Here is a 56671-nt window from a genome sequence, read left to right on the forward strand (position 1 = left end):
GCGCCGGGGCGTGGACGGCGCGTCCGCAGGGCGGGACGCGGCGGGCGGCGCGGGGCGGCGGACACCGGGCGTGACAGACTCATGGCTGTGTTGCGCTGGTTGACCGCAGGGGAATCGCACGGACCCGCACTCGTCGCGTTGCTGGAGGGGGTGCCGGCCGGTGTCGAGGTGACCTCCACCGAGATCGTCGGCGAGCTGGCCCGCCGCCGGCTCGGCTACGGCCGAGGTGCCCGGATGGCGTTCGAGCAGGACGAGATCGAGATCATTGGTGGCCTGCGGCACGGCGTGACCCTGGGCAGCCCGGTCGCCGTCCGGGTCGGCAACTCCGAGTGGCCCAAGTGGCGCACCGTGATGGCCGCCGACCCGGTCGATCCCGACGAACTGGCCCGGCAGGCCCGCAACGCGCCGCTGACCCGCCCCCGCCCCGGCCACGCCGACCTGGCCGGCATGCAGAAGTACGGCCACACCGACGCCCGGCCGATCCTGGAGCGGGCCAGCGCGCGGGAGACCGCCGCCCGGGTCGCCGTCGGCACGGTGGCCAAGGCGCTGGTCAAGCAGGCCGTGGGAATCGAGATCGTCTCGCACGTGGTCGAGCTTGGCCCGGTCGCCGTCAAACCGGGGCTGCGGCCACGGCCGGAGGACGCCGAGCGCATCGACGCCGACCCGCTGCGCTGCCTCGACCCGGAGGCCAGCGCCCGGATGGTCGCCGAGGTCGACGCCGCGAAGAAGGCCGCCGACACCCTCGGCGGCGTGGTCGAGGTGCTGGCGTACGGCGTACCGCCGGGTCTGGGCAGTCACGTGCAGTGGGACCGCAAGCTCGACGCCCGGCTGGCCACCGCGTTGATGTCGATCCAGGCGATCAAGGGCGTGGAGATCGGCGACGGCTGGCAGCAGGCCCGGTCCCGGGGCTCCGAGGCGCACGACGAGATCATGCCCACCGCCACCGGCGTGCGACGGGTCACCGACCGGGCCGGCGGCCTGGAGGGCGGCATCACCACCGGTGAGCCGCTGCGGGTGAAGGCGGCGATGAAGCCGATCTCCTCGTTGAACCGGGCGCTGGCCACGGTGGACGTCACCACCGGCGAGCCGGCCACCGCCATCAACCAGCGTTCCGACGTCTGCGCGGTGCCGGCCGCCGCCGTGGTCGCCGAGGCGATGGTGGCGCTGGTGCTGGCGGAGGCGGCGGTGGAGAAGTTCGGCGGTGACTCGGTCGCCGAGATGCGCCGCAACCTGGCCGCTTACCTCGACGCGCTGGTGATCCGGTGACCGCTACGACCCGTCCGGTCTGCGTGCTGGTCGGCGCGCCGGGCTCGGGCAAGACCACCGTCGGGCAGGGCCTGGCGGAAGCACTTGGCGTCGAGTTCCGCGACACCGACGCCGACATCGAGCGCCTGGCGGGCAAGCCGATCCCGGAGATCTTCGTCGACGAGGGGGAGGCGCACTTCCGTACCCTCGAACGGGCGGCCCTGGCCGCGGCGCTGGCCTCCTGCACCGGCGTGCTCGCCCTCGGCGGCGGCGCGGTGCTGGCCGAGGAGAACCGGGCCGCGCTTGTCGGTCACCGGGTGGTGCACCTCTCCGTCGAGCTGCCGGACGCGGTGAAGCGGGTCGGCCTCGGCGCCGGGCGACCACTGCTGGCGATCAACCCTCGGGCCACTCTCAAGCATCTGATGGACCAGCGTCGACCGTTGTACGCCGAGGTCGCCACCGCCACCGTGGTCACCGACGGCCGCACCCCCGAGGAGATAGTCGCCGAGATCGTCGCCCTGCTGGGCAAGCCTGGCTAGGCCGCGGCACACGACTCCCAGGCGCTGGCCTTCCCCCGCCCAGACTCAGCTCTCCTTCCTGGTCATCAGCGTGATGCCGAGCAACGGATGCTGCCATCGCCGCACGACGCGGTAGTCAGCCTCGATCTTCTCGCGTTTGCCGGCGGCCATGTCCTTGAGCGGGTCGAGGGAGTTGTCGGCGCGGATGACCCAGATCCGAGGCGGGGTGCCGAGGCAGGCGGCGTCGGGACACTCGGCGGCGAGGAACTGGCCGTTGCTGCGTTGCGGTGCGGTCCGCAGTACATCGTGCGGACGGGGCTCCGGCAGGTACCGCTCGTAGATGTCTCGTGGTGACCACGGAATGCTGTAGTGGGTGTCAGGAAAGACGGCGACGTCGCCGGGCTGGTATCGCGGGCCGATGATCGGCGCGATGCGCAGGGAAGCCTGACTGTGGCCAGCCTCGCCGCGTACGGTCACGTGACCGGGGTAGGCGAGAGTGACGGCCAGGCCGATGGCTGCGGCGGCGTGGGCGCGGCCGAACCGTATGAGGGCGGACGCGGCGAGGACCGCCATCGCCGGCAGGACGACGAGGACGTAGCGGGCGGTCCAGACGGGCACCTGGGTGCCGGCGACGAAGAGAACACCCATCGGTACGAAGGCTGCGGCAGCGACCACCACCCGTTGCGGGGTGCGACGGACGCCGAGGAGGGCGAGGGCCAGGACGAGTCCGCCGACGGCGGCGGAGAGAAAGATCCGTTCCGGGATGATCGGCAGGGAGCGCAGGGTGACGAGCCCGATCCAGGACACCTGGGCCGTCTGCCCCGACCCCCATACCGACAGGGTCGCTGCCGGCAGGACACCCACTGCGGCTGCCACCGCCCACCGTCGGGTGACCTGCCAGGAGGAACCGCCGTACCGCAGCTGCCACCAGGCGATCGCTGCGGCGTGCCCGGCGAGCAGGAGCAGACCGTTGAGCGGATGGATCAGTCCGGCGATTCCGACGGCGGTGGCGTAGCCGACGAGATCGGCACGGTTCGGCCTGTCGACCAGGCGGGTCAGATACAGCAGCGCGACGGCGGCACCGAGGATCACGAAGGAGTATCCGCGGGCCTCCTGCGCGTATCGGGAGGTGACCGGGAGGATAGCGAAGATCAACCCGGCGATCAGGCCGAGCTGGGTTCCGCCGAGCCGGCGACCCAACGCGGTGACCACCAGGGTCGCGGCCGTCATCGCCACGACCGACGGCAGACGCAGTGCGACGGTGGAGGTGCCAACCACGTCGGTGTAGAGCTTCGTCAGGACGTAGTACGGGGTGAGGACGGCGTCCACCGAGCCGGAGAGCTGCCACAGTTGAGACCAGGACAGCCGCACCGCACCCCAGGTGGCCAACTCGTCCGCCCACAAGGCCGGACTGGTCAACCGCCACAACCCCAGGACCGCCATCAGCAGGGCCGGGATGATCGCTGCAAGGAGTCGTGTCCGGCCTTCGCCGCCGGCCGCCGAGCTCCGAGCCGATGTCTGCGACGAGCTCTGGTCTTCGCCCTGTCCTGATCGGTCACCGATTTCGATGGTGCTCGGCACCGTCCAATTGGTAGTGATGGCGCACTCCCCTATGGATCTCGTCAAACCGTCCCAGGAGACGGCGGTCGAATGGCTCCGAGGGAGCGTCACGCCTCACAGCTGGTGAACATCAGGATGCTTCTGGATGTCCGAGGCGTGGGCCCAGTGGTGCCGCAGCCAAGGGTCGCGTGTGGTCGCCTCGCCGACAGCTCCTCCCGGTCGTTGTCGCTGCCGGTGCTGCTGAGCATGTGGTGCCACTGGAAGACCTGGTGCAGCAGGATGCCGTCGACGAAGCGGCTCCCGGTGCCCGTCCGGCGGGGCGCTGAACGTTGTTCCATCCCTCGGGCATCCGGTGGCGGCGAGGCCCGGATCGGCGGTGGGTGGGCTAGGCTCCCGGCGATGGACGAGGTGACCCGGATCCCGGTCGGTGGCGAGCGGCCGTACGACGTGCTGGTCGGCCGCGACCTGCTCGACGCGCTGCCCGGCCTGCTGCCCGACGCCACTCGGGCCGCGGTGCTGTACGCGCCGCCCCTGAAGGAGTTGGCCGACGCGATCGGTGCCGGGCTGGCGGCGGCCGGTGTGACACCCCTGACGATCGAGGTGCCCGACGCCGAGGCCAGCAAGCATGTCGAGGTGGCGGCGCAGTGCTGGGACCGGCTCGGCGAGGCGGGCTTCACCCGTACCGACGCGGTGGTCGGCCTCGGCGGCGGCGCGGTCACCGACCTGGCCGGGTTCGTGGCGGCGTGTTGGCTGCGCGGGGTGCGGTGGGTACCGGTGGCCACCTCGTTGCTCGGCATGGTCGACGCCGCGGTGGGTGGCAAGACCGGGATCAACACCGCCGCCGGCAAGAATCTCGTCGGTGCCTTCCACCCACCGGTCGGCGTGCTTGCCGACCTGGCCACGCTGGACAGCCTGCCGTCGGTCGACCTGGCCGCCGGTTTGGCCGAGGTGGTCAAGTGCGGGTTCATCGCCGATCCGGTCATCCTCGACCTGATCGAGGCCGACCCGGCCGCCGCGACCGATCCCGCCGGGCCGGTCACCCGGGAGTTGATCGAAAGGGCCATCCGGGTCAAGGCCGACGTGGTCGCGGGAGACCTACGCGAGTCGGGCGTACGGGAGGTGCTCAACTACGGGCACACCCTGGCCCACGCGATCGAGAAGGTCGAAGGTTACCGCTGGCGGCACGGTCACGCGGTGTCGGTCGGCCTGGTGTACGCCGCCGAACTGGCCCGCCTCGCCGGCCGGTTGGACCCGGCCACCGCCGCGCGGCACCGGGCGGTGCTGACGGCGCTCGACCTGCCGACGGTTTACGACGACGACGCGTGGCCCCGCCTGCTGGCCACCATGCGGGTCGACAAGAAGGCCCGGGGCAGCCGGCTGCGCTTCGTGGTGCTCGACGGGTTGGCCCGCCCGGCGATCCTCGACGGCCCGGACGACGACCTGCTGCACGCCGCCTACGCCGCGGTGTCAGTGTGAGCGCGAGGAGTGAGCCGGGTTTGCGAGCCCCGCAGTCGAGAGCGGAGATGGTTCGGTGAGCGCGGGGAGTGAGCCGGGTTTGCGAGCCCCGCAGTCGAGAGCGGAGATGGTTCGGTGAGCGCGGGGAGTGAGCCGGGTTTGCGAGCCCCGCAGTCGCGAGCGGAGATGGTTCGGTGAGCGCGCGGGTGTACGTGCTCAACGGGCCGAACCTGGGCCGACTGGGCACCCGCCAGGTCGACGTGTACGGGGTTACCAGCTACGCCGATCTGGTGAAACTGTGCGAGACGACCGGCCGTGACCTGGGCCTTGAGGTCGTCGTGCGGCAGACCGACGCCGAGCACGAGTTGCTCGGCTGGCTGCACACCGCCGCCGACGAGGGCGCCGCCGTGGTGCTCAACCCGGCGGCCTGGTCGCACTACTCGATCGCGGTACGGGACGCCTGCGCGATGCTGCGCGGGCCGCTGGTGGAGGTGCACATCTCCAACATCCACGCTCGGGAGGAGTTCCGTCACCACTCCGTCGTCTCGGCGGTGGCGACCGGCGTGATCTGCGGGCTCGGCGTCGACGGCTACCGCCTCGCCCTGCACCACCTGGCCAACCGCCGCGACCAGACCGCCTGACGCCCGACCCGCCTGACGCCCAGACCGCTCGGCCTCAGGGCTCCGGACACCGTCGGCTGACGACTCAACCGCACCTTCGTCCACCGCCACCACTACGTTCGGTGCCGTTTACCATCAGTGAGCAGCCGCCGCCCCCGAGGGGTACTACTGACGGTGCCGAGTCCGGCGGAGTTGGTGCGCGCCGCACGGTGACGCGGAGTCGTGCTGGACCGCCCGACGCCGCGCCGGGCTGAATCGTGGCGGACCAGGGCGGCAACCGGCGGGCGGCCGACGGCGGTCGGCGGTTTGCGAGGCGGCTAGTAGACTTGCCAGGTCTGTCCGCCAAATGATGATCAAGGCAGGAAATGGCCACCACCAACGACCTGAAGAACGGCCTGGTACTCAACCTCGACGGGGAGCTCTGGGCCGTCGTCGAGTTCCAGCACGTCAAGCCCGGTAAGGGTGGTGCGTTTGTGCGTACCACGCTGAAGAACGTGCTCTCCGGCAAGGTGGTCGACAAGACCTTCAACGCGGGCACCAAGGTTGAGACCGCAACCGTCGACAAGCGCACGATGCAGTATCTCTACGCCGACGGCGAGGACTACGTCTTCATGGACATGGAGACGTTCGACCAGATCACGGTGATGGGTGGGACGGTCGGCGAGGCAGCCAACTACCTGCTGCCCGAGGCCGAGGCGATCGTGGCCACCCACGAGGGCGTGCCGCTCTACATCGAGCTGCCGACCTCGGTCGTGCTGGAGGTCACCTACACCGAGCCGGGCCTGCAGGGCGACCGGTCCACCGGTGGCAACAAGCCGGCGACGGTGGAGACGGGTGCGACCGTGCAGGTGCCGCTCTTCGTCACCACCGGCGAGAAGATCAAGGTCGACACCCGCGACGGCCGTTACCTCGGCCGCGCCTGATGTCCGAGGGTCCGAAGCAGCAGATGCCGGCGCGTCGCAAGGCGCGCAAGCGGGCGTTGGACGTGCTCTTCGAGGCCGACCTGCGTGATCGTCCGCCGGTCGAGGTGCTGGCCGGCTATGTCGAGCGGATCGAGAAGCCGCGCCCCGACCACCTGGGGTACGCGGTCGGCCTGGTCGAGGGGGTGGCCGGGCACCTGGACCGGATCGACGAGCTGATTTCCAGCTACGCCGAGGGTTGGACGCTGGACCGGATGCCCGTGGTCGACCGCAACCTGGCCCGGATCGCGGTCTACGAGCTGTTGTATCTCGACGAGATCGACGACGCGGTGGCGATCAGCGAGGCGGTGGAGCTGGCCCGGCAGATGTCGACCGACGACTCGCCCCGCTTCCTCAACGGCCTGCTCGGCCGGATCGCCGAGTACGCCACCCGCTGAGGGGTGGCGGACGCCGCCGATGGGCGTCGCGCGCCAGTGACGGAAACGACGAAAGGGCCCGTGCCGTCCGGCACGGGCCCTTTTCGCGTGGTCGAATCTCAGGAGGCGAAGAATGCCCGCGGGTCGGCGACCAGTACGCCGTGCTCGGTCAGCCGCTCGATCAGGCCGGACGGCGAGGCGTCGTAGACGATCGCGAGGGCGCGCAGGTCGTCGGCGCGGATCGACAGCACCCGGCCGTTGTAGTCGCCGCGCTGCTGCTGGATGGCGCGCGCGTACCGGGCCACGTAGGCGAGATCCTCGCTGGCCTCGTCGTAGAGTCGCTCCAGGTCCAGGACGATCTTGCTGGTGGGTTCGTGCCGCACCCCGCTGCCGTCGGGCAGCAACTCCGAGACCGGCACGCGGTAGAACTCGGCCAGCTCGGCCAGACGGGACACCGTGACGGCCCGGTCGCCGCGCTCGTACGAGCCGACCACGACCGCCTTCCAGCGCCCGTTCGACTTCTCCTCCACTCCCTGCAGGGACAAGCCCTGCTGCTGGCGGATGGAGCGCAGGCGGGCGCCCAGCGACTTGGCGTATTCAGAGGGCATTCGGACACTCCCAGTGCTGCTCGGGGTTCTCCCAGCGATTCGCTACGGAGCGTGACGGTACGGGGATTCGTACACCTGGTCAAGTACTCGCGATCTTCCCGTTGTGTACCCGGGGTGAGTTGTCCTGTTTCGCCTGGCTGATTGGCCAGTCAGCCAACGGCGGCGGGTGACGCCGTCGTAGCTGGTGCCCCCGCGCCGACGCGGCGACGACCACTGGTAACCTCGCCGAAGCCCCTGCGCCGGCCGCTCCACGGCCGGCCGGGAGGATCCGACGTCCTTTAACGACCCGTCCCGTGAGGCGGGGAAGGAGGTCCGCCGTGGCCTGCCCATCGGCTGCCCCGTCGTCGCCGCCGCGACAACCCTCGGTGAAGGTGATTTTGACCAGCGCCGACCTACAACGCGTCGTCGACCGCATCGCTCACCAGATCCTCGAGAAGACCCACGGCGCAGCCGACACCGTGCTGCTCGGCATCCCCACCCGGGGTGCCCCCCTCGCCAGCCGCCTCGCCGCCCGGATCAGCGCCTTCGAGGGCATTTCCGTGCCGGTCGGCGTGCTCGACATCACTCTCTACCGCGACGACCTGCGCCGGAACGCCACCCGGGCAGTCGGGCCCACCCAACTGCCGACCGGTGGCATCGACGGCAAGCGGGTGGTCCTCGTCGACGACGTTCTCTTCTCCGGTCGGACTGTCCGGGCGGCCCTCGACGCGCTCGGTGACCTCGGGCGGCCCGCTTCGGTGCAACTCGCCGTCCTGGTTGACCGGGGGCACCGGCAGCTACCGATCCGCGCCGACTATGTCGGCAAGAACATCCCGACCGCCCTGGCCGAGAGCGTCAAGGTGACGCTGGTCGAGACCGACGGCACGGACGAGGTCCGGCTCTACGGCGAGGAGGCCCGGTGAGCGCGAGGAGTGCAGCGCAGCGGAGCCCCGCCGTCGCGAACGAAAGGTGGCTCCGCGCATGATCAAGCACCTGCTCTCCGGCGCTGACCTCGACGCCGACACGGCCACCCAGATCCTGGACACCGCCGCCGAGATGGCCGCGGTGGCCGGGCGCGAGGTCAAGAAGCTGCCCGCGTTGCGAGGTCGGACGGTGGTGAACCTCTTCTACGAGGATTCGACCCGCACCCGGATCTCGTTCGAGGCGGCGGCGAAACGGCTCAGCGCCGACGTGATCAATTTCTCGGCGAAGGGTTCCAGCGTCGCCAAGGGCGAGAGCCTGAAGGACACCGCGTTGACCCTGCAGGCGATGGGGGCCGACGCGGTGGTGGTCCGCCACCCCGCCTCGGGCGCCCCGCACCGCCTCGCGGACTGGGTCGACGGTTCGGTCGTCAACGCCGGTGACGGCACCCACGAGCATCCCACCCAGGCGCTGCTCGACGCGTACACGATGCGGTCCCGGCTGGGTCGTCTGGCTGGCCTGTCGGTGGCGGTGGTCGGTGACGTGCTGCACTCCCGGGTGGCCCGCTCGAACGTGCTGCTGCTGTCCACCCTCGGTGCCAAGGTGACCCTGGTCGGGCCACCCACGCTCATCCCGGTCGACATCGCCGCCGCTCTCGCCCCGGGCACCGACGTCTGCTACGACCTCGACGCGGTGCTGCCCTCGTCGGACGTGGTGATGATGCTGCGGGTGCAACGGGAGCGGATGAACGACTCCTACTTCCCGTCCGCCCGCGAGTACGCCCGCCGTTACGGCCTGGACGGTCCGCGGATGGGCCGGCTGCCGGAGCACGCCATCGTCATGCATCCCGGCCCGATGAACCGGGGCATGGAGATCACGCCGGAGGTTGCGGACTCGCCCCGCTCCACCATCGTCGAACAGGTCGCCAACGGTGTCTCCGTCCGGATGGCCGTCCTCTACCTGCTGCTCGGGGGGAACAACCGGTGAACTCGTACCTGATCAGGAACGTCAGCGTCCTTGGCGGCGCACCGACCGACCTGCTGATCCGCGACGGCGTCGTCGCCGAGACCGGCGCAGGGCTCTCCGCGTCGGAGGCCACGGTGATCGACGCCGACGGGCTGGTCGCCCTGCCCGGCCTGGTCGACCTGCACACCCACCTGCGCGAGCCCGGCCGGGAGGACGCCGAGACGGTCGAGACCGGTTCCCGGGCGGCGGCACTCGGCGGCTACACCGCGGTCTGCGCGATGGCGAACACCTCGCCGGTGGCCGACACCGCAGGAGTGGTGGAACAGGTGTGGCGGCTCGGCCGCGAGGCCGGGCTGGTCGACGTGCAGCCGATCGGCGCGGTCACCGTCGGCCTGGCCGGCGAGCGGCTGGCCGAACTCGGCGCGATGGCCGAGTCGGCGGCGCGGGTGCGGATCTTCTCCGACGACGGGCACTGCGTCGCCGACCCCCGGCTGATGCGCCGTGCGCTGGAGTACGTGAAGGCGTTCGACGGCATCATCGCGCAGCACGCCGAGGAGCCGCGGCTCACCGAGGGCGCGCAGATGCACGAGGGTGAGGTCTCCACCCGGCTGGGCCTGACCGGTTGGCCGGCGGTCGCCGAGGAGGCGATCATCGCCCGGGACGTGCTGCTGGCCGAGCACGTCGGCAGCCGGCTGCACATCTGCCACGTCTCCACCGCCGGCAGCGTCGAGGTGCTGCGCCACGCCAAGGCCCGGGGGGTACGCGTCACCGCCGAGGTGACCCCGCACCACCTGCTGCTCACCGACACACGTGCCGAGACCTACGACCCCGTGTTCAAGGTCAACCCACCGCTGCGTACCGCCACCGACATCGCCGCGCTGCGGGCCGCGCTGGTCGACGGGGTGATCGACATCATCGCCACCGACCACGCCCCGCACGCGGTGGAGGACAAGGAGTGCGAGTGGGCGTACGCCCGGCCGGGCATGCTCGGCCTGGAGACGGCGCTGTCCATCGCGCTCGACGTGCTGGGTCCGCAGTGGGACCTGATCGCCGAGCGGATGTCCCGTACGCCCGCCCGGATCGCCGGGCTCACCGAACACGGCCACGCCCCGACTGCCGGCGCGCCGGCCACCCTCACCCTGGTCGACCCGGCGGCCCGTCGGGCGATCGAGCCGGCGGATTTGGCCAGCCGTAGCCGCAACACCCCGTACGCCCGGATGACGCTGCCGGGTCGCATCGTGGCGACCTTCCTGCGTGGCGAGGCGACGGTCCTGGACGGAAAGGCTGTCAAGTGATCCGAGCGAGGAGCGCAGGGCAGCGGAGCACCGCAGTCCGGATCGGAGGCGTGGCATGAAGCGCAGGTCGGCGATCCTGGTCCTGGAGGACGGGCGCACGTTCCGCGGCGAGGCGTACGGCAGTGTCGGGGAGACCTTCGGCGAGGCGGTCTTCAACACCGGGATGACCGGTTACCAGGAGACGCTCACCGACCCGTCGTACCACCGTCAGGTGGTGGTGCAGACCGCTCCACACATCGGCAACACCGGCGTCAACACCCTCGACGACGAGTCACGCCGGATCTGGGTGGCCGGTTACGTGGTGCGTGACCCGGCCCGGGTCAGCTCCAGCTGGCGGGCCACCGGCGGGCTGGAGGACCGGCTGGCCACCGAGGGCGTGGTCGGCATCAGCGGCGTGGACACCCGGGCCCTGACCCGCCACCTGCGCGAACGTGGCGCGATGCGGGTGGGTGTCTCCAGTGTCGAGGACGACCCCCGGGCGCTGCTCGAACGGGTTCGCCAGTCGCCGCAGATGCTCGGCGCGGATCTTTCCGCCGAGGTGACCACCGCGACGCCGTACGTGGTCGACGCCGAGGGCGAGCACCGGTTCACGGTGGCCGCGCTGGACCTGGGCATCAAGCGCAACGTGCCGCGCCGGCTCGCCGCGCGGGGCGTGACCACCCACGTGCTGCCGGCCCACTCGACCATCGAGGACCTGCTGGCCACCGGCGCCGACGCGGTCTTCTTCTCACCAGGCCCCGGTGACCCGGCGACCGCCGAGGCGCCGGTCGCGCTGGCCCGCGAGGTGATGCGCCGCGAGGTGCCGCTGTTCGGCATCTGCTTCGGCAGCCAGATCCTCGGCCGGGCGCTCGGCTTCGGCACCTACAAGCTCGGCTACGGCCACCGGGGGATCAACCAGCCGGTGCTCGACCGGGTGACCGGCAAGGTCGAGGTGACCAGCCACAACCACGGCTTCGCGGTGGAGGTGCCCGGGGCGCGGCCGGGCGCGGTGGTGCCGGACCAGGTGATCGAGACCGAGTTCGGTGGCGTCCAGGTGTCGCACGTCTGCCTCAACGACAACGTGGTCGAGGGGCTGCGGGCGCGCGACGTGCCCGCCTTCACCGTCCAGTACCACCCGGAGGCGGCGGCCGGTCCGCACGACGCGGACTATCTCTTCGACCGCTTCGCCGAGCTGATCGACGGCCGGGCTCTCAGTGGGGGGCGTACCAATGCCTAAGCGGACCGATCTCAAGCACATCCTGGTGATCGGGTCGGGACCGATCGTCATCGGCCAGGCCTGCGAGTTCGACTACTCGGGGACTCAGGCGTGCCGGGTGCTGCGCGCCGAGGGGATCCGGGTCAGCCTGGTCAACTCCAACCCGGCCACCATCATGACCGACCCGGAGTTCGCCGACGCCACCTACGTCGAGCCGATCACCCCGGAGTTCGTCGAGTTGGTCATCGCCAAGGAGCGTCCGGACGCGGTGCTGCCCACGCTGGGTGGACAGACCGCCCTGAACACCGCGGTGGCGTTGCACGAGGCCGGGGTGCTGGAGAAGTACGGCGTCGAGCTGATCGGCGCGAACATCGACGCGATCCGGCGCGGCGAGGACCGGCAGCTGTTCAAGGAGATCGTGGCGAAGGCCGGCGTACGCCTCGGCGTGGCCGACCCGTCGGCGCTGGTGCCGCGTTCGCGGGTCTGTCACTCGATGGACGAGGTTCGCGAGACGGTGGCCGAGCTGGGCCTGCCGGTGGTGATCCGGCCGTCGTTCACCATGGGCGGTCTCGGTTCGGGCATGGCGCACACCGACGCCGACCTGGAACGCATCGCGGGCGCCGGGCTGGCCGCCAGCCCGGTGCACGAGGTGCTCATCGAGGAGAGCGTGCTCGGCTGGAAGGAGTACGAACTCGAACTCATGCGGGACCGCCACGACAACGTGGTGGTGGTCTGCTCGATCGAGAACCTCGACCCGATGGGCGTGCACACCGGCGACAGCGTGACCGTGGCGCCGGCCATGACGCTTACCGACCGGGAGTACCAGCACCTGCGGGACCTGGGCATCGCGGTGCTGCGTGAGGTCGGCGTGGACACCGGGGGCTGCAACATCCAGTTCGCGGTGAACCCGGCCGACGGCCGCATCGTCGTCATCGAGATGAATCCCCGGGTGTCCCGCTCGTCGGCGCTGGCGTCGAAGGCGACCGGCTTCCCGATCGCGAAGATCGCCGCGAAGCTGGCCATCGGCTACACCCTCGACGAGATCCCGAACGACATCACCCGCAAGACGCCGGCCGCGTTCGAGCCGACGCTGGACTACGTGGTGGTGAAGATCCCCCGGTTCGCGTTCGAGAAGTTCCCCGGCGCGGACCCGGAGCTGACCACCACGATGAAGTCGGTCGGCGAGGCGATGAGCCTCGGGCGTAACTTCAGCGAGGCGTTGAACAAGGCGATGCGCTCGATGGAAACCAAGGCCGCCGGCTTCTGGAGCGTGCCGGATCCGCAGGGCGCGACGAAGGAGAACACCCTCGCCGCGCTGGGCATGCCGCACGACGGGCGGCTCTACACGGTGGAACGGGCGTTGCGGCTCGGTGCCTCGATCGCCGAGGTCAGCGCCGCCTCCGGTGGCATCGACCCCTGGTTCCTGGACCAGATCGCGGCCCTTGTCGAGTTACGTGCGGAGATCATGGCGGCGCCGGTGCTGGACGCGGCGCTGCTGGGTCGGGCGAAGCGGGCCGGGCTGTCCGACCGGCAGTTGGCCGCGCTGCGTCCCGAACTGGCCGCCGAGGACGGCGTCCGGACGCTGCGGCACCGCCTCGGCATCCGGCCGGTCTACAAGACGGTGGACACCTGCGCCGCCGAGTTCGAGGCCACGACTCCGTACCACTACTCCTCCTACGACGAGGAGACGGAGGTGGCCGGATCGGCGCGGCCGAAGGTGCTGATCCTGGGCTCCGGACCGAACCGGATCGGGCAGGGCATCGAGTTCGACTACTCGTGCGTGCACGCGGTGCAGGCGCTGCGCGCCGCGCCGTCCAGGCCGGCCGCTGCGACCGGCGCCGACGGCACCGGCTACGAGACCGTCATGGTCAACTGCAACCCGGAGACGGTTTCCACCGACTACGACACCGCCGACCGGCTCTACTTCGAGCCGCTGACCTTCGAGGACGTGCTGGAGGTCTGGCACGCGGAGGACTCCTCCGGCCGGGCGGTCGGCGGGCCGGGCGTGGTCGGCGTGATCGTGCAGTTGGGTGGGCAGACCCCGCTCGGGCTGGCCCAGCGGCTCAAGGACGCCGGGGTGCCGGTGGTGGGTACCTCTCCGGAGTCGATCCACCTGGCCGAGGAGCGGGGCGCCTTCGGGTCGCTGCTGGCCCGGGCGGGCCTGCGCGCGCCGGATCACGGCACCGCATCCTCGTACGAGGAGGCGAAGGAGATCGCCGACGAGATCGGCTACCCGGTGCTGGTCCGGCCGTCGTACGTGCTCGGCGGGCGGGGCATGGAGATCGTCTACGACGACGCCACGCTGCGTGACTACATCGGCCGGGCCACCGACATCTCGCCGGACCACCCGGTGCTGGTCGACCGGTTTCTCGACGACGCCATCGAGATCGACGTGGACGCGCTCTGCGACGCCGACGGCGAGGTCTACCTCGGCGGGATCATGGAGCACATCGAGGAGGCGGGCATCCACTCCGGCGACTCCTCCTGCGCCCTGCCGCCGATCACCCTGGCCAGTTCACACCTGGCCCAGGTCCGCCGGTACACCGAGGCGATAGCCCGGGGCATCGGCGTACGCGGACTGCTCAACGTGCAGTACGCGCTGAAGGACGACGCGCTGTACGTGTTGGAGGCCAACCCGCGCGCCTCGCGTACCGTGCCGTTCGTCTCGAAGGCCACGGCGGTGCCGCTGGCGAAGGCGGCGGCCCGGATCGCGCTCGGCGCGTCCCTGGCCGAGCTGCGCGCCGAGGGCATGTTGCCCAGAACCGGGGACGGTGGTTCGCTGCCGCCGGACGCCCCGATCGCGGTGAAGGAGGCGGTGCTGCCGTTCAAGCGGTTCCGTACCCCGGCCGGCAAGGGGGTGGACACGCTGCTCGGCCCGGAGATGAAGTCGACCGGCGAGGTGATGGGGATCGACACCGCCTTCGGGCACGCCTTCGCCAAGTCGCAGTCGGCGGCGTACGGGTCGCTGCCGACCGAGGGCAGGATCTTCGTCTCGGTGGCCAACCGCGACAAGCGCGGCATGATCTTCCCGATCAAGCGGCTGGCCGATCTCGGCTTCGACATCGTCGCGACCAGCGGTACCGCCGAGGTGTTGCGCCGGCACGGCATCGCCTGCGAGCAGGTGCCGAAGCACTACGAGGCCGGTTCCGAGGATGACGCGGTGGCGCTGATCCTCGGCGGTCACGTCGCTCTCGTGATCAACACGCCGCAGGGTTCGGGCGCCAGCGCCCGGTCGGACGGTTACGAGATCCGCAGCGCGGCGGTCACCGCCGACATCCCCTGCGTCACCACCGTCCCCGGCGCCGCCGCCGCCGTCATGGGCATCGAGGCGAGGATCCGGGGCGACATGCAGGTACGCCCCCTCCAAGCCCTCCACGCCACCCTCCGGTCCGCCCAGTGACCCCCATCCACCCCACCCCACCCGCCAGGCTCGCGTTGATCATGAGGTTGGCGGCAGTAGAAGAGATCGACATCGCCGGCAACCTCATGATCAACAAGGTGGTGCGGGGGCTCGGGGCCGTGCCGTGTGGTGGGGGAGGGGCGGCGTGATCTTCGAGCGGACGGTCCGGCGGGGGTTGTTTCGGGTCGGGGGTGGGGACGCGGAGGCGGCGCACGAGTTCACCCTGCGGCGGCTGGCCGAGTTGTCCCGGACACCGGTGGCGCTGGCGGCGTTGCGGGCCCGGTACGCCGTGTCCGCGCCGCGCACGGTGTTCGGGCTGCGATTTCCCAACCCGGTCGGCCTGGCCGCCGGCATGGACAAGGACGGGGTGGCGCTGCCGGCGTGGCCGGCGCTGGGCTTCGGCTTCGTCGAGGTCGGCACGGTGACGGCGCGTCCCCAACCGGGCAATCCCCGGCCCCGGCTGTTCCGGTTGGTCGACAGCGAGGCAGTGATCAACCGGATGGGCTTCAACAACGCCGGGGCGCAGGCGCTGGCGGACCGGCTGGCGGCGCTGCCGCGACCGCTCGACGTGCCGCTGGGCATCTCGCTGGGTAAGTCGAAGGTGACGGCGCTGGAGGACGCGGTGGCGGACTACCGCGAGTCGTACCGCGCGTTGCGCGAGCACGGCGACTACTTCGCGGTCAATGTCTCCTCACCGAACACCCCCGGGCTGCGCGCCCTGCAGGACCGGGAGCACCTGGACGCGCTGTTGGCGGCACTGGTGGGGGAGAAGCCGGTACTGGTGAAGATCGCTCCCGACCTCAGCGAGCCGGCCATCGCCGAGTTGCTGGAGGTGTGCCTGGCCCGTGGTGCCGCCGGAGTGATCGCCACGAACACGACCCTCGGACGGGATGGGTTGGCCCCGGCCGACCGGGGACGTTCCGGCGAGGCCGGCGGGCTGTCCGGCCGTCCGCTGGCCGACCGGGCGCGGCAGGTGGTCGCCTTCGTACACGCCGAGACGGGCGGGCGACTGCCGGTCATCGGCGTGGGCGGCATCGTGGATCCCGACGACGCGGCCCGGATGTTCGACGCCGGTGCCAGCCTGGTGCAGCTCTACACCGGGTTCATCTACCGTGGCCCGGCGCTGCCTCGGGCCGTCGCCCGCGCGGCTGCCGGTGCCGCGCGCCCGACCACGACCGGAGCCTGACGAAGAATCACCCACTCACCACCCCCTTTGCTCTGCTTCACCCCACCCGAAGGTTCGGCGCGGAAGCTGTGCGTCCGGTGAAGCAGAGCAAAGGGGCGCAAGGAGGACCGATGACCCCGGAGGAGGTTCTCGCCGCCGACGCGGCGCACGTGTGGCATCCGTACGCCGCGCTCCCGCCGGCGGTGGCGCCGTACCTGGTGGAAAGCGCCGACGGGGTGCGGCTGCGGCTGGCCGACGGCCGTGAGCTGGTCGACGGGATGTCCTCCTGGTGGGCGGCGATCCACGGCTACCGGCATCCGGTACTGGACGCGGCGGTGGTCGGCCAGGTGGGCCGGATGAGTCACGTCATGTTCGGCGGACTGACCCACGCGCCCGCCGTGGAGCTGGCCCGCACCCTGGTCGAGGTGACGCCCGACGGGCTGGAGCACGTGTTCCTGGCCGACTCCGGTTCGGTGAGTGTCGAGGTCGCGGTGAAGATGTGTCTGCAGTACCAGCGGGCCACCGGTCGGCCGCAGCGGCACCGGTTGGGCACCTGGCGGGGCGGATACCACGGCGACACGTTCCATCCGATGAGCGTCTGCGACCCGGAGGGCGGCATGCACCACCTCTGGGGGGACGTGCTGCCGCGGCAGGTCTTCGCCCCGGCGCCGCCCGGTGGCTTCGACAGCCCGCCTGATCCGGCGTACGAGGCGGCGCTGGTCGACGCGGTGGAGCGGCACGCCCACGAACTGGCCGCGGTGATCGTGGAGCCGGTGGTGCAGGGTGCCGGCGGGATGCGTTTCCACCACCCGCACTATCTGCGGGTGCTGCGCGAGGTGACCCGGGCGCACGGGGTGCTGCTGATCTTCGACGAGATCGCCACCGGTTTCGGCCGTACCGGGACGATGTTCGCCGCCGAGCACGCCGGGGTCACCCCGGATGTGCTCTGCGTCGGCAAGGCGCTCACCGGCGGCTACCTCACCCTGGCTGCGGCGCTGTGCACGGCGGAGGTCGCGCGGGGCATCCGGGCCGGTGGTGTGCTCGCGCACGGCCCGACGTTCATGGGCAACCCGCTCGCCTGCGCGGTCGCCAACGCGTCGCTGGGCCTGCTGCGGGCCGGTGACTGGGCCGGGCAGGTGGCGCGGCTGGAACAGGGGCTGCGGTCGGGGCTGGCACCGCTGCGCGACGTGCCGGGTGTGGCGGACGTGCGGGTGCTCGGCGGAATCGGCGTGGTCCAGCTGGACCACGAGGTGGATCTCGGCGCGGCCACAGCCGCCGCCGTGGCCCATGGGGTGTGGCTGCGACCGTTCCGGGATCTGGTCTACACGATGCCGCCGTACGTCATCACGGACGCCGACCTGGCGGTGGTGGCGACGGGTATCTCGGCAGCGGTCGCGGCGGGCTGAGTAGGCGAGTCTCGACGCTTGGCTGGATTTGAGTAGTCCGATTCGGCAGGCGGCGTGAAGTGGAGTAGCCCGGCGGACCCCGGTCCGGGCCTGCTGAGTAGGCGCGGACGGGTGAAACCCGGCCAGGACGAGAGGAAGGCACTGGCGACATGGAGAGTTTCGGCGTCCGGCTGCACCGGGCCATGGACGAGCGCGGACCGCTCTGCGTAGGGATCGACCCGCACCCGGCGTTGCTGTCCCGGTGGGGCCTTGACGACGATGTGGCCGGCCTCGACCGCTTCGCCCGGACCGTCGTGGACGCGCTCGGTGACCGGGTTGCGGTGGTCAAGCCTCAGTCGGCGTTCTTCGAGCGATTCGGGTCTCAAGGGGTGGCGGTCCTTGAGTCAACTATCCGACAGTTGCGAAATCTCGGCTCGCTCGTTCTTCTCGACGCGAAGCGCGGCGACATCGGCTCGACGGTTCGCGCGTACGCGTCGGCATACCTTGATCCATCAAGCCCCATGTATGCCGATGCGGTGACCGCGAGCCCCTTCCTGGGGGTCGGCTCGCTGGCCCCGATGTTCGAGCTGGCCGCCGAGCACGGCGGCGGCGTGTTCGTCCTGGCGCTCACCTCGAACCCCGAGGGCGCCTCGGTGCAGCGTGCCCGTAGCGCCGACGGGCGCAGCGTCGCGCAAACGGTTCTCGACGAGATTTCCCAGCTCAACGTCGGTATGAAGCCGATCGGAAGCATCGGTGCCGTGATCGGCGCGACGGTCGGAGAGACGGGCTGCGACCTGTCGGCGGTGAACGGCCCGCTGCTCGCCCCAGGGCTCGGGGCGCAGGGTGCCACGGCTGCGGATCTGCGGATCGTCTTCGGCCCCGCGCTGCCCACCGTGCTGCCCGCGTACTCCCGTGAGGTGCTGGGCGCCGGGCCCGATCCGGAGGCGCTGCGGGCCGCCGCGGACCGTGCCGTGGCCGAGTGTCGGGCGGTCCTGGCGATGTCCTGACTGACTGATTGCTCGGTCACTTTGTGATGATCATTGCGCGCCCACGTTGCCGAAAGCTCCGTTGACCGCTAGTTTTCCCCGCGCTGGGAACCCCTTGGTTCACAGCGACACCACGTTTCACAGATGCGGCGGTGCGTCCCGCCCGTCGCGATAGGGACCTGAGGAGAACTGGTGCCGCTCCCGTCACTGACCCCCGAGCAGCGCGCAGCCGCGCTGGAAAAGGCTGCGGAGATCCGCAAAGCCCGTGCCGAGCTGAAGGAGCAGCTCAAGCAGGGCAAGACCACCCTCGGTGCCGTTCTTGAGCGGGCCGAGTCCGACGATGTCGTCGGCAAGCTCAAGGTGTCGGCCGTGCTGCAGGCCATGCCGGGCATCGGCAAGATCCGGGCTACTCAAATCATGGAGAAGCTGAAGATCGCCGACAGCCGCCGCCTGCGTGGCCTCGGCGAGCAGCAGCGCAAGGCCCTGCTTGGGGAGTTCGCCGCAAACTGAGCACGACTGCGGGTAGAAACAAGCAGTGAGCTTGGATGACGAGGCGCGCCCGGCGGCTCGGCTCACTGTCCTGGCTGGCCCATCCGGTGCCGGCAGGGAGAGTGTCGTCGAGCTGATCCGGGCGCGTTCTCCGTCAGTGTGGACGCCGGTCGCGGTCACCACCCGGCCTCGCCGGGGCAACGAACTGGACGGCGTCCACCGACACTTCGTCAGCTCGGAGGAGTTCGACCGCCGGCTCGCCGCCGGCGAATTGCTGGAGTGGAGCCGTTTCGGCGCTCACCGGCGCGGCACCGAGGCTGCCCCGCTGCGCCGTCGGCTCGCCGCCGGGCAGCCGGTGCTGCTCGCGCTGGACCTCGACGGGGCGTTGCTGGTCCGGGCGGGCTGGCCCGGGGCGCGACTCGTCCTGCTCCATCCGCCCGGTCGACTGCCGGGACCGCCGGTGGTGACGGCCTTCGACCTCAGCGTGTCGCACGACCGCATCGAGCGGGTCGTGGACCAACTGGTAGGATTCATCGGTTCTTCATTCCTGGCTCCGGCCCGGCCGCGTGCGCGCGGTTGAGCGCCGGCGCCGCGCTCACGCGCGGTCCGTGCGAAAGACGCAGAGGTTAATCCGTGGGATCCATCGCCAACCCCGAAGGCATCACCAACCCGCCGATCGACGAGCTCCTGGAGAAGACGACGTCGAAGTACGCGCTGGTCATCTTCGCGGCCAAGCGCGCCCGCCAGGTCAACGCCTACTACAGCCAGCTCGGTGAGGGCCTGCTGGAGTACGTCGGCCCGCTGGTCGAGACCACTCCCCAGGAGAAGCCGCTCTCCATCGCGATGCGCGAGATCAACGCCGGCCTGCTCACCGCTGAGCCGACCGACCAGCCGTAGTCCCACCGCGCGTCGATGAGCGGCCGGATCATCCTCGGCGTAGGCGGCGGGATCGCCGCCTACAAGGCGTGTGAGCTGCTGCGCCTGTTCACCGAGTCGGGCCACCAGGTGCGGGTGGTGCCGACGGCGGCCGCGTTGCGTTTCGTCGGCGCACCGACCTGGGCGGCGCTCTCCGGGCAGCCGGTCGCCGAGGACGTCTGGTCCGACGTGCACGAGGTGCCGCACGTGCGCCTCGGCCAGCAGGCCGATTTGGTGGTGGTCGCACCCGCCACCGCCGACCTGTTGGCCCGCGCCGCCCACGGCCTGGCCGACGACTTACTCAGCAACACCCTGCTGACCGCTCGCTGCCCGGTGCTGCTGGCGCCGGCCATGCACACCGAGATGTGGGAGCATCCGGCCACCGTCGCCAACGTCGCGACGCTGCGGGCCCGGGGCGTCCGGGTCGTCGAGCCGGCGGTGGGACGGCTGACCGGTGTCGACACCGGAAAGGGTCGGTTGCCGGAGCCGACGGAGATCTTCGCGGTGGCCCGCCGCATCCTGAGCCGCGGCGCCGACGCGCCGGCCGACCTGGCCGGTCGCCGGGTGGTGGTCACCGCCGGCGGCACCCGGGAACCGCTCGACCCGGTGCGTTTCCTGGGCAACCGGTCCTCCGGCAAGCAGGGCTACGCGTTCGTCCGGGCCGCCCTCGCCCGTGGCGCCCGGGTCACGCTGATCGCCGCCAACGTCACACTGCCCGACCCGGCCGGTGCGGACCTGATCCGGGTGGGCACCACCGGGGAGCTGTGGGAGGCCACGCTGAAGGCGGCGGCGGACGCCGACGTGGTGGTGATGGCGGCGGCTCCGGCCGATTTCCGACCCGCGACGTACGCGCCTGGCAAAATCAAGAAGTCGGACGACGGCACGGCGCCCATCATCGAACTCGTGACCAACCCGGACATCGCCGCCGAGTTGGGTCAGCGTCGTCGGCCGGAGCAGGTGCTGGTGGTGTTCGCCGCCGAGACCGGCGACGCCGAGGCCAACGGACGGGCCAAGCTGGCCCGTAAGCGGGCCGACCTCATCGTCATCAACGAGGTCGGGCCGGACAAGGTCTTCGGCGCCGAGACCAACGCGGCCACGGTCATCAGCGTGGACGGCTCGGTCACCCGGATACCCGAGCGGTCCAAGGAGGATCTCGCCGACGGGGTGTGGGACCTGGTGGTCGCCCGGTTGGCCGGTGACTTCTCCTGACGGTTGGATGCAAGATGACCGTGGACGAAGCCGTCGACGGTCAGTGACTACACTGCCGCGGAACGACGTCCAAGAACTTAGGAGTACCGTGACACGCCGCCTCTTCACGTCCGAATCGGTCACGGAAGGCCACCCGGACAAGATCGCCGACCAGATCAGTGACGGCATCCTCGATGCCCTGTTGACGCAGGATCCGCACAGCCGAGTGGCCGTGGAGACGCTGATCACCACCGGTCAGGTGCACGTCGCCGGTGAGGTGACGACCAAGGCGTACGCCGACATCCCGACGATCGTGCGCGAGACGATCCTGGGAATCGGCTACGACTCGTCGAAGAAGGGGTTCGACGGGGCGTCATGCGGGGTCAGTGTCTCGATCGGCGCCCAGTCGCCGGACATCGCGCAGGGCGTGGACAACGCGTTCGAGTTGCGTACCGGGACGTCGGAGAGCTCGTTGGACGCGCAGGGCGCCGGCGACCAGGGCATGATGTTCGGCTTCGCCTGCTCGGAGACGCCCGAGCTGATGCCGCTGCCGATCGCGCTCGCGCACCGGCTGGCCCGCCGGCTCGCCGCGGTACGCAAGGACGGCACGGTGCCCTACCTGCGCCCGGACGGCAAGACCCAGGTCACCATCGAGTACGACGGCCTGCGTCCGGTACGCCTGAACACGGTGGTGGTGTCCAGCCAGCACGCTGCGGACATCTCCCTGGAGTCGCTGCTCACCCCGGACGTGCGTGACCATGTGATCGCCCCGGAACTGGAGAGCCTGGAGCTTGACACCGAGGGCTACCGGCTGCTGGTCAACCCGACCGGCCGGTTCGAGATCGGTGGCCCGATGGGCGACGCGGGCCTGACCGGGCGAAAGATCATCGTGGACACCTACGGCGGCTACGCCCGCCACGGCGGTGGGGCCTTCTCCGGCAAGGACCCGTCGAAGGTCGACCGTTCGGCCGCGTACGCGATGCGGTGGGTGGCCAAGAACGTGGTGGCCGCCGGCCTCGCGGAGCGGTGCGAGGCGCAGGTGGCGTACGCGATCGGCAAGGCGCATCCGGTGAGCCTGTTCATCGAGACGTTCGGCACCGAGACGGTGCCGGTGGCCTCGATCGAAAAGGCGGTCACCGAGATCTTCGACCTGCGTCCCGCCGCCATCATCCGGGATCTGCACCTGCTGCGACCGATCTACGCCGAGACCGCCGCCTACGGCCACTTCGGCCGCGAGCTGCCCGACCTGACCTGGGAGTCCACCGATCGCGCCGCCGACCTCAAGTCGGCCGCGGGAGCCTGACAACCACCCGGCGTGACGACCGGCGGCCCGCTGACGAGTCGCCGGTCGCCCGTGTCTGCGTCGATGTGCCCCTGGCCCACCTGGACCGGCCCTTCGACTACCTGATTCCGCAGGCCCTCTCCGCCGACGCCGTGCCGGGTGTACGGGTGAAGGTGCGCTTCGCCGGCCAACTGGTCGACGGCTGGCTGCTGGAGCGGACCGAACGATCCGAGCACCCCCGGCTCGCGTACCTCGACAAGGTTGTCTCCCCGGTGCCGGTGCTCGCCCCGGAGCTGGCCCGACTGGCCCGGGTCGTCGCCGACCGGTACGCCGGCAGCCTGGCCGACGTACTGCGGCTGGCGGTGCCACCGAGGCACGCCCGGGTGGAGAAGGATGCGCTCACCCAGGCCCCGCCCGCCGACCCGACCGACCTGGCGGAGACCGACCCGGCTGATCCGGCTGATCCGGCGCCGGCCGAGCCGGTGTCACCGGGGGCACGGGCCGAGCCAGCGGGGTCCGTGGCTGCTGGGCCGGAGCCGGAGGGGTGGCGCGACTACCCGGCCGGGCCGGCGCTGCTGCGCGCACTGACCGACGGGCGCTCGCCCCGGGCCGTGTGGTCGGCGCTGCCGGGGGAGGACTGGGCGGGACGCTACGCCACCGCCGTCGCCGCCACCGTGGCCGCCGGGCGGGGCGCGCTGGTGGTGGTGGCCGACGGGCGGGACCTGGATCGGCTGGATGTCGCGCTGACCGCGCGGCTCGGTGCGGGCCGGCACGTCTGCCTGTCGGCCGCACTCGGTCCGGCGCGGCGCTACCGCGCGTTCCTGACCGCCCGCCGTGGCGACGTCCCGGTGGTGATCGGCACCCGGGCGGCCATGTTCGCTCCGGTCGACCGGCTGGGGCTGGTGGCCATCTGGGACGACGGCGACGATCTGCACGCCGAGCCGCGCGCCCCCTATCCGCACACCCGGGAGGTGCTGCTGACCCGGGCCCAGTTGGCGGGGGCAGGCGCGCTGGTCGGCGGCTACGCCCGTACCGCCGAGGCGCAGTTGCTGGTGGAGACCGGCTGGGCCCGCGAGGTCGTCGCCGACCGGGCGGTGCTGCGGGCGCGTACCCCCGCGATCGTGCCGACCGGCGACGACCCGCAGCTGGCCCGCGATCCCGGTGCGGCGACCGCCCGGCTGCCCAGCCTGGCCTGGACCGCCGCCCGGGAGGCACTGCGCGCGGACGCTCCGGTCCTGGTCCAGGTGCCCCGGCGCGGCTACCTGCCCTCGGTGGCCTGCGCCGACTGCCGTACCCCGGCCCGCTGCCCGCACTGCGCCGGCCCGCTCGCGTTGCCGTCGGCCGGGGGGTCGCCGGCCTGCCGTTGGTGCGCCCGGATCGCCGCCGCGTACGCCTGTCCGGAGTGCGGCGGGCGGCGACTGCGGGCCTCGGTGACCGGTGCCCGGCGGACCGCCGAGGAACTGGGTCGGGCCTTCCCGGGGGTGCCGGTGCGCACCTCGGGCCGGGAGGAGGTACTGGCCGACGTCCCCGGCGGCGCTGGCCTGGTGATCGCGACCCCGGGGGCCGAGCCGGTGGCGACCGGCGGCTACGGTGCGGTGCTCCTGCTGGACACCTGGGCGTTGCTCACCCGCACCGACCTGCGGGCCGGGGAGGAGGCGTTGCGCCGCTGGACAGGTGCCGCGGCGCTGGCCCGGCCGGCCGCCCACGGGGGTCGGGTGGTGGTGGTCGCCGACGGCGCACTCGCGCCGGTGCAGGCGCTGCTGCGCTGGGATGCCGGCTGGTTCGCGGCCCGGGAGCTGGCCGAGCGGCGGGAGCTGGGCTTTCCGCCGGCGATGCGGATGGCCAGCGTGACGGGCCTGCCGGTCGCGGTCGCCGACCTGTTGGCGCAGGCGCGCCTGCCCGAGGGGGCCGAGCTGCTCGGTCCGGTGCCGGCCGACGGCGAGCGGGAGCGGATGCTGGTGCGGGTGCCCAGGGCCCGGGCCGCCGACATGGCCGGCGCGCTGCACGTGGCCGCCGGGGTGCGCAGCGCCCGCAAGGCGACCGAACCGGTACGCGTGCAGGTCGACCCGCTCGCGCTGTTCTGATCGGAGGCGGTGACGGTGCGTACCGACCGGTGTCCCAATCGATGCCATATGTTACCTGATCATCACTTCAAGTAGCGACTCACCTGCTCGCGGTCGCGTCCCGAAGTCGGATCCGTGCGAGGTGGTAGCATCGCCCGTCATGCCGGTGCGTACGGCGACTCCAGGTCGAGCTGGAGGTGCCCGAGGGCAGCGCGACGACGGCGGAACCGCGTCGGCCCGGCGCGGAAAATCGATGATCTCAACCGGCCGGTGATCAGGGGTGGACAAGTCGTGACCGTTCGTCAGTCGATCGTCTTCAACGGTGACCTGGGCAGCGGCAAGAGCACGGTCTCCGTCGAGATCGCCAACCGGCTGGGCCTGCGCCGGGTCAGCGTCGGTGACCTCTACCGGCAGATGGCGCAGGAGCGGCAGATGACCGCGCTCCAGCTGAACCTGCACGCCGAGCTGGACCAGGCCGTCGACGGCTATGTCGACCAGCTCCAGCGCGACATCGCCGCCTCCGGTGAGAGCCTGGTCATGGACTCCCGGCTGGCCTGGCACTTCTTCACCGACGCCCTCAAGGTGCACATGATCACCGAGCCGGGGGAGGCCGCCCGCCGCGTCCTGCTGCGCCCCTCCGGGCCGGCCGAGAGCTACATCTCGCTGGACGAGGCGAAGGCCAAGCTCCGGGAACGCAGCGAGAGCGAGCGTGGCCGGTTCCTGGTCCGGTACGGGGTGGACAAGGCCCGGCTGCGCAACTACGACCTGATCTGCGACACCACCCGGGCACCCGCCGCCCAGGTGATCGGGCGCATCGTCGACGCGTACGAGGGACGACTCGCGCCGGAGGTGCTGCGCGGTGCCCCGCCGCTGCTGCTGCTCGACCCCGGCCGGGTCTACCCGACCGAGGGCGTCACCGGATTGCGCGGCACGTGGGACTCGACCTTCACCGGCGAGATCGCCGCCGCCGGTGAGACCGGCCTGGAGCCACTGGAGATCGGGTACACCGGCGAGTACTTCTTCGTGGTCGACGGGCACCGCCGACTCAGCGCCGCACTGCGCAACGGATTCCGGCTGGTGCCGGGCCGGCTGGTTGCCGAGGTCGAGGAGCCGGTGGTCGGCGGGGTGAGCGCGATGGACTACTTCGCCGCGCAGGTCCGTCCCAGCCTGATCCACGACTGGGAGGCGGCCCACGACATCCACCTGCCGCTGCCCGAGCACGCCCTGCTCGCCGGCGACGCGGTGCTGGCCGGCGAGAGCCCCGCTGGCTGAGCCCCACCGCCGGCTGAGCCGTGCCGGCTGAGCCCCCACCGCCGGCTGAGCCGTGCCGGGCTGGTCAGCTGAGCCGCGCCGGGCTCGCGCTGAACCGTGTCGGGTGCCGGCCGCGATGGCACCGCCCCGGCATGATGGAGCCTTCGGGACACACCGAGGAGGCCGGATGAAACCCGCCGAGGCGCTCGCATGGCTGATGTCGTCCGAGGGGCGGGTCGACCCGTACCCGGCGTACGAGCGGCTACGCGCCCATGGGCCGATCGTGCAGGCCGAGCCGGGCGTGTTCGTGGTCACCGGCTACGCCGAGGCCGACGAACTCCTGCGCGACGCCCGGGTCCGGGTGCTCGACGAACATCTGCGGGACGGCCTCCTGCCGAGCTGGCGTGACAGCCCGGCCGTGTCCTCGATCGCCCGGTCCATGCTGCGGACCAACCCGCCCGACCACAGCCGGATGCGCCGGCTCGCCGCCGGAGCCTTCACCCCACGGCGGATCGGCGCCATGCGCGAGGTGGTCGCGGCGCAGACCGACGAGCTGATCGACGCGATGGCTTCGGCCGGGCGGTGCGGCAGCCCGGTGGACTTCATGACCGATTTCGCCTACCCGCTACCGGTCGGGGTGATCTGCGAACTGCTCGGTGTGCCCGCCGCCGACCGCGCGCTGTTCCGGCGCTGGGCGGCCGACCTGACCGGGGTCTTGGAGCCCGAGATCACCTCGGCGGAGTTGGCCGTGGCCGACGCCGGCGCGACCGAACTGCGGGACTACTTCACCGACCTGGTGGCCGACCGCCGCCGGCACCCCGCCGACGACCTGACCACCGCCCTGGTGCAGGCGCACGACGCCGGTGAGCGGCTCACCGGCGAGGAGCTGCTGGCGAACCTGGTGATCCTGCTCGTCGCGGGCTTCGAGACCACCACCAACCTGCTCGGCAACGGGCTGGCCGTGCTGCTGGACCACCCCCGGGCCGCCGACGTGCTGCGTCGACACCCGCAGCACGCCCCGGCGTACGTGGACGAGTTGCTCCGCTTCGACTCACCGGTGCAGCTGACCACCCGCACCAGTGGCGAATCCGTCCGGCTCGACGGTGTGGAGGTGCCCGCCGGCGGCTGGCTCCTGCTGCTGCTCGGCGCGGCCAACCGCGACCCCCGGCGGTACCCGCAGCCGGAGCGGTTCGACCCGTGGCGGGCGCAGCCGCACCCGCTCTCCTTCGGCGCCGGGCCGCACTACTGCCTGGGCGCGGGGCTGGCTCGCCTGGAGGCCCAGGTCGCCTTCCCGGCACTGCTGCGCCGGCTGCCCGGGCTGACACCGGTCGGCCAGCCCCGACGTCGGATCCGGCTGACCCTGCGCGGGTACGACCACCTGCCGGTCACCGTGGGTGAACCGCTGCCGGCCACGGGTGGTGGTGCGCCGGTCGGCACGGCCATCGGCAGTCCGTAGACTGGTACGGCACTACCGTCCCGCCGTGAAGGAGCCAACCCGCGTGACCGTCCAGCCCATCCGTCTGTTCGGGGATCCGGTGCTGCGCACGCCGGCCGATCCGGTGGTCGACTTCGACGCCGAGCTGCGCAAGCTCGTCGAGGACCTGACCGACACCATGCGTGAGCAGGGCGGTGCCGGTCTCGCCGCGCCGCAACTGGGTGTGGGCCTGCGGGTGTTCACCTTCGACGTCGACGACGTGCTCGGCCACCTGGTGAACCCGGTGCTGGAGTTTCCCGACGAGGAGGAGCAGGACGGCCCGGAGGGATGCCTGTCCATCCCCGGGCTCTACTTCGACACCAGGCGCCGGCAGAACGTGATCGCCAAGGGTCTCAACGGTTACGGCGACCCGATGCAGATCGTCGGCACCGGGCTGATGGCCCGCTGCGTGCAGCACGAGACCGACCATCTCGACGGGGTGCTCTTCCTCGACCGGCTGGATCCGGCCGGCCGCAAGGAGGCGATGAAGGCGATCCGCCAGGCTGAGTGGTACGACGCCGCCGCACCGCCCACCGTCAAGCTGAGTCCGCACGCCGCCGGCAGCCCTTTCGGTCTGGGGCGGTGACCGGGTGCGGGTGATTTTCGCCGGTACGCCGGCCGTCGCTGTTCCGGCCCTGGCCGCCGTGGCCGCCTCCCGGCACGAGCTGATCGCCGTGGTGACCCGCCCGGACGCGCCCGCCGGGCGTGGCCGAGGGCTGGTCCGTTCCCCGGTCGGTGCCTGGGCCGACGAGCACGGCGTCGAGGTGCTGACCCCGGCGCGTCCCCGGGAGCCGGAGTTCCTGGACCGGCTGCGCGAGTTGGCGCCGGACTGCGCGCCGGTGGTCGCCTACGGCGCGCTGGTGCCGCCGGTCGCGCTGGAGATTCCCCGGCACGGCTGGGTGAACCTGCACTTCTCGTTGCTGCCGGCGTGGCGGGGTGCCGCACCCGTGCAGCACGCCGTCCTGCACGGCGACGAGCTGACCGGGGCCAGCGTCTTCCAACTGGAGGAGGGCCTGGACACCGGTCCGGTCTACGGCACGCTCACCGACGAGATCCGGCCCGGGGACACCTCCGGTGACCTGCTGGAACGCTTGGCGCACAGCGGTGCCGGGCTGCTGGTGGCGGTGCTGGACGCGCTGGAGGACGGCACCGCCAGGGCCGAGCCGCAGCCTGCCGACGGCGTCTCGCTGGCCCCGAAGCTGACCGTCGAGGACGCCCGGGTGCGCTGGGGCGACCCCGCCTTCGCGGTGGACCGGCGCATCCGCGCCTGCACGCCGGCCCCCGGCCCGTGGACGACCTTCCGGGACGAGCGGGTGAAGCTCGGCCCGGTCGTCCCGGCACCGGATGCGCCCGACCTCAAACCCGGTGAGCTGTTCGTGGAGAAGGCGCGGGTGCTGGCCGGCACCGCCACCGTCCCGGTCCGTCTCGGCGAGGTACGCGCGGCCGGCAAGCGGGCCATGCCGGCGACCGACTGGGCGCGCGGTGTCCGGGTCGGCGCCGGGGAGGAGTTCGCGTGAGGGAGACCGCCGCTCGTGGCGGCGCGGAGCGACGCGGATCCCGTCCCAGCCGGCCGGTCGTCGACCGGGCGCGCTATGCGGCGTACGAGGCGGTCGCGGCGGTGCACCGCGATGACGCGTACGCCAACCTGGTGCTGCCGGCGATCCTGACCGACGCGGGACTGTTCGGCCGGGACGCCGCCTTCGCCACCGAACTTACCTACGGCACCCTGCGCCATCTGGGCACCCTCGATGCGATCCTGACCGACGCGGCTGGGCGGGACGTGCAGCGGATCGACCCGCCGGTCCGCGACGCGCTGCGTATCGGCGCGTACCAGCTGCTGCACACCCGGGTGCCGGCGCACGCGGCGGTCTCCTCCACTGTGGACCTGGTCCGGGCGGTCGGCCAGGGCGCCACCGGCTTCGCCAACGCCGTGTTGCGCGAGGTCGCCACCCGCGACGCCGACGATTGGGTGACCCGACTGGCGCCGCCGGTCGAGAGCGACCCGATCGGGCACCTCGCGTTGGCCTACAGCCATCCACAGTGGATCGTACGGGCGTTCAACGAGGCGCTCGGTGGCGACCTCGGCGAGACGACCCGCCTGCTGATCGAGGACAACGAGCGCCCGCCGGTGCACCTGTGCGCCCGGCCCGGCCTGATCGACCCGGTCGACCTCGCCGACGAGGTGGGCGGCGCGCCCGGCGCCTTCTCGCCGTACGCGGTCTACCTCGCCGGTGGCGCGCCGGGTGGGTTGGCGGCGGTGGCCGACGGTCGGGCCCACGTCCAGGACGAGGGTTCCCAACTGGTCGCGGACGCGCTCGCGCTGGCACCGGTGGACGGGCCGGACGGCCGGTGGCTCGACCTGTGCGCCGGGCCGGGCGGCAAGTCGGGGCTGCTCGGGGCCCTCGCCGCACAGCGGGACGCGCGGCTGACCGCCGTGGAGGTGGCCGAGCATCGCGCCCGGCTGGTCGCCGGCGCCACCCGAGGGCTGCCGGTGACCGTGCTGAACACCGACGGTCGGCTGGTGGGCACCGAGCCGAAACTGCCGGAGGAACACTTCGACCGGGTGCTTGTCGACGCACCGTGCACCGGGCTCGGCTCGCTGCGCCGCCGCCCCGAGTCGCGCTGGCGGCGTCAGCCGTCCGACCTGTCCGCCCTGACCCGGTTGCAACGTGAGTTGCTCGCCGCCGGGTTGCGGGCGGTCCGCCCGGGCGGGGTGGTGGCCTACGTGACCTGTTCGCCGCACACCGTGGAGACCCACGTGACGGTGACCGAGGCGGCCCGCCGCAGCGGGGTGCCGGTCGACTTCGTCGATGCCCGTACGGTGCTGCCGGCCGGCATGCCGGGGCTGGGCGACGGACCGACGGTGCAGTTGTGGCCGCACCGGCACGGCACCGACGCGATGTTCCTCGCCCTGCTGCGCCGCACCTGACTCCCGGCCCCGGTACCGCCGGGGATCCGTCCGGGGCGTACCTGATCGGCGGACCGGTCGTCCGGACCCGCCCCGGGCGCGGCGGTCGGGGGAAGAGCCGCAGCGACCGGGGCGGGTGGTTATTCGGCGGACCGGACGGGAACCCAGTCCGTGAACCGTCGGTGCAGATCGGGGAGGTGTCCGCCGGGCTCCAGCCCGGCGAGCTGCTCGGCGGCCTCTTCGCGCAACTCCACCAAGCGCACCATGAGCGCCGGCTTGTCCTCCCGGTACACGGCGAGCAGATTCAGCTTCGCCGGAGAACAGGGCCAGGCGGCCCCGCAGGCCCGGCAGCGCCACGTCGGGCGGGACGGGACGTGCGCCTCGATCCGGCCGTTCATCCGGTCACGCTCGCGACGCCGGAGCGGACCCGGGGTGTGCCGCCCTCCCGCGCGGTCACCGGTCACGCGCCGGCTTCTGCGCGGACATCGGTTCCGCGCCCGCCGATTCGTTCGCCCATGGCTGTGTCTCCTCCGTCGTGGTTGGAGGGGGTCGCCCCGGTCTGCTCGCCCGGGGGCGACCCCCGGCGACCCGGCGAGCGGGATTGCCGTCCCAAGGCCCGCACGCGCCGCCCACGAAAACCATCGCGTGGTGAATGTGGACGACTACAGGGCGTAGGCATAGGTTCTACAGACGTCAAGGACGTCATGCGGGAGGCGGCATGAATCAGGCGCTGCGAGCAGCCATGGTGGACGCGGGAGCGACCGCCGAGAGCCTCGCCGAACAGGTAGGCGTGGATCCCAAGACGGTGGCCCGGTGGGTTGCTCCGGGGCGGGTGCCGCATCCCCGGCACCGCGCGGTGGCGGCTGCGGCGCTCGGGCGGGACATCGAGGACATCTGGCCGGACGTCTTGAAGCGGCGTGAGCCGGCCTGGCTCCGGCCCTGGGTGGAGACGGAACTCCAGGCCACCGCGTTGCGGTCCTTTCAAGTAGCGGTCATCCCGGGCCTGTTGCAGACCCCCGAGTACGCCTCGGCGGTGCTCAGCAGCGGGCTGCTCGCCCCGGACGAGGTGGCCGGCTACGTCGAGACCCGGATGCGCCGGCAGTCGTCGGTCCTCGAACGCCGCAAACCGCCGCTCTTCGTCGCGGTCATCGACGAGTTCGCGCTTCGTCGCGGCGCCCCGGAGATCATGCACCCGCAACTGGATCACCTGGTGCGGCTGGCGCAGCGACCCAACATCCTGCTGCACGTACTGCCGCTCGACGCCGGCCTGCACCCCGGGCAGGCGGGGCCGTTCGTCATCGCGACGACCGAGGACGGCGACGTCGCGTACCTGGACGACCAGGCCGCCGGCCGGCTGACCAACGACACCGCCGCGCTCTGGTCGATTTGGGATACCCTGCGGTCGGTGGCGCTGCCGCGCCGCCAGACCATCGACTTCCTTGAGGCACGATCATGGCTGTCCTGACCGGCGCCGTGTGGCGCACCAGCACCCGTAGCAGCTCGAACGGTGGCGACTGTGTCGAGGTCGCCGACAACCTTCCCGGCGTCGTCGGTGTCCGCGACTCGAAGGACCGGACCGGTCCGGCGTTGGTCTTCGCTCCAGCGGCCTGGCGGGCGTTCGTCGCCCGTGCCGCCGGGCGGTCCTGACCCGATCCGCGCGCAAGCGCCCGTCCCCCCACGGGGGCGGGCGCTTCGCCATGAGCCCAGGAACGCCATCGCACCCACCGCCCCGCCCGCTTCGCCGGCCCGCTTCGCACCGACGATTCGGGTACCCGAAGCTGAAATCTTGGAGAGTTTCCGTTCGGGAAGAACGGAACTCTCCAAGATTCCGCGGGGCGACGGGGCGACGGGCTGGGGCTGGGGGTCAGGTGATGGGGAGGGCCTGGGTGCCGGCGCCCTTCATCGACCGGGTGAGGGTGCGGTCGCCGATCCAGAGGAGGCACTGCACCGACCGGTTGCCGCTGCGCCACTCGCCTTCCGACGGGTGGTAGAAGATGGTGCCGACCCGGTAATGGAGGTTGCCGTCGTCCGGCACCTTCGCGTAGCGGGCGATGGCGCTGCGGCAACCACTATGGCTCCGCGCCGGGTTCTCCAGGAATTCCGACCAGCTGCTCTCCGGTGCCTGCCACAGACCCACGAACTCCGCCCGGTGCTTCGCGGTGCACTCGACGGCGACCATCTCGGTCACCTCGTCGCCCTCGGTGCGGGCGTTGAAGCAGCGGTGCCGCAGCGGGGACGACCCGTCCAGCGCACTGGCCAGGCTGGCCGTGCGGCGCACGGGTATCGGGGCGTCGAGCCCGCGCAGTTCGTGAACGTCGCAGCGGAACCACCGCGCGCCGCCGGTCCACGCCTGCGGCGAGGGTAGGACGACGGTGAGCCCGATCCGGGCCCCGCGCCAGTCGCCGCCCAACGTCTCGCGGGCCTCGCGGTCGCACTCGCCGAACGCGGTGCGCATCCCCTTGCTGCCGACCGCCGGTGGTCGGGCCCCGGTCGCCTCGGTGAGTGCTCCGACGTGCAGGGTCTCGGCCCGGTGCGGCTGCGCGCAGTCCACCGGTGCGTACGCGCTGAGGTAGCCGACCTCCTGCGGCTGACCGTGGCAGGTGCCGGAGCCGGGCGTGAAGACCGCCGGTGCAGCCATCGACGCCCAGTCGTCGACCAGATCACCATCGGTGCCGGCCGGCCTGGTGCAGCCGGTCGCCGCCAGCGCCACCACGGTCGCCAGGGCGACTCCGGTCAGCCATCGTCGCATCCCTGTCGCCCTCCCGGTCCCCGCTGTCGAAGCGGCAGCATACGGCACCGGGCACATCGACCGGCCGAGCCGTTTCCGCGCCGTGCTCAGGTGACAGGCAGTCCCTGTGGGCCGACGCCGCGCATCGAGCCGGTGAGCTTGCGGTCGTCGCTCCACAGGATGCACCGCACCCCCCGGTCGCCCTCCTCCCACTCCCGCTGTGACGGCGGGTAGAAGATGGAACCGGCGCGGTAGGGCAGGTCGGCGTTGTTGGGCACGTCCGCGAAGGCGGCGATCAGCTCCATGCACCGCTTGTGGGCCTGGCCGGCCGCGCCGACGAACTGCTCCCAGCTCATGTCCTGCTCGACGTAGACGCCGACGAACTCGGCGCCGTGCGGCTCGGTGCACAGCACCGGGGCCATGTAGTTCAGGCTGTCGCCGATGAGCTTCGGGTCGAAGCAACGGTGCACCAGCGGTGAGTCGCCGATCAGCGCGCCGCGCAGGCTGCCGGTGCGGTTGACCGGCCGGGTGTTGTCGATGCTGTCGGTCTCGCTCAGGTCGCAGCGGAACCAGCGGGCGCCGCCGCGCCAGGCCGGCGCCGACGGCAGCGAGATGTTGAGCGTCAACCGGGCGGTGTGCCAGTCACCACCGAGCACCAGGCGCGCCCGCTGGTCACACTCCGCGCGGGCGGTACGCAACGCCGCCGACCCCGGTTCCGGGCGTTCGCCCTCGGTTGCGTCGGTGAAGGCGCCCACGTGGACCGTTTCGGCGAGATGGTTGCGAGCGCAGTCCACGGTCTCGTACGTGCTCGCCTGAACCACCGCGTTGACCCGGGGCAGGCAGGCGCCGGTGGCTGGCACGAACATGGTGGGTGCCCGCAGTGTCTGCCAGTCGTCGGTGAGATCGCCGTCGGTTCCGCCCGGCCGCACGCAGCCGCTGAGCACCATCGCAGCCACACTGGTCAGCGCCAGTGCCGCGAGCCACCGTCGCATCGTCCGCCCTTTCCGGGAACTGCCGCCCGGCTGCCGGTTCCCGCGCCCACCGGCCTGCACGCTACGCCACCGTCCCCGATGGAGTGTTGCCGCGAATCGGTCGTCTGGCCAGTGGAAGCTGAGCTTCATTCCGTTTCATCGGTTCGAAGGGGGTCATTCTGCACCATTGGTCACCTCCGGGTCACGGGGTGTCCCGGTTGCTGGCACGCTGCCGTGGCTGCTGGCCGCGTTCGTACACTGGCCCTGTGACCGTACCGCCGCCGATCGTCGCGCCCAGCATCCTCGCCGCCGATTTCTCCCGTCTCGCCGAGGAGGTCCGTGCCGTCGAGGACGCCGCGGACTGGTTGCACGTCGACGTGATGGACAACCACTTCGTGCCGAACCTGACCATCGGGCTGCCCGTGGTGCAGAGCCTGCGGGCCGCCACCAAGCTGCCCTTCGACGTGCACCTGATGATCACCGACCCGCAGCGTTGGGCGCCCGGCTACGCCGACGCGGGGGCGTACAACGTCACCTTCCACGCCGAGGCCTGTGACGACCCGGTGGCGTTGGCCCGGGACCTGCGGGCGGCCGGTGCCAAGGCGGGGCTGGCGATCGACCGGGACACCCAGATCGAGCCGTACCTCGACCTGCTGCCCAGCTTCGACACGCTGCTGGTCATGACCATCAAGGCCGGGTTCGGCGGGCAGCGCTTCCTCCCGCAACTGCTGGACAAGGTCCGTGCCGCGCGTCGCCACGTCGACGCCGGCCACCTGGAGCTGCGCATCGAGGTCGACGGCGGGATCGCCGCCGACACCATCGAGCAGGCGGCCGCGGCGGGCGCCGACGCCTTCGTGGCCGGCACCGCCGTCTACGCAGCCGACGATCCGGCCGAGGCGGTACGCCGGCTGCGCGGGCTGGCCGAGCGCGCGGCGGCCGGGGCCTGACGTGGACGCCCCCGACGACGATCGCAAGGACGTGATCCTCGTCGTCGACGACGACGAGGACATCGCCCGCTTCGTCGCGTTCAACCTGCGCATCCAGGGCTTCGACGTGATCCTCGCGGCCGACGGCCAGGAGGCGTTGGAGCTGATCGAACGCCAGCGGCCCGACCTGGCCGTGGTCGACCTGATGATGCCGCGGGTGGACGGGCTGGAACTGACCCGGCGACTGCGTGCCGACCCGATGACCGCCGCCCTGCCGGTGATCATGCTGACCGCCAAGGGGATGACCCAGGACAAGGTCCACGGGCTCAACGCCGGTGCCGACGACTATCTGGTCAAGCCCTTCGACAATGCCGAGCTGGTCGCCCGGGTCAGCTCCACGCTGCGGCGCAACAAGGAGTTCCGGGAGGTGTCCCCGCTGACCGGCCTGCCGGGCAACAGCCGGATCCGCCGGGAGATCGCCGACCGGGTCCGCAGCGGCGCGGACTACGCCGTCGGCTACATCGACATCGACCGGTTCAAGAGTGTCAACGACCGGTACGGGTTCGTCCGGGGTGACGGCTTCATCTCCGCGCTCGCCCGCAGCCTGCATCGGGCGGTCGTCGCGGTGGCCCTGCCGCCGGCGTTCCTCGGCCATGTCGGCGGTGACGACTTCGTCTTCGTGTGCACCCCCGAGCAGGTACGGCCACTCACCCTGCGGGTGTCGTCGGACTTCGAGAAGGCCGCGGACGCCCTCTACGATCCCACCGACCGGGAACGCGGCTACGTGGAGTTGAAGGACCGGCGGGGCAACATCCGCCGGGCGGCGCTGGTCACCCTCTCCATCGGGGTCGCCATCTCCGACGCCGACAAGCGCATCACCGACCCGCTGGAGGCGATGACTGTCGCCTCCGAGATGAAGACCGTGGCCAAGAGCCAACCCGGCTCGTACGTGGCGGTGGATCGCCGTCGCGGCGTCGCCGACTCCGGTAACCGTCATGTGAAGTAGCTCGCCCGGGTCGCCCGCCGCCCCGCCGGACGTGTAAGACTTTGCTCAGTACCCACCACGCGCTGGCGGGACTCGGTGTAATTCCGAACCGGCGGTGATCCACGGTCCGACCGTGGTAAGCCCGCGACCCGGGAGCGGTTCGTCCGCCCGGTGGACCTGGTGAGAATCCGGGGCCGACGGTTGGGGGCGGTTCGTCCGCGCCCAGACAGTCCGGATGGGAGACAGCGCGCGGGACGGAAGGGGGCCGTGTGGCTCGCCGGGCTCCGGCGTGCGCGCGTCCCGGCCGGGGCGGTTGTGCCGTACCCGGATTCCGCTGCCTGCCCGTGGCCACCCGGCCGAACTCCCTGCCCGCGCGTACGAGCGAGAGGGCAACGGCAGGCGATGGCAAGCGTCTCCGTGGACGAGGCGATGCGTCGCGCGATCGAACTCGCGGCGCGCGGGCTCGGCACCACCAGTCCCAATCCGGTCGTCGGCTGCGTGTTGCTCGACGCCGACGGCGAGGTGGCCGGCGAGGGCTTCCACGCCTACGCCGGGGGACCGCACGCCGAGATCGTCGCGTTGGCCCAGGCCGGCGAGCGAGCCAAGGGCGGCACGGCGGTGGTCACCCTGGAACCCTGCGACCACGTCGGGCGCACCAGCCCCTGTAGCACCGCGCTGGTCCAGGCGGGGGTGGCCCGGGTCGTCATCGCGGTACCGGACCCCAATCCGGTCGCCACCGGCGGCGCCGCCACGTTGCGCGCCGCCGGGGTCCGTGTCGACGTGGGGGTACGCGAGGCCGAGGCGGAGAGCGGCAACGTGGCCTGGCTGACCGCCATGCGTCGGGGCTGGCCGTACGTGATCTGGAAGTACGCGGCGACGCTGGACGGCCGGTCCGCGGCGGCCGACGGCACCAGCATGTGGATCACCTCCGAGGCCGCCCGGATGGACGTGCACGCGCTGCGCGCCACTGTCGACGCGGTGCTCGTCGGCGTCGGCACGGTCCTCGCCGACGATCCCCGCCTCACCGTGCGCAACCTGCGCGACGGCAGCCTGGCCATCCGGCAGCCGCTGCGCGTGGTGGTCGACTCCGCCGGGCGTACCCCGGATGACGCCCGGGTCCGCGACGGCGCCGCCCGGACCTGGGTGGCCACCGCGCACGAGGTGGGCGCCGGCCCGGACGGGGGCGTCGACCTGCCGGCGCTGCTCGCCGCCCTGCACACCCGTGGGATACGGGCCGTGCTGCTGGAGGGCGGGCCCCGGCTCGCCGGGGCGTTCCTCGCCGCCGGCCTGGTCGACCAGGTGGTCGGCTACCTCGCGCCCCGGCTGCTCGGGGCCGGACCGGCCGCGCTGGTCGACGCGGGTGTGACCACCATCGCCGAGGCCATCGACCTGGAACTCACCGACGTTACGCAGGTCGGTCCCGACCTGCGGATCACCGCGCTGCCCCGGAAGAGGGAGGGCTAGGCATGTTCACCGGCATCGTCGAGGAACTGGGCGAGGTCGTCGGGGTGACTCCGACGGCGGAAGACTCGTCCCTGGTAGCGGTTCGTGGCCCACTGGTCACCTCCGACGCACGGCACGGCGACTCGATCGCGGTCAACGGGGTCTGCCTGACCGTCGTCGACGTCGACGGCGGGGTGTTCACCGCCGACGTGATGGGCGAGACGCTGCGCCGTTCGGCGCTGGGCGGGCTGCGTGCCGGTGACCGGGTCAACCTGGAGCGGGCTGCCGCGCTGGGCAGCCGCCTCGGCGGTCATCTGGTGCAGGGGCACGTCGACGGCGTGGGCGAGGTGCTCTCCCGCGAGCCGGCGCCGCGCTGGGAGACGGTCCGGTTCCGGTTGCCCGCCGTGTTGTCCCGGTACGTGGTGGAGAAGGGCTCGATCACCGTCGACGGGGTCTCGCTGACCGTGGCGGAGGTCGGTGCCGACTGGTTCGCCGTCGGTCTGATCCCCACCACCCTGTCGGCGACCACGCTCGGCAACCGGTCGGTGGGTGACCCGGTCAATCTGGAGATGGATGTGCTGGCCAAGTACGTCGAGCGGCTGCTGGGCGGCCGCGCGGCCGACGGAGCGGAGGTGCCGGCATGACCTTCGCCGACATCGAGCAGGCCCTGGTCGAGATCGCCGCCGGCCGTCCGGTCGTGGTGGTCGACGACGCCGACCGGGAGAACGAGGGTGACCTGATCTTCGCGGCCGAGCTGGCCACCCCGGAACTGCTGGCCTTCACGGTGCGGCACACCTCGGGCTTCATCTGCGTACCGCTCACCGAGAGCGAGTGCGATCGGCTCGACCTGCCGCCCATGCACCACACCAACCAGGACCGGCGGCAGACCGCTTACACGGTGACCGTCGACGCCCGGGAGGGGGTCACCACCGGCATCTCGGCGGCCGACCGGGCGCACACCATCCGGCTGCTCGCCGACCCGGCCACCGGACCGACGGACCTGGCCCGTCCGGGGCACGTGGTGCCGCTGCGGGCCCGCAAGGGTGGGGTGCTGCGACGTCCCGGGCACACCGAGGCGGCCGTGGACCTGACCCGGCTGGCCGGGCTGCGTCCGGCCGGGGTGCTCTGCGAGCTGGTCAACGACGACGGCACCATGATGCGGCTGCCGGACCTGGAGAAGTTCTGCGCCGAGCACTCGCTGACCCTGATCACCATCGCGGATCTGATCGCGTACCGGCGGCGTACCGAGAAGCAGGTCGAGCTGGTCGCGGACGCGCGGATGCCCACCGAGCACGGGGTGTTCCGGGCGCTGGGCTACCGCAGCGAGTACGACTCGGCCGAGCACGTGGCGTTGGTGATGGGCGAGATCGGCGACGGCCAAGACGTGCTGGTCCGGGTGCACTCGGAGTGCCTCACCGGCGACGTCTTCTCGTCGGTGCGTTGCGACTGCGGGCCGCAGCTCAACGCCGCCCTGGACCGGGTGGCCCGCGAGGGGCGGGGCGTGGTCCTCTACGTGCGCGGTCACGAGGGACGCGGCATCGGGCTGCTGCACAAGCTTCAGGCGTACCAGTTGCAGGACCAGGGCCGCGACACGGTGGACGCCAACCTCGACCTCGGCCTGCCAGCCGACGCTCGCGACTACGGCACCGGCGCGCAGATCCTCTACGACCTCGGGGTCCGCTCGATGCGGCTGTTGACCAACAACCCGGCCAAGCGGGCGGGGCTGGAGGGCTACGGCCTGACCATCACCGGTCGCGAGGGGCTGCCGGTGCGTCCGCACCCGGAGAACGTACGGTACCTGCGGACCAAGCGGGACCGGATGGGTCACCTGATCGACCAGCTCGACGAGGTGGCCGAGGCGCCGATGGGGCGTACGGTCCCGGGGACAGAGATCGGAGCGTAGGAGAGATGGCGGGTTTCGGGGAGCCGGGTTCGGCTCCGGTGGACGCGGCCGGGATGACCGTCGGTGTGGTCGCCGCGCGTTGGCACGGTGAGCTGACCGACCACATGCTCGGCCGGGCGGTCGCCGCCGCGCAGACGTGCGGTGCGCGGGCGGTGGTGGCTCGGGTGGCCGGCTCGGTGGAGCTGCCCGTGGTGGCGCAGGCCCTGGCCCGGCGCTGCGACGTGGTGGTCGCCCTCGGCGTGGTGGTACGCGGTGCCACCGCCCACTTCGACTACGTGTGCCGTTCGGTCACCGACGGCCTGACCCGGGTCGCCCTTGACGAGGGCAAGCCGGTCGCGCACGGCGTGCTCACCGTGGACACCATCGAGCAGGCCCGCGACCGCGCCGGCCTGCCCGACTCCGCCGAGGACAAGGGCTGGTCGTCGACGGTGGCCGCCCTCGACGCCGCCCTCGCCATCCGCCAGACCGCCACCGCCACCCACCCCCTCGGCTTCACCACCTGACCAACCCCACTCACACACCCGCCCCTGCCCGGTCGATCAAGAAGCATGCGTCGAAAGTCCGCTCACGAGACGAAACTGCTTGATCAACACGTGGGTGGCGGGGGTGCGGCGCGCCGGTCAGGTGAGGTCGGGGGCCTTGGCGGCCTGGGTGAGCCACTGGTGCTCCAGCTGTTCGAGCACGCCGTTGCTGGCGAGCTGTCCGACCGCCGCGCTGACGCAACCGGTGAGCGGCGAGTCCTTCTCCAGCAGCAGCCCGAACGCCTCCGGGCTGCCCACCTGGGGCAACTGTCCGACGATCACCGCGTTGTCGATCTCCGTGCCGGTGAGGCGGAACGCGGCTGGCAGGTCCACCACCAGGCCGTCGATCTTTCCGTTCCGCAGGGCCTTCTTGGCGTCGTCGTCGTTGTCGTAGACCCGTGGTTCGGACGTGGGTCGGACCACGTCGGTGATGGCCTGGTGGCTGGTCGTGCCGGCATGGGCGCCGAGCCGGGCGTCCCGCAGCTCGGCGAGCGAGGTCCTGCCCGCGATCTCGGAGGACTTCAGCGCGATCACCGCCTGCCGGACCAGGTGGTACGGCGCGGAGAAGTCGACCGCCTGCTTGCCCTCCTCGCTGATCGAGAACTGGTCGACGCCGAAGTCGAAGGTCTTGGGTCCGGGGCCGATGGCGGCGTCGGACCCCACCCGGGTCCAGGTGACGTCGTCACGGGCGTAGCCGAGCTGCTCGGCCACCGCGTAGGCCACGGCCGACTCGAAGCCCTCGCCGTTCTCGGGCTTGTCGTCGACAAACCACGGCTGTTGCGCCGGTTCGTCGGTGGCGATGGTGAGCTTGCCCGGCGTCTGGGTGGGCAGGCTTCCCCTCGCGCACGCCATCGACACGGTCGGCATGGGCGCGGGCCGGGCCTGTGGCGTGCAGGCGCTGGCCGCGAGCAGGACGGCTGCTGCGGAGGCGAACGCGAGGATACGTGGGGTGGTGACCATGGCGGACAGCGTACGACCAACATAGGCGAGGATCGAAGGGTTGTCCCACCGCCCCGGTCGGTGTGCCGGTCCCGTCCACCGGTCACCACCGACCCGGTGCTCGGGTCGACCCTCGGCGACTGCGAGAATTCGTCTCCGTGAAGACGTTCGAGGAGTTGTTCGCGGAGCTGCAGGCCAAGGCCGCGGCCGGCGCCCCCGGCTCGGGCACGGTCGCCGCACTGGAGAAGGGTGTGCACTTCATCGGCAAGAAGGTCGTCGAGGAGGCGGCCGAGTCGTGGATGGCCGCCGAGTACGAGGGGCCCGAGCGCACCGCCGAGGAGATCTCCCAGCTGCTCTACCAGGTCCAGGTGCTGATGCTCGCCAGCGGTCTCGACCTGAAGGACGTCTACCGACATCTGTGAGTGCCCCCACCGTCGAACCGAAACCGATCGAAGGAGCACTCCGTCATGCTGCGTGTCGCCGTGCCCAACAAGGGTGCCCTGGCCGACTCGGCCGCCCAGATGCTGCGTGAGGCGGGCTACCGCCAGCGCACCGACACCAAGGACCTGGTCTGCCGCGACCAGGCCAACGACATCGAATTCTTCTACCTGCGGCCGAAGGACATCGCCACCTACGTCGGCTCCGGCGACCTGGACGTCGGCATCACCGGCCGGGACCTGCTGATCGACTCCGGCGCGCCGGCCGAGGAGGTCGTCGACCTGAACTTCGCCCGGGCCACCTTCCGGTTCGCCGCCCGACCGGACGACGTCGACGACGTACGGGAGCTGGGTGGGCACCGGATCGCCACCGCGTACCCGGGGCTGGTCGAGCGGCACCTCGCCGAGCTGGGCGTCAAGGCTGACGTGACCCGCCTCGACGGTGCGGTGGAGAACGCCATCCGGTTGGGCGTCGCCGACGTGGTCGCCGACGTGGTCGAGACCGGGGCCACGCTGCGCCAGGCCGGTCTGGTCGTCTTCGGTGAGCCGCTGCTGCGATCCTCGGCGGTGTTGGTACGCCGCACCGGCGCGGCCTCGCACCCGCAGGCCGAGCAGCTGCTGCGCCGGCTGCACGGGGTGCTGGTGGCCCGCCGCTACGTGATGCTCGCCTACGACGTGCCGGCCGGGCTGCTGGATCGGGCCAGCTCGCTCACCCCGGGCATCGAGTCGCCGACGGTCTCGCCGTTGCACCGGGAGGGCTGGGTGGCGGTGGAGGCCATGGTGCTCCGCGACGACGTGCACCGGATCATGGACGAACTCTACGAACTGGGCGCCCGCGCGATCCTGGTCACCAACATCCACGCCTGCCGGTTGTGAGCCGCTGCCCAGACGGCACGTGAGGTCCACGTCAGTGTGGCGGCGGCCGACCGGCCGGAACCGGATGGCAGACTTGGGCCATGAGTGAGCGGCGGGACGCGGCGCAGCCCAGCGCCGGCACGGGCGAGCGTGAGCAGGCGGCCGGCGTCGAGTCGATCCGGCTGCGGCCGCGACGGATCCGACTGGTCTGCGGGGTGTCGGCCGTCCTGCTGGTCGTGGTCTTCACGCTGGTCGCCACCACGCTGACCGGGCCGACCGGTAACGGGTACGGCACCTTCCAGCGCGGTGACCAGCTCGCCATGATCGGGCTCGGGATCGTGTTCGCCCTGGGTGCCCTGCTGTTCACCCGGCCCCGGGTCGAGGCGGACGTGCGGGGGGTGCGGGTCCGCAACATCATCGGCTCGTACGAGCTGCCGTGGGAGGTCGTCCGGGGGATCCGGTTCGACCGGGGCGCCCCGTGGGCGGCCCTGGAGCTGTACGACGACGACCTGCTGCCGGTGGTCGCCCTCCAGGCCGCCGACAAGCAGCTCGCCGTCGACGGGGTGCGCGCGCTGCGCCGGCTGCACAAGGCGCATCTGGCCGCGCTCGCCGCGCGGGCGGCGGGTCAGCGCCCGGTTTGAGGTCGCCGTCACCGAGGGTGTAGTGTTGTCAAGTCGACCAGGCTGTCCGCTCAGGCGGGTGGCCGTGAAAGCGGAGCGCCTGCTCCCACCTGAGTCGCCGCATCCGGCGGCCGGGTCCGGTCACCGGTTCCGGGCACGTCCCGGTGCCGGATGCGCGATCCTGTGATCGTGCCGACCGGTCGAGCAGGCCCTGGCATACGCCGGGGCCTTCTACTTTCCGGGCGCGGTTCCCACCGGGAGCCGCCGGGTCGGCCACGCATGAAGATCCGACTCGAGGAGGCCCCATCAGCGTCGAACCACGCGTGAACGATCAGATCCGGGCACGTGAGGTCCGACTGGTCGGCCCCGAGGGTGAGCAGGTGGGCATCGTCCCGCTGGAGCGCGCCCTTCAGCTGGCCGCGGACGTCGATCTGGACCTGGTCGAGGTTGCGCCGATGGCGCGCCCGCCGGTGTGCAAGCTCATGGACTTCGGCAAGTTCAAGTACGAGAGCGCACTGAAGGCGCGCGAAGCGCGGCGTAACCAGCAGCAGACCGTCATCAAGGAGATGAAGCTCCGGCCGAAGATCGATCCGCACGACTACGAGACCAAGAAGGGTCACGTGGTGCGGTTCCTCAAGGCCGGCGACAAGGTCAAGGTGACGATCATGTTCCGCGGTCGCGAGCAGAGCCGCCCGGAGCTGGGCTACCGGCTCCTGCGCCGGCTCGAGTCCGAGATCACGGAACTGGGATACGTGGAGTCCGCTCCGAAGCAGGACGGCCGAAACATGATCATGGTTCTCGCTCCGCACCGGGCCGTGAAGGCATCCGCGGTCGCCGCCACGGCGTCCCGTGGTGGCCCTCGGGAGCGGACCGCGGAGGAACCCGCCGCCGCGGCCGCCGAACCTGCGGTGACAAGTGAGAGCGCAGCAGCCGGTGAGACCGGCGCGACCGCTGACACCAGCGGTCAGTAGCAGGGGAGAAGACGTTCCACATGCCGAAGATGAAGAGCCACACGGGGATGGGCAAGCGGGTCCGTGTGACCGGCAAGGGCAAGATCACGAAGCAGCAGGCCGGTCTGCGCCACAACCTGGAGAAGAAGCCCTCCACCCGCACCCGCCGACTGACGGGCGTGGTCGAGGTGGCCAAGGCTGACGTCAAGCGCATCAAGAAGCTGCTCGGCCGCTGACGCGCGCCACCTGAATCCAAGAAGGAGTTGAGATGGCACGCGTCAAGCGGGCTGTTAACGCCCAGAAGAAGCGCCGTACCCTGCTGGAGACCGCGAGCGGATACCGCGGTCAGCGCTCCCGGCTGTACCGCAAGGCCAAGGAGCAGGTGCTGCACTCGATGCAGTACGCCTACCGGGACCGTCGCGACCGCAAGGGCGACTTCCGGCAGCTGTGGATCCAGCGGATCAACGCGGGTGCCCGCGCCAACGGGATGACCTACAACCGGCTGATCCAGGGCCTGCGCCTGGCCGGCATCGAGGTCGACCGCAAGATCCTGGCCGACCTGGCGGTCAACGACGCCGCCGCGTTCGCGGCGATCGTCGAGCTGGCCCGGGTCGCCGTGCAGGCCGAGGGCACCGGCGGCGCGCCCGCCCAGGCCGCCTGAGTCCCATCCAGCGCAGCGAGGCGTCCCTCGGCAACGGGGGACGCCTCGCGCGTGTGGTCCAGACCATGCCCTTCACACCGCGTACGCCCCGGGTGGTGGCCGCGCGCCGACTTCAGCGTCGTCGCGAACGCGACGCCTCGGGTCGGTTTCTCGCCGAAGGACCGCAGGCGGTCCGGGAGGCGTTGAGCCGATCCCGCACCGTGCTGGAGCTGTTCGGCACCCCCGCCGCCCTCGACCGGTACGCCGACCTCGCGGCGAGCGCCGCCCGCGACGACGTACCCGTCTCCGAGGTGACCGACGAGGCGCTGGCCGCGCTCGCTGAGACCGTCGCCCCGCAGGGGCTGGTCGCCGTCTGCCGGCACCTCGACGTGTCCCTGGCCGTCGCGCTGTCCCGCAGCCCCCGACTGGTGGCCGTGCTCGCCGGCATCCGTGACCCGGGCAACGCCGGCACGGTGCTGCGTACCGCCGACGCGGCCGGCGCCACTGTGGTGATCTTCGCGGGTGACGCCGTCGACCCGTACAACGGCAAGTGCGTCAGGTCGTCCGCGGGCAGCCTGTTCCACGTCGACGTGGTCCGGGAACGCGACCCGGTCGCGACGCTCACCGCCGCCCGGGCCGCCGGGCTTACCGTGCTCGCGGCCACCGGCCACGGTGACGAGGACCTGGACGAGCTGCTCGACGCCGGCCGGCTGGGCGTACCGACCGCCTGGTTGTTCGGCTCCGAGGCGCACGGCCTGCCCGTCGAGCTGGCCGAGGCCGCCGACGCCCGGGTCCGGGTGCCGCTGCACGGGCGGGCCGAGAGCCTCAACCTGGCTGCGGCGGCGGCCGTCTGCCTGTACTCTTCAGCCAGAGCACAGCGCTGACCCGAGGTCACGCGCGCATGACGGAGGAGATGCGGCCCCGATGGTGAACGCACCACGGCGTTCGTTTAGCCAGCCCGCCGGTGTCGGCGGGCGGCGGGCCTGACCTGCTCTCCACGCGACTCCCACCGGCGGGCTGCGGCACAGCCGCGCGTCCGTAGACTCGCCTAGCCGCCCGCGAGGGCCGGCGCCGTCGTGAGGGAGTGCCCGTACGCCATGACTTACCGCAATGATCCGTACGACCCGAAGCAGGTCGCCCTGCTCGACCCGGCCGCACTGGCCGAGGCCGTGACCGAGGCCGAGAAGGCGTTCGCCGCCGCCGGTGCCCCCGAGGCGCTGGCCGCGGTGCGCCCGGCGCACCTGGGCGACCGGGCCCCGGTCTCGCTGGCCCGCCGCGAGATCGGCGCGCTGCCGCCGGCCGCCAAGGCCGACGCCGGCAAGCGGGTCAACGAGGCGCGTCGCGCCATCGAGCAGGCGCACGCCGCCCGCGCCGAGGTGCTGGAGCGCGAGCAGGCCGAGCGGGTCCTGGTCGCCGAACGAGTCGACGTGACGCTCCCGTACGACCGGCATCCGCGTGGCTCCCGGCACCCGATCACGCTGCTGATGGAGCAGATCAGCGACCTGTTCATCGGGATGGGCTACGAGGTGGCCGAGGGTCCCGAGGTCGAGCTGGAGTGGACCAACTTCGACGCGCTGAACATCCCCGTCGACCACCCTGCCCGGGGGCTGATGGACACCTTCCACATCGCACCGGAGGGTTCCGGTCTGGTGCTGCGTACCCACACCTCGCCGGTGCAGGCGCGCACCATGCTCACCCGCAAACCGCCGATCTACGTGGTCGTCCCCGGCCGCGTCTACCGCACCGACGAGTTGGACGCCACCCACTCCCCGGTCTTCTACCAGGTCGAGGGCCTGGTGGTGGACAAGGGCATCACGATGGCGCACCTGCGCGGCACGCTCGACCACTTCGCCCGGGCGATGTTCGGCGCGGGTGCGAAGACCCGGTTCCGGCCGCACTACTTCCCGTTCACGGAGCCGTCGGCCGAGTTCGACGTGTGGTTCCCGGAACACCGCAAGGGTCCACAGTGGGTCGAGTGGGGTGGCTGCGGCATGGTCAACCCGCGGGTTCTGCGGGCCTGCGGCATCGACCCGGAGGTCTACTCCGGCTTCGCCTTCGGCATGGGCATCGACCGGACTGTGATGTTCCGGCACGCCGTGGGCGACATGCGGGACCTGGTCGAGGGCGACGTCCGGTTCACCCGGGCGTTCGGCCACGGGGCTTAGTGCGGGCGCGAGTTACGGAGACGGTGGTTATACATCATGCGAGTTTCTCTCAGTTGGCTGCGGGAGTACGTCGACGTTCCCGACCTGCCCGTTGACGTGCTGGAGCGGGCCCTGGTCGACCTCGGCATCGAGGTCGAGTCCATCGTGGACCTCTCCGGCACGGTCACCGGGCAGCTGGTGGTCGGTGAGGTCCTGGAGATCGAGGAGCTGACCGGCTTCAAGAAGCCGATCCGGTTCTGCCTGGTGAACGTGGGCACCGCCAACGGCACCGGCGAGCCGCAGGAGATCGTCTGCGGTGCCCGCAACTTCGCCCCGGGCGACCGGGTCGTGGTCATCCTGCCCGGCGGAGTCCTGCCGGGTGGCTTCGCCATCGGTGCCCGCCGGACGTACGGGCGCAACTCCAACGGCATGATCTGCTCGGCCCGGGAACTGGGCCTGGGTGACGACCATGACGGCATCCTGGTGCTGCCCGAACACGTGGTGGCCGAGCCCGGCGACGACGCGCGTCCGGTGGTCGGCCTCGACGACGTCATCGTCGAGGTGGAGATCACCCCGGACCGGGGCTACCAGATGTCCCTGCGCGGGCTCGCCCGCGAGCTGGCGCACGCCCTCGGCCTGGACTACTCCGACCGGGGCCGGATGCCCGCGACGCCCGGCACACCCGAGCCGGCGTACCCGGTCGAGGTGCGTGACCCGGTCGGCTGCGACCGGTTCGCGGCCCGGATGGTGCGCGGCGTCGACCCGGCGGCGCAGACCCCGGAGTGGATGCGGCAGCGACTCACCGTCGCCGGCATCCGCAGCATCTCGCTGCCGGTCGACATCACCAACTACGTGATGCTCGAACTCGGCCAGCCGATGCACGCCTTCGACGCCGACCGGATCGCCGGCCCGCTCGTGGTGCGCCGGGCGGTACCGGGCGAGAAACTGACCACGCTCGACGGGGTGACCCGTGCCCTCGCCCCCGAGGACATGGTCATCTGCGACGCCGGGCTGCCGAACCCGCTCGCCGCCGAAGGCGACGGCACGCCGATCTCGCTTGCCGCCGTGATGGGCGGCGAGACCAGCGAGGTGCTGCCGGGCACCGTCAACGTGCTCTTCGAGGCCGCGCACTGGGACCCGGCGATGGTGGGCGGCACCGCCCGCCGGCACAAGCTGTTCAGTGAGGCGGCGAAGCGCTGGGAGCGGGGGGTGGATCCGGCGCTGCCGCTGGTCGCCCTGGACCGGGCGGTCGGGTTGCTCACCTCGTACGCGGGCGGCACCGCCAGCGAGGAGGTGCTGGACATCAACCACGTCCGGCCGCGTACCCCGGTCACCCTGCCGGCCGACCTGCCCACCCGGCGGGTCGGTGTGGACTATCCGCCGGCCCGGGTGGTCGCCCTGCTGGAGCAGGTCGGCTGCACCGTGACGCGGGGCACCGACCGGTTGGCCGAGGATCCGGGCGAGGTGGCGGTGGCCGCTGGTGGCGGCGAGGCGCTCAGCGTCACCCCGCCCACCTGGCGGCCCGACCTGACCGACCCGGCGGATCTGGTCGAGGAGGTGGTCCGCCTCGACGGGTACGACAGGGTGCCGTCGGTGCTGCCGACCGCGCCGCCCGGCCGGGGCCTGACCTGGCAGCAGCGACGCCACCGGGCGGTCTCCCGCTCTCTGGCCGAGCGTGGCTACGTCGAGATCCTGGCGCACCCGTTCGTCGCCACCGAGCTGGCCGACCAGCTCGGCCTGCCCACCGACGACCCGCGCCGCCGCGCGGTACGGCTGGCCAACCCGCTGTCGGAGAAGGAGCCGCTGCTGCGCACCACGCTGCTCGGCCCGCTGCTCGGTATCGTCCGGCGCAACCTCGGCCGGGGCCTGCGGGATCTGTCCCTCTACGAGATCGGCACGGTCTTCCACCCTCGGCCGGACGCCGGCAGCCCGCCGGCGATGGGCGTCGACCGGCGTCCCACCGACGCGGAGTTCGCCGCCGCCGACGCGGTGGTGCCGCGCCAACCCCGGCACGCCGCCGTCGTGCTGACCGGCGACATCGAGCCGGCCGGCTGGTGGGGCGGCGGGCGGGCGGCAGGCTGGGCGGACGCCGTAGAGGCGGGCCGCGCGGTGCTCGCCGCCGCCGGGGTACCCGACGGGCAGGTCGAGGTGCGGTCTGCTGACTACGCCCCCTGGCACCCGGGCCGCTGCGCGGAGCTGCTGGTCGACGGGACGGTGGTCGGTCACGCCGGTGAGCTGCACCCGCAGGTCGTGGCGACGCTGGAGTTGCCGAGGCGGACCTGCGCCATGGAACTGGACCTGGACGCCCTGCCGTCGGCCCCGCCGGTCGGCGCGCCGTCGGTGTCGACGTTCCCGCCGGCCCTGATCGACGTGGCGCTGGTGGTGGCCGAGTCGGTGCCGGCGGCGCAGGTGCGCCAGGCGCTCGTCGAGGGCACCGGTGAGCTGCTGGAGTCTGTCAGCCTGTTCGACGTGTACGCGTCGGAGCAACTCGGCGCCGGCCGCAAGTCGTTGGCCTACAAGCTCACCTTCCGGGCGCCGGACCGCACCCTGACCGTCGAGGAGGCGGTGGCCGCCCGCGACGCCGCCGTCGCCCGCGCCGCCGAACGCTACGGCGCCACCCTCCGCGGCGCCTGACAGGCAGGCAACGGGGGCCCCTTCTGCACGCCGCGTGCGGAGAAGGGGCCCCCGTTGCATCCTCGGCTTCACGGCCACCACTTCACCGTGGGTGCGGGGCAGTTCCGCCACGACCCGGGCCACTCTGATCTTGACCGGGTACGAGGTGAAGTCGATCCGTCGCCGGTTCGACCAGCGCAGCTGGACGCGGAGGACGGTGCCGGTGCCTCGGTAGGTTGGTCCCGGGAACAGGTTCAACCCGCTGGAAACCCGCACGTCCGCCACTCGGTGCCGAGGCAGGCCGATCGTTCGGGAGCGGGCGGTCGACCTCGCCCGCGAGCACGAGCGGATCGAGCTTGAGTGCCACCACGAGCTACAGAAGATCCGTGCCTGGCAGGCCGACGACCTGACCCGCCGGTGGGCTGCGGTGTTGCAGAGCCTGGAGGACGACCCGGTCACCGGGCATGCGGCGCGGCTGGCCGGCGAGCAGTTCGCCGAGGTCTTCCAGCGGTACGTGGTGGAGCGCCGTGACACCGTCCCGGATTTGGTGAGTCTGCTGCGGGAGGCGGTGAAGGGCCACGGTGATCTCGGTCTCGGGCCGTCCGAGTACACGCAGGCGTGGGACGCCGCGCTGCGGACGTACGAGCATCAGCACGGGCTGTCGGGGCGGGCCAACTGATCGTGGGGGGGGCCGCCTCCGCCCCCCCCGGGCCCCCCCCCCCCCCCCCCCCCCCCCCCCCCCCCCCCCCCCCCCCCCCCCCCCCCCCCCCCCCCCCGCACTACATCACCATGCGCACAATCGTATGACCTTGCAGTAACTTCCCTTCGAGGCTATTCTCACTGCATAGTCATGCGGAGGTAGGTATGGGGATTCGGGCTGCGGTCGCCGGGGCAAGTGGGTACGCCGGTGGTGAGCTGCTCCGCCTGCTCGCCGGACACCCCGAGTTCGACCTGGTCGCCGCGACCGCGCACAGTCAGGCCGGGCAGCCGCTCGACGCCGTCCATCCGCAGCTGACCGGGCTGGACGTGACCCTCGGTGCGACCGCTCCGGAGGTGCTGGCCGATGCCGACCTCGTCTTCCTCGCCCTGCCGCACGGCGAGTCCGCCGCTCTCGCGGCACAACTGCCCGCCGGGGTCCGGATCGTCGATCTCGGTGCCGACCACCGGCTGGTGGACGCCGACGCCTGGGCCCGTTACTACGGGGGCCCGCACGCGGGTGCCTGGACCTACGGCCTGCCGGAGTTGCCGGGTCAGCGGGAGCGGATCGCCGCCGCCGAACGGGTGGCCAGCACCGGCTGCTACGCGGCGACGATCACCCTCGCGCTGGCCCCGCTGATCGCCGCCGGTGTCGCCCGACCCGACGACGTGGTGGTCGTCGCCGCGTCCGGCACCTCGGGCGCGGGCCGGGCCGCCAAGGCGCACCTGCTGGCCAGTGAGGTGATGGGCGACCTGTCGCCCTACAAGGTGGGCGCGCACCAGCACGTACCCGAGATCAAGCAGGCCACCGGGGCGACCGGGCTGTCGTTCACGCCGGTGCTGGCCCCGATGCCGCGCGGCATCCTGGCCACGGTCACCGCGCTGCCGACCGGCGAGGCCGATCCGCGCCCGGTGCTGGCACAGGCGTACGCGGACGAACCGTTCGTGCATCTGCTGCCCGCGGGGCGGTGGCCGCACACCGCCGCCACGCTCGGCGGCAACTCCTGTCATCTGCAGGCCACCGTCGATGTCGACTCCGGTCGGCTGATCGTGGTCGCCGCGCTGGACAACCTCGGCAAGGGCGCCGCAGGTCAGGCGGTGCAGAACGCCAATCTGATGTTCGGTCTGCCCGAAACCACGGGCCTGTCCGTCTGGGGGACCGCACCGTGACCGTGACCACACCCCAGGGTTTCCGGGCGGCCGGGGTGGCCGCCGGCCTGAAGAACAGCGGCGAGCCGGATGTGGCGCTGGTGGTCAACGACGGCCCCGACGCCGGTGTCGCCGGTGTCTTCACCACCAACCGGGTCAAGGCCGCGCCGGTGCTCTGGACCGAGCAGGTCGTCCGGGGCGGCATCGTGCGGGCGGTGGTGCTCAACTCCGGTGGCGCGAACGCCTGCACCGGCCCGGCCGGCTTCCAGGACACCCACGCCACCGCCGAGCACACCGCCGCCGCGTTGGTCTCGGCCACCGTGCGTCAGATCGGCGCGGGTGAGGTGGCGGTCTGCTCCACCGGCCTGATCGGCGAACGGCTGCCCATGGACCGGCTCCTGCCCGGGGTCGCCGCCGCGGTCGGGAGCCTGGGTGACAACGGCGTCGCCGCCGCTGAAGCGATCATGACGACGGACACCCGACCCAAGACCACCGTCGTCTCCGGTGCCGGCTGGACCGTCGGTGGCATGGCCAAGGGGGCCGGCATGCTGGCCCCGGCGATGGCCACCATGCTCTGCGTCCTCACCACCGACGCGGTGGCCGGGCCGGAGGCGCTCGACGCCGCGCTGCGGGCGGCCACCCGGGTCACCTTCGACCGGGTCGACTCCGATGGCTGCATGTCGACGAACGACACGGTGCTGCTGCTGGCCAGCGGCGCCTCGGGTGTCGCGCCGAGCGAGGCGGAGTTGGCCTCGGCGGTCACCGCAGCCTGTCTCGATCTGGCCCAGCAGCTGCTCGCCGACGCGGAGGGTGCCACCAAGCAGGTCGCCATCGAGGTCGTCGGCGCTGCGGACGAGGACGACGCGGTGGAGGTTGGCCGGGCGGTGGCCCGCAACAACCTGGTGAAGACCGCGCTGTTCGGCAAGGACCCGAACTGGGGTCGGATCCTCGCCGCCGTCGGTACCACCACCGCCGCGTTCGACCCGGACGCCCTGGACGTGGCGATCAACGGCAGCTGGGTCTGCCGGGGTGGCGCGGCGGCCGAGGACCGCTCGAAGGTAGACCTCGCCGGCCGGGACGTCACCATCCGGATCGACCTGCACGCCGGTACCGCCGGGGCGACGGTGTGGACCAACGATCTGTCGCACGCCTACGTGCACGAGAACTCGGCCTACTCAACGTGAGCGCGAGGAATGCAGCGCAGCGGAGTCCCGCAGTCGCGAACGGAAGGTGGCTCGGTGAGCGCGAGGAATGCAGCGCAGCGGAGTCCCGCAGTCGCGAACGGAAGGTGGCTCGGTGACTCTGAGTTCTGATCTGACTCGTGCCCAGGCGAAGGCCGCCACGCTGATCGAGGCGCTGCCGTGGCTGGCCCGCTTCTCCGGCGCCACGCTCGTGATCAAGTACGGCGGCAACGCCATGGTCGACCCGGAGTTGCAGCGGGCCTTCGCCGCCGACATGGTGTTCCTGCGTTACGTCGGGCTCAAGCCGGTGGTGGTGCACGGCGGCGGACCGCAGATCTCGGCCATGCTCGGCCGGTTGGGCATCGACAGCGAGTTCCGGGGTGGTCTGCGGGTGACCACCCCGGAGGCGATGGACGTGGTCCGGATGGTGCTGGTCGGCCAGGTGGGCCGGGAACTGGTCGGGTTGATCAACGCGTACGGGCCGTTCGCGGTGGGTCTCTCCGGCGAGGACGCCGGGCTGTTCACGGCGGTGCGGCGGCCCGCGTACGTCAACGGGCAGCCGGTCGACGTCGGCCAGGTCGGTGACGTCGAGTCGGTGGACGTCTCGGCGGTGGACGACCTGATCGCCGCCGGCCGGATTCCGGTGATCTCCACGGTGGCGCCGGACGTGGACGGGGTGTTGCACAACCTGAACGCCGACACCGCTGCCGCCGCGCTCGCGGTCGCCCTGCGGGCGCGCAAGCTGGTGGTGCTCACCGACGTGCCCGGCCTGTACGCCGACTGGCCCGACACGTCCAGCCTGGTCAGCCAGATCAGCACCGACGAGTTGGCGAAGCTGCTGCCGTCGCTGGAGTCGGGCATGGTGCCGAAGATGGAGGCGTGCCTGCGGGCCGTCATCGGGGGAGTGCCGGCCGCGCACGTCGTGGACGGTCGGGTCGCCCGCTCCACCCTGCTGGAAGTGTTCACCTCGGAAGGGTTCGGAACGATGGTGATTCCCTCATGAGTGCTCTGGTCAGCCGCTGGCGGCAGGCGATGATGGACAACTACGGCACGCCGCCGATGGCGCTGGTGGCGGGCTCCGGCGCCGTCGTGGTCGACGAGGCCGGCCGAGAGTACGTCGACCTGCTCGGCGGCATCGCGGTCAATGTTCTCGGCCACGCCCACCCGGCGGTGGTGGCGGCCGTGTCGAAGCAGGTCGCGACCCTCGGCCACGTCTCCAATCTGTACGTTTCCGAGCCGCCGGTGGCCCTGGCCGAGTTGCTGCTGGCGCTGGCCGGCCGGCCGGGGCGGGTGTTCTTCGCCAACTCCGGAGCCGAGGCCAACGAGGCGGCGTTCAAGCTTTCCCGGTGCACCGGCCGTTCGCACGTGGTGGCCACCGTCGGCGGCTTCCACGGCCGCACCATGGGCGCCCTCGCGTTGACCGGTCAACCGGCCAAGGCCGACCCGTTCCGTCCGCTGCCGGGCGAGGTCACCCACGTGCCGTACGGTGATGTCGCCGCCCTGGCCGCGGCGGTGACCGACGCCACGGCCATGGTGATCCTGGAACCGATTCAGGGCGAGAACGGAGTGGTGGTCCCGCCTGCCGGTTATCTTGCCGAGGCCCGGCGGATCACCGCCCGGCACGGTGCCCTGCTGGTGCTGGACGAGGTGCAGACGGGCGTCGGCCGGACCGGGCACTGGTTCGCTCACCAGGCCGACGGCGTCGAACCGGACGTGGTGACCCTGGCCAAGGGGCTCGGTGGCGGACTGCCCATCGGCGCGACCCTGGCCTTCGGCCCGGCGGCCGACCTACTCGCCCCTGGTTCGCACGGCAGCACCTTCGGCGGCAACCCGATCAGTTGTGCCGCCGCCCTGGCGGTGGTTTCCACGATCGCCGGTGAGGGGCTGCTCGATCACGTGAAGCGGGTCGGTGAGCGGCTGCGTCGGGGGATCGAGGCACTCGGTCATCCGCTGGTGGGCGGGGTACGCGGTGCGGGGCTGCTGCTCGGCGTCACCCTCACCGCACCGGCGTCCGCCGCCCTCGCCGGGGCGCTGCGCGAGGCTGGCTTCCTGGTCAACCCGATCCAGCCCGGTGTGATCCGCCTGGCCCCGCCCTTGATCCTCACCGCCGCCCAGGCCGACGCCTTCCTGACGGCGTTGCCGGCCGCCCTGGACGCGGCCACGAACACTCCGGATCGTGTTGCCCGGGAGACGCCGTCGCGTCGCACGACCCCGATCGCCGCTCCGGCGGTCGCCGCGGACCCTGTCCCGGACACGTCCGCTCAGGGGCGTTCTTGCACCGAGATCTCGACCGACACGATGATGCCGACGGAGGCTTCCGCATGATCCGGCACTTCCTGCGCGACGACGACCTGTCTCCGGCCGAGCAGTCCGCGGTGCTCGATCTGGCCGGCCGGATGAAGGCCGACCGCTTCGCGTTCGCGCCGTTGGCCGGGCCCCGCTCGGTGGCGGTGCTCTTCGACAAGCAGAGCCTGCGTACCCGGATCTCCTTCGACGTCGGCATCGCCGAACTCGGTGGTCACCCCCTGGTGGTGGACACCCAGGTCACCCATTTCGGCCGGGGCGAGTCGCTCGCCGACGCCGGCCGGGTGCTGTCCCGCTACGTGGCCGCGATCGTGTTGCGTACCTACGGCGACGAGCGGATCGCGGAGGTGGCCGCCGGCGCCACCGTGCCGGTGGTCAACGCCCTGACCGACGGGTTCCACCCGTGCCAGTTGCTTGCGGACCTGCTCACCGTCCGTGAGTGGTGTGGCGGCACCCAGGGGCGGACGATGGCCTATGTCGGGGACGCGGCCAACAACATGTCCCACTCGTATCTGCTGGCCGGCGCGACCGCCGGGATGCACGTGCGGGTCGCCGGTCCGGCCGGCTTCCATCCGGACGTGGACGTGGTGGCCCGCGCCGAGGCGATCGCCGCCGGCACCGGCGGTTCGGTCCGGGTGCTCACCGACCCGGTCGCCGCCGTGCGGGACGCCGACGTGGTGGCCACCGACACCTGGACCTCGATGGGGCAGGAGGGTGACGGGTTGGACCGCAACACCCCGTTCCTGCCGTACCAGGTCAACAAGGCGTTGCTCGGGCACGCCGCGCCGGAGGCCGTCGTGCTGCACTGCCTGCCGGCGCATCGCGGCGAGGAGATCACCGACGAGGTGCTCGACGGCCCCCGCAGCGCGGTGTTCGACCAGGCGGAGAATCGGCTGCACGCCCAGAAGGCGCTGCTGACCTTCCTTCTCCACGGGGAGCCGACATGACCGCACCACTGACCCGAGGCGCTCGGCACGCCCGCATCGTCGAGCTGATCCGCGACAAGCCGATCCGGTCGCAGACCGAACTGGCCGAGCTGCTCGGCGACGAGGGCGTGCAGGTCACTCAGGCCACCCTCTCCCGGGACCTGAAGGAACTCGGCGCGGTCACCGCCCGGGGCGGTGACGGCCGAGCCGTCTACGTCATCCCCGAGGACGGCCATCGCCCGCTGCGCGACGCCGAGGCGGCGCCGGCCCGCCTGGTACGGCTGCTGCGCGAACTGCTCAACGAGGTCGACTCCAGCGGCAACATCGCGGTCCTGCGTACCCCGCCGGGGGCCGCGCACTACCTGGCCAGCGCATTGGACCGGGCGGGCCTGTCGGAGGTCGTCGGCACCATCGCCGGCGACGACACCATCTTCGTCGTGGCGCGCGCCGCTGACGGTGGCGCCGCGCTCGGTGAACGACTCGCCGGCTGGGCCCGCCGGGACGACAGCGCCGAAGAGAGCGGTACGCCATGAGTGAGGTCGTGTCGGACGTGGGTGCCCGGTGGGGAGGCTGCTGATCGTGGGGACCACAATTGACCGGGTGGATGACAAGAGCTTGACCGAGAACAGCGCAGCGGCCAACCGGACGAGCCTGTGGGGAGGGCGCTTCGCCGGCGGCCCCTCGGAGGCCCTGGCCCGCCTGTCGGTGAGCGTGCAGTTCGACTGGCGGCTGGCCCCGTACGACATCGCCGGTTCCCGGGCACACGCCCGGGTGCTGGCCGGTGCCGGCCTGCTCGACCCGGAGGAACTGGGCCGCATCCTCGCCGCCCTCGATGACCTGGAGGCCGCCTGCGCCTCGGGCACGTTCCGCCCCACCGTCGACGACGAGGACGTGCACACCGCCCTGGAGCGCGGGCTGCTGGAACGGCTCGGCAGTCTCGGCGGCAAGCTGCGCGCCGGCCGGTCCCGTAACGACCAGGTCGCCACGGACCTGCGGCTCTACCTGCGCGATCACGCCCGGGGCGTGGCCGCGCGACTGGTGGAGCTGGCCGAGGCCCTGGTCGAGCAGGCCGGGCGGCACGTGGACACGGCCGCACCCGGCATGACGCACCTGCAACACGCCCAGCCGGTCACCTTCGGCCACTGGCTGCTCGCCCACGTGCAGCCGCTGCTGCGGGACCTGGAACGGCTGCGCGACTGGGACCACCGGGCCGCGGTCAGCCCGCTCGGCGCGGGGGCGCTGGCCGGTTCCGGGCTGCCGCTGGACCCGGCGGCGGTCTCGAAGGAGCTGGGGTTCCGGACGTCCTTCGCCAACTCGATGGACGCGGTCGCCGACCGGGATTTCGTCGCCGAGTTCCTCTTCGTCACCGCGATGGTCGGGGTGCACCTGTCCCGGCTCGGTGAGGAGGTGGTGCTCTGGACGTCGCAGGAGTTCGGCTGGGTCGAGTTGGACGACGCCTTCGCCACCGGCTCGTCGATCATGCCGCAGAAGAAGAACGCGGACATCGCCGAGCTGGCCCGGGGCAAGTCCGGTCGG

At 71.9% G+C, this 56671-nt stretch carries 58 protein-coding genes and 1 riboswitch (1 of these 59 cut by a window edge); of the genes, 51 read left to right on the plus strand and 7 right to left on the minus strand.

Annotated elements, in window-relative coordinates:
- The first annotated feature begins 87 nt into the window (after positions 1-87).
- Positions 88-1266, plus strand: a complete 1179-nt coding sequence (aroC, locus tag AC2CHE_RS14385; protein WP_484505460.1) for a chorismate synthase — start codon at positions 88-90, stop codon at positions 1264-1266.
- Positions 1263-1784, plus strand: coding sequence for a shikimate kinase (locus tag AC2CHE_RS14390; RefSeq protein ID WP_484505401.1), 522 nt, complete (start codon positions 1263-1265; stop codon positions 1782-1784). The genes aroC and AC2CHE_RS14390 overlap by 4 nt, the downstream gene beginning before the upstream one ends.
- Positions 1785-1829: 45 nt before the next feature.
- On the opposite strand, the gene AC2CHE_RS14395 is transcribed toward AC2CHE_RS14390, so the two are convergent.
- Together AC2CHE_RS14395 and AC2CHE_RS14400 are read right to left on the minus strand one after the other, a co-directional pair.
- Positions 1830-3206: a glycosyltransferase family 39 protein gene (locus AC2CHE_RS14395; RefSeq protein ID WP_484505402.1), complete on the minus strand. Its 1377-nt coding sequence runs from the start codon at positions 3204-3206 to the stop codon at positions 1830-1832.
- Between the two features lie 224 nt (positions 3207-3430).
- A complete protein-coding gene (locus AC2CHE_RS14400; RefSeq protein ID WP_484505403.1) occupies positions 3431-3661 on the minus strand; it encodes a DUF2243 domain-containing protein in 231 nt (76 codons plus the stop codon).
- Positions 3662-3722: 61 nt separating this feature from the next.
- Between AC2CHE_RS14400 and aroB the strand changes: the two genes are divergently transcribed.
- From aroB to nusB, 4 genes are all read left to right on the plus strand, one after another.
- Positions 3723-4799: a 3-dehydroquinate synthase gene (gene aroB, locus AC2CHE_RS14405; RefSeq protein WP_484505404.1), complete on the plus strand. Its 1077-nt coding sequence runs from the start codon at positions 3723-3725 to the stop codon at positions 4797-4799.
- Positions 4800-4972: 173 nt separating this feature from the next.
- Positions 4973-5419 carry a type II 3-dehydroquinate dehydratase gene (aroQ, locus tag AC2CHE_RS14410; protein ID WP_484505405.1) on the plus strand — a complete coding sequence of 149 codons (447 nt, stop codon included), beginning with the start codon at positions 4973-4975 and terminating at the stop codon, positions 5417-5419.
- 344 nt (positions 5420-5763) lie between these two features.
- Entirely contained in the window at positions 5764-6321 is a 558-nt protein-coding gene (efp, locus tag AC2CHE_RS14415) for an elongation factor P (RefSeq protein ID WP_164445173.1), read from the plus strand.
- Positions 6322-6344: 23 nt separating this feature from the next.
- Positions 6345-6755, plus strand: coding sequence for a transcription antitermination factor NusB (gene nusB / locus AC2CHE_RS14420; RefSeq protein WP_170863437.1), 411 nt, complete (start codon positions 6345-6347; stop codon positions 6753-6755).
- Positions 6756-6853: 98 nt separating this feature from the next.
- On the opposite strand, the gene bldD is transcribed toward nusB, so the two are convergent.
- Positions 6854-7342, minus strand: a complete 489-nt coding sequence (gene bldD, locus AC2CHE_RS14425) for a transcriptional regulator BldD (protein WP_007458348.1) — start codon at positions 7340-7342, stop codon at positions 6854-6856.
- Positions 7343-7659: 317 nt separating this feature from the next.
- On the opposite strand from bldD, the gene pyrR reads away from it, so the two are divergent.
- From pyrR to AC2CHE_RS14525, 20 genes are all read left to right on the plus strand, one after another.
- The gene (pyrR, locus tag AC2CHE_RS14430) at positions 7660-8244 is read left to right on the plus strand and encodes a bifunctional pyr operon transcriptional regulator/uracil phosphoribosyltransferase PyrR (RefSeq protein WP_484505406.1); all 585 of its coding nucleotides are present in this window, start codon (positions 7660-7662) and stop codon (positions 8242-8244) included.
- Between the two features lie 58 nt (positions 8245-8302).
- Positions 8303-9229: an aspartate carbamoyltransferase catalytic subunit gene (locus AC2CHE_RS14435; protein ID WP_484505407.1), complete on the plus strand. Its 927-nt coding sequence runs from the start codon at positions 8303-8305 to the stop codon at positions 9227-9229.
- The gene (locus tag AC2CHE_RS14440) at positions 9226-10503 is read left to right on the plus strand and encodes a dihydroorotase (protein ID WP_484505408.1); all 1278 of its coding nucleotides are present in this window, start codon (positions 9226-9228) and stop codon (positions 10501-10503) included. Before AC2CHE_RS14435 ends, AC2CHE_RS14440 begins: the two co-directional genes overlap by 4 nt.
- Before the next feature lie 55 nt (positions 10504-10558).
- Positions 10559-11719 carry a glutamine-hydrolyzing carbamoyl-phosphate synthase small subunit gene (carA, locus tag AC2CHE_RS14445; protein ID WP_484505409.1) on the plus strand — a complete coding sequence of 387 codons (1161 nt, stop codon included), beginning with the start codon at positions 10559-10561 and terminating at the stop codon, positions 11717-11719.
- Entirely contained in the window at positions 11712-15098 is a 3387-nt protein-coding gene (gene carB, locus AC2CHE_RS14450; protein ID WP_484505410.1) for a carbamoyl-phosphate synthase large subunit, read from the plus strand. The genes carA and carB overlap by 8 nt, the downstream gene beginning before the upstream one ends.
- Complete coding sequence (locus AC2CHE_RS14455; protein ID WP_484505411.1) at positions 15095-15247, plus strand: hypothetical protein; 153 nt, start codon at positions 15095-15097, stop codon at positions 15245-15247. Before carB ends, AC2CHE_RS14455 begins: the two co-directional genes overlap by 4 nt.
- Positions 15244-16284 (plus strand): quinone-dependent dihydroorotate dehydrogenase, encoded by a 1041-nt coding sequence (locus AC2CHE_RS14460; RefSeq protein WP_484505412.1) that lies wholly within the window; start codon positions 15244-15246, stop codon positions 16282-16284. Before AC2CHE_RS14455 ends, AC2CHE_RS14460 begins: the two co-directional genes overlap by 4 nt.
- Positions 16285-16394: 110 nt before the next feature.
- The gene (locus AC2CHE_RS14465) at positions 16395-17669 is read left to right on the plus strand and encodes an adenosylmethionine--8-amino-7-oxononanoate transaminase (protein ID WP_484505413.1); all 1275 of its coding nucleotides are present in this window, start codon (positions 16395-16397) and stop codon (positions 17667-17669) included.
- A 149-nt stretch (positions 17670-17818) separates the two neighbouring features.
- Entirely contained in the window at positions 17819-18655 is an 837-nt protein-coding gene (pyrF, locus tag AC2CHE_RS14470; protein ID WP_484505414.1) for an orotidine-5'-phosphate decarboxylase, read from the plus strand.
- 171 nt (positions 18656-18826) lie between these two features.
- Positions 18827-19144, plus strand: a complete 318-nt coding sequence (mihF, locus tag AC2CHE_RS14475) for an integration host factor, actinobacterial type (RefSeq protein WP_007458370.1) — start codon at positions 18827-18829, stop codon at positions 19142-19144.
- 25 nt (positions 19145-19169) lie between these two features.
- Positions 19170-19703, plus strand: a complete 534-nt coding sequence (locus AC2CHE_RS14480) for a nucleoside/nucleotide kinase family protein (protein WP_484505415.1) — start codon at positions 19170-19172, stop codon at positions 19701-19703.
- 53 nt (positions 19704-19756) lie between these two features.
- On the plus strand, positions 19757-20020 hold the full coding sequence (gene rpoZ / locus AC2CHE_RS14485; protein WP_007075826.1) for a DNA-directed RNA polymerase subunit omega: 264 nt from the start codon (positions 19757-19759) through the stop codon (positions 20018-20020).
- A gap of 15 nt (positions 20021-20035) precedes the next feature.
- Complete coding sequence (gene coaBC, locus AC2CHE_RS14490; RefSeq protein ID WP_484505416.1) at positions 20036-21247, plus strand: bifunctional phosphopantothenoylcysteine decarboxylase/phosphopantothenate--cysteine ligase CoaBC; 1212 nt, start codon at positions 20036-20038, stop codon at positions 21245-21247.
- Between the two features lie 88 nt (positions 21248-21335).
- Positions 21336-22529, plus strand: a complete 1194-nt coding sequence (gene metK, locus AC2CHE_RS14495; RefSeq protein WP_484505417.1) for a methionine adenosyltransferase — start codon at positions 21336-21338, stop codon at positions 22527-22529.
- A 65-nt stretch (positions 22530-22594) separates the two neighbouring features.
- A complete protein-coding gene (locus tag AC2CHE_RS14500; protein WP_484505418.1) occupies positions 22595-24592 on the plus strand; it encodes a primosomal protein N' in 1998 nt (665 codons plus the stop codon).
- Between the two features lie 270 nt (positions 24593-24862).
- Positions 24863-25843 (plus strand): AAA family ATPase, encoded by a 981-nt coding sequence (locus tag AC2CHE_RS14505; RefSeq protein WP_484505419.1) that lies wholly within the window; start codon positions 24863-24865, stop codon positions 25841-25843.
- Positions 25844-26009: 166 nt separating this feature from the next.
- Positions 26010-27278 carry a cytochrome P450 gene (locus AC2CHE_RS14510; RefSeq protein ID WP_484505420.1) on the plus strand — a complete coding sequence of 423 codons (1269 nt, stop codon included), beginning with the start codon at positions 26010-26012 and terminating at the stop codon, positions 27276-27278.
- Positions 27279-27321: 43 nt separating this feature from the next.
- Complete coding sequence (gene def / locus AC2CHE_RS14515) at positions 27322-27882, plus strand: peptide deformylase (RefSeq protein WP_484505461.1); 561 nt, start codon at positions 27322-27324, stop codon at positions 27880-27882.
- Positions 27883-27886: 4 nt separating this feature from the next.
- The gene (gene fmt, locus AC2CHE_RS14520) at positions 27887-28813 is read left to right on the plus strand and encodes a methionyl-tRNA formyltransferase (protein ID WP_484505421.1); all 927 of its coding nucleotides are present in this window, start codon (positions 27887-27889) and stop codon (positions 28811-28813) included.
- Positions 28768-30225: an RsmB/NOP family class I SAM-dependent RNA methyltransferase gene (locus AC2CHE_RS14525; protein WP_484505462.1), complete on the plus strand. Its 1458-nt coding sequence runs from the start codon at positions 28768-28770 to the stop codon at positions 30223-30225. Before fmt ends, AC2CHE_RS14525 begins: the two co-directional genes overlap by 46 nt.
- A gap of 119 nt (positions 30226-30344) precedes the next feature.
- On the opposite strand, the gene AC2CHE_RS14530 is transcribed toward AC2CHE_RS14525, so the two are convergent.
- Complete coding sequence (locus tag AC2CHE_RS14530; RefSeq protein ID WP_484505422.1) at positions 30345-30602, minus strand: flavin reductase; 258 nt, start codon at positions 30600-30602, stop codon at positions 30345-30347.
- Positions 30603-30922: 320 nt separating this feature from the next.
- Between AC2CHE_RS14530 and AC2CHE_RS14535 the strand changes: the two genes are divergently transcribed.
- Entirely contained in the window at positions 30923-31669 is a 747-nt protein-coding gene (locus tag AC2CHE_RS14535; RefSeq protein ID WP_484505423.1) for a helix-turn-helix domain-containing protein, read from the plus strand.
- A complete protein-coding gene (locus AC2CHE_RS14540) occupies positions 31657-31851 on the plus strand; it encodes a DUF397 domain-containing protein (protein WP_484505424.1) in 195 nt (64 codons plus the stop codon). Before AC2CHE_RS14535 ends, AC2CHE_RS14540 begins: the two co-directional genes overlap by 13 nt.
- Before the next feature lie 217 nt (positions 31852-32068).
- Here AC2CHE_RS14540 and AC2CHE_RS14545 read toward each other — a convergent pair whose 3' ends face one another.
- Complete coding sequence (locus AC2CHE_RS14545; RefSeq protein ID WP_484505425.1) at positions 32069-32953, minus strand: septum formation family protein; 885 nt, start codon at positions 32951-32953, stop codon at positions 32069-32071.
- An 86-nt stretch (positions 32954-33039) separates the two neighbouring features.
- Positions 33040-33924 carry a septum formation family protein gene (locus tag AC2CHE_RS14550; RefSeq protein WP_484505426.1) on the minus strand — a complete coding sequence of 295 codons (885 nt, stop codon included), beginning with the start codon at positions 33922-33924 and terminating at the stop codon, positions 33040-33042.
- Positions 33925-34169: 245 nt separating this feature from the next.
- On the opposite strand from AC2CHE_RS14550, the gene rpe reads away from it, so the two are divergent.
- The 6 genes from rpe to ribH all read left to right on the plus strand — a co-directional run bounded on the left by rpe (position 34170) and on the right by ribH (position 39663).
- Positions 34170-34850: a ribulose-phosphate 3-epimerase gene (gene rpe / locus AC2CHE_RS14555; protein WP_484505427.1), complete on the plus strand. Its 681-nt coding sequence runs from the start codon at positions 34170-34172 to the stop codon at positions 34848-34850.
- Position 34851: 1 nt separating this feature from the next.
- Complete coding sequence (locus tag AC2CHE_RS14560) at positions 34852-35835, plus strand: response regulator (protein ID WP_484505428.1); 984 nt, start codon at positions 34852-34854, stop codon at positions 35833-35835.
- 57 nt (positions 35836-35892) lie between these two features.
- Positions 35893-36065, plus strand: a riboswitch (FMN riboswitch).
- 151 nt (positions 36066-36216) lie between these two features.
- Positions 36217-37278, plus strand: coding sequence for a bifunctional diaminohydroxyphosphoribosylaminopyrimidine deaminase/5-amino-6-(5-phosphoribosylamino)uracil reductase RibD (gene ribD, locus AC2CHE_RS14565; protein WP_484505429.1), 1062 nt, complete (start codon positions 36217-36219; stop codon positions 37276-37278).
- A 2-nt stretch (positions 37279-37280) separates the two neighbouring features.
- Positions 37281-37901: a riboflavin synthase gene (locus AC2CHE_RS14570; protein ID WP_484505430.1), complete on the plus strand. Its 621-nt coding sequence runs from the start codon at positions 37281-37283 to the stop codon at positions 37899-37901.
- Positions 37898-39160 carry a bifunctional 3,4-dihydroxy-2-butanone-4-phosphate synthase/GTP cyclohydrolase II gene (locus tag AC2CHE_RS14575; RefSeq protein ID WP_484505431.1) on the plus strand — a complete coding sequence of 421 codons (1263 nt, stop codon included), beginning with the start codon at positions 37898-37900 and terminating at the stop codon, positions 39158-39160. Before AC2CHE_RS14570 ends, AC2CHE_RS14575 begins: the two co-directional genes overlap by 4 nt.
- A gap of 5 nt (positions 39161-39165) precedes the next feature.
- Entirely contained in the window at positions 39166-39663 is a 498-nt protein-coding gene (ribH, locus tag AC2CHE_RS14580) for a 6,7-dimethyl-8-ribityllumazine synthase (protein ID WP_484505432.1), read from the plus strand.
- A gap of 117 nt (positions 39664-39780) precedes the next feature.
- On the opposite strand, the gene AC2CHE_RS14585 is transcribed toward ribH, so the two are convergent.
- Positions 39781-40641 carry an ABC transporter substrate-binding protein gene (locus tag AC2CHE_RS14585; protein WP_484505433.1) on the minus strand — a complete coding sequence of 287 codons (861 nt, stop codon included), beginning with the start codon at positions 40639-40641 and terminating at the stop codon, positions 39781-39783.
- Positions 40642-40778: 137 nt separating this feature from the next.
- Here AC2CHE_RS14585 and AC2CHE_RS14590 point away from each other — a divergent pair, with 137 nt between their 5' ends.
- The 17 genes from AC2CHE_RS14590 to argH form a co-directional block, all read left to right on the plus strand.
- Positions 40779-41042, plus strand: coding sequence for a phosphoribosyl-ATP diphosphatase (locus tag AC2CHE_RS14590; RefSeq protein WP_484505434.1), 264 nt, complete (start codon positions 40779-40781; stop codon positions 41040-41042).
- A 45-nt stretch (positions 41043-41087) separates the two neighbouring features.
- Positions 41088-41933 carry an ATP phosphoribosyltransferase gene (hisG, locus tag AC2CHE_RS14595; protein ID WP_484505435.1) on the plus strand — a complete coding sequence of 282 codons (846 nt, stop codon included), beginning with the start codon at positions 41088-41090 and terminating at the stop codon, positions 41931-41933.
- A gap of 80 nt (positions 41934-42013) precedes the next feature.
- Positions 42014-42553: a PH domain-containing protein gene (locus AC2CHE_RS14600; protein ID WP_484505436.1), complete on the plus strand. Its 540-nt coding sequence runs from the start codon at positions 42014-42016 to the stop codon at positions 42551-42553.
- Positions 42554-42855: 302 nt separating this feature from the next.
- A complete protein-coding gene (infC, locus tag AC2CHE_RS14605) occupies positions 42856-43503 on the plus strand; it encodes a translation initiation factor IF-3 (RefSeq protein ID WP_484505437.1) in 648 nt (215 codons plus the stop codon).
- A gap of 20 nt (positions 43504-43523) precedes the next feature.
- Positions 43524-43718, plus strand: coding sequence for a 50S ribosomal protein L35 (rpmI, locus tag AC2CHE_RS14610; protein WP_093404274.1), 195 nt, complete (start codon positions 43524-43526; stop codon positions 43716-43718).
- A gap of 32 nt (positions 43719-43750) precedes the next feature.
- Positions 43751-44143: a 50S ribosomal protein L20 gene (rplT, locus tag AC2CHE_RS14615; RefSeq protein ID WP_484505438.1), complete on the plus strand. Its 393-nt coding sequence runs from the start codon at positions 43751-43753 to the stop codon at positions 44141-44143.
- A gap of 65 nt (positions 44144-44208) precedes the next feature.
- A complete protein-coding gene (locus AC2CHE_RS14620; protein ID WP_484505439.1) occupies positions 44209-45006 on the plus strand; it encodes a TrmH family RNA methyltransferase in 798 nt (265 codons plus the stop codon).
- 213 nt (positions 45007-45219) lie between these two features.
- A complete protein-coding gene (gene pheS / locus AC2CHE_RS14625; protein WP_484505440.1) occupies positions 45220-46287 on the plus strand; it encodes a phenylalanine--tRNA ligase subunit alpha in 1068 nt (355 codons plus the stop codon).
- A 36-nt stretch (positions 46288-46323) separates the two neighbouring features.
- Positions 46324-48900, plus strand: coding sequence for a phenylalanine--tRNA ligase subunit beta (gene pheT / locus AC2CHE_RS14630; protein WP_484505441.1), 2577 nt, complete (start codon positions 46324-46326; stop codon positions 48898-48900).
- Positions 48901-49306: 406 nt separating this feature from the next.
- Positions 49307-49558, plus strand: a complete 252-nt coding sequence (locus AC2CHE_RS14635; protein ID WP_484505442.1) for a hypothetical protein — start codon at positions 49307-49309, stop codon at positions 49556-49558.
- Positions 49559-49743: 185 nt separating this feature from the next.
- Positions 49744-50745: an N-acetyl-gamma-glutamyl-phosphate reductase gene (argC, locus tag AC2CHE_RS14640; RefSeq protein WP_484505443.1), complete on the plus strand. Its 1002-nt coding sequence runs from the start codon at positions 49744-49746 to the stop codon at positions 50743-50745.
- Positions 50742-51908: a bifunctional glutamate N-acetyltransferase/amino-acid acetyltransferase ArgJ gene (argJ, locus tag AC2CHE_RS14645; RefSeq protein WP_484505444.1), complete on the plus strand. Its 1167-nt coding sequence runs from the start codon at positions 50742-50744 to the stop codon at positions 51906-51908. Before argC ends, argJ begins: the two co-directional genes overlap by 4 nt.
- A 67-nt stretch (positions 51909-51975) precedes the next feature.
- Positions 51976-52908 (plus strand): acetylglutamate kinase, encoded by a 933-nt coding sequence (gene argB, locus AC2CHE_RS14650; protein WP_484505445.1) that lies wholly within the window; start codon positions 51976-51978, stop codon positions 52906-52908.
- Positions 52905-54230, plus strand: coding sequence for an acetylornithine transaminase (locus AC2CHE_RS14655; RefSeq protein ID WP_484505446.1), 1326 nt, complete (start codon positions 52905-52907; stop codon positions 54228-54230). The genes argB and AC2CHE_RS14655 overlap by 4 nt, the downstream gene beginning before the upstream one ends.
- The gene (argF, locus tag AC2CHE_RS14660) at positions 54227-55156 is read left to right on the plus strand and encodes an ornithine carbamoyltransferase (protein WP_484505447.1); all 930 of its coding nucleotides are present in this window, start codon (positions 54227-54229) and stop codon (positions 55154-55156) included. The genes AC2CHE_RS14655 and argF overlap by 4 nt, the downstream gene beginning before the upstream one ends.
- Positions 55153-55668: an arginine repressor gene (locus AC2CHE_RS14665; protein WP_281562115.1), complete on the plus strand. Its 516-nt coding sequence runs from the start codon at positions 55153-55155 to the stop codon at positions 55666-55668. Before argF ends, AC2CHE_RS14665 begins: the two co-directional genes overlap by 4 nt.
- A 58-nt stretch (positions 55669-55726) precedes the next feature.
- Positions 55727-56671, plus strand: the 5' portion of a protein-coding gene (argH, locus tag AC2CHE_RS14670; protein WP_484505463.1) for an argininosuccinate lyase. Its footprint extends 519 nt past the window's final position; 945 of the gene's 1464 nt are visible here — the first part of the coding sequence; its start codon is at positions 55727-55729; its stop codon lies beyond the right edge, outside the window.

It is taken from the genome of Micromonospora sp. ATLC16 (assembly GCF_057196645.1).

Bases quoted from the DNA above. Each gene is read 5' to 3' on its own strand.
- AC2CHE_RS14395 (WP_484505402.1), bottom strand. From the start codon at position 3,206: ATGGCGGTCCTGGGGTTGTGGCGGTTGACCAGTCCGGCCTTGTGGGCG.
- AC2CHE_RS14400 (WP_484505403.1), bottom strand. From the start codon at position 3,661: ATGGAACAACGTTCAGCGCCCCGCCGGACGGGCACCGGGAGCCGCTTC.
- aroB (WP_484505404.1), top strand. From the start codon at position 3,723: ATGGACGAGGTGACCCGGATCCCGGTCGGTGGCGAGCGGCCGTACGAC.
- efp (WP_164445173.1), top strand. From the start codon at position 5,764: ATGGCCACCACCAACGACCTGAAGAACGGCCTGGTACTCAACCTCGAC.
- nusB (WP_170863437.1), top strand. From the start codon at position 6,345: ATGCCGGCGCGTCGCAAGGCGCGCAAGCGGGCGTTGGACGTGCTCTTC.
- bldD (WP_007458348.1), bottom strand. From the start codon at position 7,342: ATGCCCTCTGAATACGCCAAGTCGCTGGGCGCCCGCCTGCGCTCCATC.
- AC2CHE_RS14435 (WP_484505407.1), top strand. From the start codon at position 8,303: ATGATCAAGCACCTGCTCTCCGGCGCTGACCTCGACGCCGACACGGCC.
- carA (WP_484505409.1), top strand. From the start codon at position 10,559: ATGAAGCGCAGGTCGGCGATCCTGGTCCTGGAGGACGGGCGCACGTTC.
- carB (WP_484505410.1), top strand. From the start codon at position 11,712: ATGCCTAAGCGGACCGATCTCAAGCACATCCTGGTGATCGGGTCGGGA.
- AC2CHE_RS14465 (WP_484505413.1), top strand. From the start codon at position 16,395: ATGACCCCGGAGGAGGTTCTCGCCGCCGACGCGGCGCACGTGTGGCAT.
- pyrF (WP_484505414.1), top strand. From the start codon at position 17,819: ATGGAGAGTTTCGGCGTCCGGCTGCACCGGGCCATGGACGAGCGCGGA.
- coaBC (WP_484505416.1), top strand. From the start codon at position 20,036: ATGAGCGGCCGGATCATCCTCGGCGTAGGCGGCGGGATCGCCGCCTAC.
- AC2CHE_RS14510 (WP_484505420.1), top strand. From the start codon at position 26,010: ATGAAACCCGCCGAGGCGCTCGCATGGCTGATGTCGTCCGAGGGGCGG.
- AC2CHE_RS14530 (WP_484505422.1), bottom strand. From the start codon at position 30,602: ATGAACGGCCGGATCGAGGCGCACGTCCCGTCCCGCCCGACGTGGCGC.
- AC2CHE_RS14535 (WP_484505423.1), top strand. From the start codon at position 30,923: ATGAATCAGGCGCTGCGAGCAGCCATGGTGGACGCGGGAGCGACCGCC.
- AC2CHE_RS14540 (WP_484505424.1), top strand. From the start codon at position 31,657: ATGGCTGTCCTGACCGGCGCCGTGTGGCGCACCAGCACCCGTAGCAGC.
- AC2CHE_RS14545 (WP_484505425.1), bottom strand. From the start codon at position 32,953: ATGCGACGATGGCTGACCGGAGTCGCCCTGGCGACCGTGGTGGCGCTG.
- AC2CHE_RS14550 (WP_484505426.1), bottom strand. From the start codon at position 33,924: ATGCGACGGTGGCTCGCGGCACTGGCGCTGACCAGTGTGGCTGCGATG.
- ribD (WP_484505429.1), top strand. From the start codon at position 36,217: ATGGCAAGCGTCTCCGTGGACGAGGCGATGCGTCGCGCGATCGAACTC.
- AC2CHE_RS14570 (WP_484505430.1), top strand. From the start codon at position 37,281: ATGTTCACCGGCATCGTCGAGGAACTGGGCGAGGTCGTCGGGGTGACT.
- AC2CHE_RS14575 (WP_484505431.1), top strand. From the start codon at position 37,898: ATGACCTTCGCCGACATCGAGCAGGCCCTGGTCGAGATCGCCGCCGGC.
- ribH (WP_484505432.1), top strand. From the start codon at position 39,166: ATGGCGGGTTTCGGGGAGCCGGGTTCGGCTCCGGTGGACGCGGCCGGG.
- AC2CHE_RS14585 (WP_484505433.1), bottom strand. From the start codon at position 40,641: ATGGTCACCACCCCACGTATCCTCGCGTTCGCCTCCGCAGCAGCCGTC.
- hisG (WP_484505435.1), top strand. From the start codon at position 41,088: ATGCTGCGTGTCGCCGTGCCCAACAAGGGTGCCCTGGCCGACTCGGCC.
- AC2CHE_RS14600 (WP_484505436.1), top strand. From the start codon at position 42,014: ATGAGTGAGCGGCGGGACGCGGCGCAGCCCAGCGCCGGCACGGGCGAG.
- rpmI (WP_093404274.1), top strand. From the start codon at position 43,524: ATGCCGAAGATGAAGAGCCACACGGGGATGGGCAAGCGGGTCCGTGTG.
- rplT (WP_484505438.1), top strand. From the start codon at position 43,751: ATGGCACGCGTCAAGCGGGCTGTTAACGCCCAGAAGAAGCGCCGTACC.
- AC2CHE_RS14620 (WP_484505439.1), top strand. From the start codon at position 44,209: ATGCCCTTCACACCGCGTACGCCCCGGGTGGTGGCCGCGCGCCGACTT.
- pheS (WP_484505440.1), top strand. From the start codon at position 45,220: ATGACTTACCGCAATGATCCGTACGACCCGAAGCAGGTCGCCCTGCTC.
- pheT (WP_484505441.1), top strand. From the start codon at position 46,324: ATGCGAGTTTCTCTCAGTTGGCTGCGGGAGTACGTCGACGTTCCCGAC.
- argC (WP_484505443.1), top strand. From the start codon at position 49,744: ATGGGGATTCGGGCTGCGGTCGCCGGGGCAAGTGGGTACGCCGGTGGT.
- argB (WP_484505445.1), top strand. From the start codon at position 51,976: ATGCAGCGCAGCGGAGTCCCGCAGTCGCGAACGGAAGGTGGCTCGGTG.
- AC2CHE_RS14655 (WP_484505446.1), top strand. From the start codon at position 52,905: ATGAGTGCTCTGGTCAGCCGCTGGCGGCAGGCGATGATGGACAACTAC.
- argF (WP_484505447.1), top strand. From the start codon at position 54,227: ATGATCCGGCACTTCCTGCGCGACGACGACCTGTCTCCGGCCGAGCAG.
- AC2CHE_RS14665 (WP_281562115.1), top strand. From the start codon at position 55,153: ATGACCGCACCACTGACCCGAGGCGCTCGGCACGCCCGCATCGTCGAG.